The sequence below is a fragment of the Vibrio sp. 10N.261.51.F11 genome, assembly GCF_041471665.1.
In the GTDB taxonomy this organism is placed as follows: Bacteria; Pseudomonadota; Gammaproteobacteria; order Enterobacterales; family Vibrionaceae; genus Vibrio; species Vibrio crassostreae_C.
In genome coordinates this window covers 97438-153840 of record NZ_JBFROW010000025.1, presented here as the reverse complement: position 1 = coordinate 153840, position 56403 = coordinate 97438, and the positions used below count along the sequence as shown (strand labels likewise).

General features: G+C 44.2%; 59 protein-coding genes. 27 read left to right on the top strand and 32 right to left on the bottom strand.

Annotated elements, in window-relative coordinates; translation table 11 throughout:
* The first annotated feature begins 281 nt into the window (after positions 1-281).
* Positions 282-857 carry a D-sedoheptulose 7-phosphate isomerase gene (gene lpcA / locus AB4351_RS08875; RefSeq protein ID WP_017063379.1) on the top strand — a complete coding sequence of 192 codons (576 nt, stop codon included), beginning with the start codon at positions 282-284 and terminating at the stop codon, positions 855-857.
* 67 nt (positions 858-924) lie between these two features.
* A complete protein-coding gene (locus AB4351_RS08870; RefSeq protein WP_372125672.1) occupies positions 925-1770 on the top strand; it encodes a class II glutamine amidotransferase in 846 nt (281 codons plus the stop codon).
* A gap of 117 nt (positions 1771-1887) precedes the next feature.
* Here the strand turns inward: AB4351_RS08870 and purN are convergent, their stop codons facing one another.
* On the bottom strand, positions 1888-2562 hold the full coding sequence (gene purN, locus AB4351_RS08865) for a phosphoribosylglycinamide formyltransferase (RefSeq protein ID WP_372125670.1): 675 nt from the start codon (positions 2560-2562) through the stop codon (positions 1888-1890).
* 132 nt (positions 2563-2694) lie between these two features.
* Positions 2695-3735 carry a phosphoribosylformylglycinamidine cyclo-ligase gene (purM, locus tag AB4351_RS08860; RefSeq protein WP_372125668.1) on the bottom strand — a complete coding sequence of 347 codons (1041 nt, stop codon included), beginning with the start codon at positions 3733-3735 and terminating at the stop codon, positions 2695-2697.
* 169 nt (positions 3736-3904) lie between these two features.
* Between purM and upp the strand changes: the two genes are divergently transcribed.
* Positions 3905-4531 carry a uracil phosphoribosyltransferase gene (gene upp, locus AB4351_RS08855; RefSeq protein WP_017060716.1) on the top strand — a complete coding sequence of 209 codons (627 nt, stop codon included), beginning with the start codon at positions 3905-3907 and terminating at the stop codon, positions 4529-4531.
* Between the two features lie 141 nt (positions 4532-4672).
* On the opposite strand, the gene AB4351_RS08850 is transcribed toward upp, so the two are convergent.
* Positions 4673-5911: a uracil-xanthine permease family protein gene (locus tag AB4351_RS08850; RefSeq protein WP_017060715.1), complete on the bottom strand. Its 1239-nt coding sequence runs from the start codon at positions 5909-5911 to the stop codon at positions 4673-4675.
* Positions 5912-6189: 278 nt separating this feature from the next.
* On the opposite strand from AB4351_RS08850, the gene AB4351_RS08845 reads away from it, so the two are divergent.
* Complete coding sequence (locus AB4351_RS08845; RefSeq protein WP_372125666.1) at positions 6190-7449, top strand: DUF2066 domain-containing protein; 1260 nt, start codon at positions 6190-6192, stop codon at positions 7447-7449.
* Positions 7450-7559: 110 nt separating this feature from the next.
* On the opposite strand, the gene AB4351_RS08840 is transcribed toward AB4351_RS08845, so the two are convergent.
* From AB4351_RS08840 to AB4351_RS08825, 4 genes are all read right to left on the bottom strand, one after another.
* Positions 7560-7997, bottom strand: coding sequence for a DUF2069 domain-containing protein (locus AB4351_RS08840; protein ID WP_372122445.1), 438 nt, complete (start codon positions 7995-7997; stop codon positions 7560-7562).
* Positions 7994-8587: an NAD(P)H:quinone oxidoreductase gene (gene wrbA / locus AB4351_RS08835; RefSeq protein ID WP_017060712.1), complete on the bottom strand. Its 594-nt coding sequence runs from the start codon at positions 8585-8587 to the stop codon at positions 7994-7996. Before wrbA ends, AB4351_RS08840 begins: the two co-directional genes overlap by 4 nt.
* 6 nt (positions 8588-8593) lie before the next feature.
* Entirely contained in the window at positions 8594-8944 is a 351-nt protein-coding gene (gene arsC, locus AB4351_RS08830; RefSeq protein ID WP_017060711.1) for an arsenate reductase (glutaredoxin), read from the bottom strand.
* Positions 8945-9067: 123 nt separating this feature from the next.
* Positions 9068-10522 carry a M48 family metalloprotease gene (locus tag AB4351_RS08825; protein WP_372125664.1) on the bottom strand — a complete coding sequence of 485 codons (1455 nt, stop codon included), beginning with the start codon at positions 10520-10522 and terminating at the stop codon, positions 9068-9070.
* 178 nt (positions 10523-10700) lie between these two features.
* Here AB4351_RS08825 and AB4351_RS08820 point away from each other — a divergent pair, with 178 nt between their 5' ends.
* Together AB4351_RS08820 and AB4351_RS08815 are read left to right on the top strand one after the other, a co-directional pair.
* Positions 10701-10940 carry a sulfurtransferase TusA family protein gene (locus tag AB4351_RS08820; RefSeq protein ID WP_017060709.1) on the top strand — a complete coding sequence of 80 codons (240 nt, stop codon included), beginning with the start codon at positions 10701-10703 and terminating at the stop codon, positions 10938-10940.
* Entirely contained in the window at positions 10933-12009 is a 1077-nt protein-coding gene (locus tag AB4351_RS08815) for an AI-2E family transporter (RefSeq protein ID WP_017060708.1), read from the top strand. Before AB4351_RS08820 ends, AB4351_RS08815 begins: the two co-directional genes overlap by 8 nt.
* A 124-nt stretch (positions 12010-12133) precedes the next feature.
* Here AB4351_RS08815 and bcp read toward each other — a convergent pair whose 3' ends face one another.
* A complete protein-coding gene (gene bcp / locus AB4351_RS08810; RefSeq protein WP_017060706.1) occupies positions 12134-12604 on the bottom strand; it encodes a thioredoxin-dependent thiol peroxidase in 471 nt (156 codons plus the stop codon).
* A 12-nt stretch (positions 12605-12616) separates the two neighbouring features.
* A complete protein-coding gene (locus AB4351_RS08805) occupies positions 12617-13159 on the bottom strand; it encodes a glycine cleavage system protein R (RefSeq protein ID WP_017060705.1) in 543 nt (180 codons plus the stop codon).
* Between the two features lie 374 nt (positions 13160-13533).
* On the opposite strand from AB4351_RS08805, the gene dapA reads away from it, so the two are divergent.
* The gene (gene dapA / locus AB4351_RS08800) at positions 13534-14412 is read left to right on the top strand and encodes a 4-hydroxy-tetrahydrodipicolinate synthase (RefSeq protein ID WP_017060704.1); all 879 of its coding nucleotides are present in this window, start codon (positions 13534-13536) and stop codon (positions 14410-14412) included.
* 48 nt (positions 14413-14460) lie between these two features.
* Complete coding sequence (gene bamC, locus AB4351_RS08795; RefSeq protein WP_065585103.1) at positions 14461-15507, top strand: outer membrane protein assembly factor BamC; 1047 nt, start codon at positions 14461-14463, stop codon at positions 15505-15507.
* Between the two features lie 147 nt (positions 15508-15654).
* Here bamC and AB4351_RS08790 read toward each other — a convergent pair whose 3' ends face one another.
* The 4 genes from AB4351_RS08790 to AB4351_RS08775 all read right to left on the bottom strand — a co-directional run bounded on the left by AB4351_RS08790 (position 15655) and on the right by AB4351_RS08775 (position 18175).
* Positions 15655-15864, bottom strand: coding sequence for a DUF2897 family protein (locus AB4351_RS08790; RefSeq protein WP_019821638.1), 210 nt, complete (start codon positions 15862-15864; stop codon positions 15655-15657).
* A gap of 8 nt (positions 15865-15872) precedes the next feature.
* Positions 15873-16547: a M15 family metallopeptidase gene (locus AB4351_RS08785; protein ID WP_017063385.1), complete on the bottom strand. Its 675-nt coding sequence runs from the start codon at positions 16545-16547 to the stop codon at positions 15873-15875.
* 45 nt (positions 16548-16592) lie between these two features.
* Positions 16593-17729 (bottom strand): succinyl-diaminopimelate desuccinylase, encoded by a 1137-nt coding sequence (gene dapE / locus AB4351_RS08780; protein WP_017060700.1) that lies wholly within the window; start codon positions 17727-17729, stop codon positions 16593-16595.
* 98 nt (positions 17730-17827) lie between these two features.
* Entirely contained in the window at positions 17828-18175 is a 348-nt protein-coding gene (locus AB4351_RS08775) for an ArsC family reductase (RefSeq protein ID WP_017060699.1), read from the bottom strand.
* 205 nt (positions 18176-18380) lie between these two features.
* On the opposite strand from AB4351_RS08775, the gene AB4351_RS08770 reads away from it, so the two are divergent.
* Positions 18381-18668 (top strand): helix-turn-helix domain-containing protein, encoded by a 288-nt coding sequence (locus AB4351_RS08770; RefSeq protein ID WP_004734273.1) that lies wholly within the window; start codon positions 18381-18383, stop codon positions 18666-18668.
* A 68-nt stretch (positions 18669-18736) separates the two neighbouring features.
* On the opposite strand, the gene AB4351_RS08765 is transcribed toward AB4351_RS08770, so the two are convergent.
* Together AB4351_RS08765 and AB4351_RS08760 are read right to left on the bottom strand one after the other, a co-directional pair.
* Positions 18737-19069, bottom strand: coding sequence for a DUF4156 domain-containing protein (locus AB4351_RS08765; RefSeq protein ID WP_017071060.1), 333 nt, complete (start codon positions 19067-19069; stop codon positions 18737-18739).
* Positions 19070-19081: 12 nt separating this feature from the next.
* Positions 19082-19426, bottom strand: a complete 345-nt coding sequence (locus AB4351_RS08760) for a DUF2956 domain-containing protein (RefSeq protein WP_372125663.1) — start codon at positions 19424-19426, stop codon at positions 19082-19084.
* A gap of 109 nt (positions 19427-19535) precedes the next feature.
* On the opposite strand from AB4351_RS08760, the gene AB4351_RS08755 reads away from it, so the two are divergent.
* From AB4351_RS08755 to AB4351_RS08740, 4 genes are all read left to right on the top strand, one after another.
* On the top strand, positions 19536-19997 hold the full coding sequence (locus tag AB4351_RS08755; protein ID WP_017060696.1) for a DUF2919 domain-containing protein: 462 nt from the start codon (positions 19536-19538) through the stop codon (positions 19995-19997).
* Between the two features lie 65 nt (positions 19998-20062).
* A complete protein-coding gene (locus AB4351_RS08750; protein ID WP_017060695.1) occupies positions 20063-20986 on the top strand; it encodes a Dyp-type peroxidase in 924 nt (307 codons plus the stop codon).
* Positions 20987-21107: 121 nt separating this feature from the next.
* Complete coding sequence (locus tag AB4351_RS08745; protein WP_017063389.1) at positions 21108-22241, top strand: flagellin; 1134 nt, start codon at positions 21108-21110, stop codon at positions 22239-22241.
* Between the two features lie 297 nt (positions 22242-22538).
* Positions 22539-23672 (top strand): flagellin, encoded by a 1134-nt coding sequence (locus AB4351_RS08740; protein ID WP_102300543.1) that lies wholly within the window; start codon positions 22539-22541, stop codon positions 23670-23672.
* A 485-nt stretch (positions 23673-24157) separates the two neighbouring features.
* On the opposite strand, the gene crr is transcribed toward AB4351_RS08740, so the two are convergent.
* The 5 genes from crr to cysZ all read right to left on the bottom strand — a co-directional run bounded on the left by crr (position 24158) and on the right by cysZ (position 29159).
* A complete protein-coding gene (crr, locus tag AB4351_RS08735) occupies positions 24158-24667 on the bottom strand; it encodes a PTS glucose transporter subunit IIA (RefSeq protein ID WP_004737851.1) in 510 nt (169 codons plus the stop codon).
* Between the two features lie 106 nt (positions 24668-24773).
* Positions 24774-26498 (bottom strand): phosphoenolpyruvate-protein phosphotransferase PtsI, encoded by a 1725-nt coding sequence (ptsI, locus tag AB4351_RS08730; RefSeq protein ID WP_372058934.1) that lies wholly within the window; start codon positions 26496-26498, stop codon positions 24774-24776.
* A gap of 136 nt (positions 26499-26634) precedes the next feature.
* A complete protein-coding gene (locus tag AB4351_RS08725; RefSeq protein ID WP_004734263.1) occupies positions 26635-26892 on the bottom strand; it encodes an HPr family phosphocarrier protein in 258 nt (85 codons plus the stop codon).
* Positions 26893-27194: 302 nt separating this feature from the next.
* Positions 27195-28163 carry a cysteine synthase A gene (gene cysK / locus AB4351_RS08720; protein WP_017061934.1) on the bottom strand — a complete coding sequence of 323 codons (969 nt, stop codon included), beginning with the start codon at positions 28161-28163 and terminating at the stop codon, positions 27195-27197.
* A gap of 237 nt (positions 28164-28400) precedes the next feature.
* On the bottom strand, positions 28401-29159 hold the full coding sequence (cysZ, locus tag AB4351_RS08715) for a sulfate transporter CysZ (protein WP_029235129.1): 759 nt from the start codon (positions 29157-29159) through the stop codon (positions 28401-28403).
* Between the two features lie 229 nt (positions 29160-29388).
* On the opposite strand from cysZ, the gene zipA reads away from it, so the two are divergent.
* From zipA to cueR, 5 genes are all read left to right on the top strand, one after another.
* Positions 29389-30432 carry a cell division protein ZipA gene (gene zipA, locus AB4351_RS08710; protein ID WP_372125661.1) on the top strand — a complete coding sequence of 348 codons (1044 nt, stop codon included), beginning with the start codon at positions 29389-29391 and terminating at the stop codon, positions 30430-30432.
* A 92-nt stretch (positions 30433-30524) separates the two neighbouring features.
* Entirely contained in the window at positions 30525-32537 is a 2013-nt protein-coding gene (gene ligA, locus AB4351_RS08705) for an NAD-dependent DNA ligase LigA (protein WP_372125659.1), read from the top strand.
* A 525-nt stretch (positions 32538-33062) separates the two neighbouring features.
* On the top strand, positions 33063-34202 hold the full coding sequence (locus AB4351_RS08700; protein WP_048660875.1) for a porin: 1140 nt from the start codon (positions 33063-33065) through the stop codon (positions 34200-34202).
* A 98-nt stretch (positions 34203-34300) separates the two neighbouring features.
* Positions 34301-35104: a DUF2057 domain-containing protein gene (locus AB4351_RS08695; RefSeq protein ID WP_137001208.1), complete on the top strand. Its 804-nt coding sequence runs from the start codon at positions 34301-34303 to the stop codon at positions 35102-35104.
* A gap of 93 nt (positions 35105-35197) precedes the next feature.
* Entirely contained in the window at positions 35198-35590 is a 393-nt protein-coding gene (gene cueR, locus AB4351_RS08690; protein ID WP_017061928.1) for a Cu(I)-responsive transcriptional regulator, read from the top strand.
* 76 nt (positions 35591-35666) lie between these two features.
* Here cueR and AB4351_RS08685 read toward each other — a convergent pair whose 3' ends face one another.
* The 6 genes from AB4351_RS08685 to AB4351_RS08660 all read right to left on the bottom strand — a co-directional run bounded on the left by AB4351_RS08685 (position 35667) and on the right by AB4351_RS08660 (position 40783).
* Positions 35667-35846 carry a hypothetical protein gene (locus AB4351_RS08685; RefSeq protein WP_017061927.1) on the bottom strand — a complete coding sequence of 60 codons (180 nt, stop codon included), beginning with the start codon at positions 35844-35846 and terminating at the stop codon, positions 35667-35669.
* Positions 35847-36166: 320 nt separating this feature from the next.
* Complete coding sequence (locus AB4351_RS08680) at positions 36167-36616, bottom strand: NfeD family protein (protein ID WP_017061926.1); 450 nt, start codon at positions 36614-36616, stop codon at positions 36167-36169.
* A gap of 3 nt (positions 36617-36619) precedes the next feature.
* Positions 36620-37549 (bottom strand): SPFH domain-containing protein, encoded by a 930-nt coding sequence (locus AB4351_RS08675; protein WP_017063395.1) that lies wholly within the window; start codon positions 37547-37549, stop codon positions 36620-36622.
* A gap of 197 nt (positions 37550-37746) precedes the next feature.
* The gene (locus AB4351_RS08670; protein WP_017061924.1) at positions 37747-38601 is read right to left on the bottom strand and encodes a co-chaperone YbbN; all 855 of its coding nucleotides are present in this window, start codon (positions 38599-38601) and stop codon (positions 37747-37749) included.
* 396 nt (positions 38602-38997) lie between these two features.
* Positions 38998-39825, bottom strand: coding sequence for an SDR family oxidoreductase (locus AB4351_RS08665; RefSeq protein WP_017061923.1), 828 nt, complete (start codon positions 39823-39825; stop codon positions 38998-39000).
* A 43-nt stretch (positions 39826-39868) separates the two neighbouring features.
* Complete coding sequence (locus tag AB4351_RS08660) at positions 39869-40783, bottom strand: TIGR01777 family oxidoreductase (RefSeq protein ID WP_372056258.1); 915 nt, start codon at positions 40781-40783, stop codon at positions 39869-39871.
* 289 nt (positions 40784-41072) lie between these two features.
* Here AB4351_RS08660 and AB4351_RS08655 point away from each other — a divergent pair, with 289 nt between their 5' ends.
* Genes AB4351_RS08655 through yfcE form a run of 5 tightly spaced genes read left to right on the top strand, consistent with a single transcriptional unit; the run spans position 41073 to position 43935 of the window.
* Positions 41073-41807: a DUF1538 domain-containing protein gene (locus AB4351_RS08655; RefSeq protein ID WP_017072437.1), complete on the top strand. Its 735-nt coding sequence runs from the start codon at positions 41073-41075 to the stop codon at positions 41805-41807.
* A complete protein-coding gene (locus AB4351_RS08650) occupies positions 41804-42598 on the top strand; it encodes a DUF1538 domain-containing protein (RefSeq protein ID WP_017062208.1) in 795 nt (264 codons plus the stop codon). The genes AB4351_RS08655 and AB4351_RS08650 overlap by 4 nt, the downstream gene beginning before the upstream one ends.
* Positions 42588-42938, top strand: coding sequence for a P-II family nitrogen regulator (locus AB4351_RS08645; protein ID WP_017062207.1), 351 nt, complete (start codon positions 42588-42590; stop codon positions 42936-42938). The genes AB4351_RS08650 and AB4351_RS08645 overlap by 11 nt, the downstream gene beginning before the upstream one ends.
* Complete coding sequence (locus AB4351_RS08640; protein WP_017062206.1) at positions 42935-43342, top strand: CBS domain-containing protein; 408 nt, start codon at positions 42935-42937, stop codon at positions 43340-43342. The genes AB4351_RS08645 and AB4351_RS08640 overlap by 4 nt, the downstream gene beginning before the upstream one ends.
* 47 nt (positions 43343-43389) lie before the next feature.
* Positions 43390-43935, top strand: a complete 546-nt coding sequence (gene yfcE, locus AB4351_RS08635) for a phosphodiesterase (protein ID WP_017068995.1) — start codon at positions 43390-43392, stop codon at positions 43933-43935.
* Positions 43936-43959: 24 nt separating this feature from the next.
* On the opposite strand, the gene AB4351_RS08630 is transcribed toward yfcE, so the two are convergent.
* The 3 genes from AB4351_RS08630 to AB4351_RS08620 form a co-directional block, all read right to left on the bottom strand.
* Positions 43960-44280 carry a SelT/SelW/SelH family protein gene (locus AB4351_RS08630; protein WP_017062204.1) on the bottom strand — a complete coding sequence of 107 codons (321 nt, stop codon included), beginning with the start codon at positions 44278-44280 and terminating at the stop codon, positions 43960-43962.
* Between the two features lie 135 nt (positions 44281-44415).
* Positions 44416-44931 (bottom strand): regulatory protein ToxS, encoded by a 516-nt coding sequence (locus tag AB4351_RS08625; protein WP_372074680.1) that lies wholly within the window; start codon positions 44929-44931, stop codon positions 44416-44418.
* A 1-nt stretch (position 44932) separates the two neighbouring features.
* Positions 44933-45844, bottom strand: coding sequence for a transcriptional regulator (locus tag AB4351_RS08620; protein WP_017063403.1), 912 nt, complete (start codon positions 45842-45844; stop codon positions 44933-44935).
* Between the two features lie 271 nt (positions 45845-46115).
* Between AB4351_RS08620 and htpG the strand changes: the two genes are divergently transcribed.
* The 3 genes from htpG (at position 46116) to hemH (ending at position 50294) form a co-directional block, all read left to right on the top strand.
* A complete protein-coding gene (gene htpG, locus AB4351_RS08615) occupies positions 46116-48020 on the top strand; it encodes a molecular chaperone HtpG (protein WP_017062201.1) in 1905 nt (634 codons plus the stop codon).
* A 389-nt stretch (positions 48021-48409) separates the two neighbouring features.
* Positions 48410-49054 (top strand): adenylate kinase, encoded by a 645-nt coding sequence (adk, locus tag AB4351_RS08610; RefSeq protein ID WP_017062200.1) that lies wholly within the window; start codon positions 48410-48412, stop codon positions 49052-49054.
* 277 nt (positions 49055-49331) lie between these two features.
* Complete coding sequence (gene hemH, locus AB4351_RS08605) at positions 49332-50294, top strand: ferrochelatase (RefSeq protein ID WP_017068992.1); 963 nt, start codon at positions 49332-49334, stop codon at positions 50292-50294.
* Between the two features lie 90 nt (positions 50295-50384).
* Here hemH and AB4351_RS08600 read toward each other — a convergent pair whose 3' ends face one another.
* Positions 50385-51770 carry a peptide MFS transporter gene (locus AB4351_RS08600; protein WP_102393253.1) on the bottom strand — a complete coding sequence of 462 codons (1386 nt, stop codon included), beginning with the start codon at positions 51768-51770 and terminating at the stop codon, positions 50385-50387.
* Positions 51771-52271: 501 nt separating this feature from the next.
* Here AB4351_RS08600 and rfaH point away from each other — a divergent pair.
* On the top strand, positions 52272-52778 hold the full coding sequence (rfaH, locus tag AB4351_RS08595) for a transcription/translation regulatory transformer protein RfaH (protein WP_017068990.1): 507 nt from the start codon (positions 52272-52274) through the stop codon (positions 52776-52778).
* 78 nt (positions 52779-52856) lie between these two features.
* Here rfaH and asnB read toward each other — a convergent pair whose 3' ends face one another.
* Positions 52857-54527 carry an asparagine synthase B gene (gene asnB / locus AB4351_RS08590; RefSeq protein ID WP_102320162.1) on the bottom strand — a complete coding sequence of 557 codons (1671 nt, stop codon included), beginning with the start codon at positions 54525-54527 and terminating at the stop codon, positions 52857-52859.
* Between the two features lie 235 nt (positions 54528-54762).
* Positions 54763-56349, bottom strand: coding sequence for a cation:proton antiporter family protein (locus tag AB4351_RS08585; RefSeq protein ID WP_017062195.1), 1587 nt, complete (start codon positions 56347-56349; stop codon positions 54763-54765).
* Between the last annotated feature and the right edge of the window lie 54 nt (positions 56350-56403).

Here is a 56403-nt window from a genome sequence, read left to right as displayed (position 1 = left end):
AGAGGTCTAACCAGTTAAGTGTAAACAAAATATTAAATATTTGTAAAACTCCAAGGTGAGTAAAAAGTGATCTCAATAGAGTTAAAGTTCTAATTGTGAGAGGTTGGTGGCGAATATTTGGACGGATTTACAACGACAAGTTAATTAAGGTGGCAATCTTTGGGCTTAAGTGTCGACACTATTTCATGTTTGTGGGTAAACTCAGCTATAAAGAGGGGAAAACCCTCAGTTCTCATTTCACGCACTTTAAGCTGCGTCAAAAAAAATAAGAGATAAGTCTTATGTACCAAGACCTAATCAAAAGTGAATTAAACGAAGCTGCTGACGTTCTGAATAAGTTCCTGAGTGATGACCATAACATCGCTCAAATTGAAGCGGCGGCAAAACTGATTGCTGACTCATTCAAGCAAGAGGGCAAAGTGCTTTCTTGTGGCAACGGTGGTTCACACTGTGATGCAATGCACTTCGCGGAAGAGCTTACAGGCCGATACCGTGAAAACCGTCCAGGTTACGCTGGCATTGCGATTTCAGATCCAAGCCACCTGTCTTGCGTGAGTAATGATTTTGGCTACGACCACGTATTTTCTCGTTATGTAGAAGCGGTAGGTCGTAAAGGTGATGTGTTGTTCGGTCTGTCGACTTCAGGTAACTCTGCCAATATTCTAAAAGCGATTGAAGCTGCTCAAGCTAAAGGCATGAAGACGATTGCATTGACGGGTAAAGATGGCGGCAAAATGGCGGGTTGTGCTGATATCGAAATCCGAGTACCACACTTTGGTTACGCAGATCGTATCCAAGAGATTCACATTAAGATCATTCATATTGTGATTCAGCTTGTTGAAAAAGAGATGGAATAATAGTTTTACAGACATTTGGAGCCCAGCTTTTTGGCTCCATTGGTTTTAATAGGGAGTAGATTAAACCATGTGTGAATTGCTCGGTATGAGCGCGAATGTGCCAACTGATATTTGTTTTAGCTTTACTGGTCTTATGCAGCGTGGAGGCAACACTGGCCCGCATCGTGATGGCTGGGGTATTACCTTTTATGAGGGAAAGGGTTTTCGTACCTTCAAAGATCCGAATCCGAGCTGTGAATCTAAGATCGCTGAGTTGGTTCAAAACTACCCAATTAAAAGCCAAGCTGTTGTCAGTCATATCCGTCAAGCGAACCGTGGTGGTGTTAATCTAGAGAATACACACCCTTTTACTCGTGAGCTTTGGGGGCGATACTGGACCTTTGCTCACAATGGTCAATTATCAGATTACGATGATCTGGTGAGTGGGCGTTTTAGACCTGTCGGCGAAACGGACAGTGAGCTCTCTTTTTGTTGGCTACTGAAACAACTAGAAGAACGTTTTCCTGAACCACCTCAAGACATGGAAGGCATGTTTCGTTTCGTGGCTGAGTGTTGTGACAAGCTACGCGAGAAAGGCGTATTTAACATGTTATTGAGTGATGGTGAGTATGTGATGACTTACTGTACTAACCATTTGTACTGGATAACCAGACGCGCACCTTTTGGTAATGCGAGCCTGATTGATGAAGATGTTGAGATTAACTTCCAAGAAGAAACTACACCTAATGATGTGGTTACAGTGGTGGCAACCCAGCCTCTAACAGACAATGAAGAGTGGTTTAGAATGAAGCCGGGCGAATATGCGCTGTTTCATTTTGGTGAGCTGATAGGCAACAATCATAAAGCATTGGAAGATGTCGCTTATGCGCCGAAGAAGGTAGCAAGCCAAGCGCCAACTGAGCCATTGAGCTAAAACCTCCGGGTAGTATTATTTGCTCTGAACAAAAGAGAGGCCGCTTACTGAACCAAAAGATCAGTAAGCGGCCTTTTTGTTTTTCAGCAATTTGTTGTCTGAGAGTCGTTTGACGAATTACTCTTCTGCGTAACCGTGTTTACCTAATGCTTTACCGTCTAACACAGCCTGTCCATTGACCATTGATAAACGGTCTTCCGCGAACCACTTGCAGACCATAGGGTAAATGCAGTGTTCTTGAGTCAGCACTCGGCTTGCCAACATATCAGCATCATCATCTTCAAATACCGGCACCTTAGCTTGCAAGATCACAGGGCCGCCATCGAGCTCCTCGGTAACAAAGTGGACGCTAGTACCGTGTTCTTTGTCTTGCGCATCAATGGCACGCTGGTGGGTGTGTAGGCCTGGGTATTTCGGCAACAGAGAAGGGTGGATGTTGACCATTTTCCCTGCATAGTGACGAACAAACTCTGAACTCAGGATTCGCATGTAGCCAGCGAGTACGATTAAATCTGGCTGGTAAGCATCGATCTGAACCATCAATTCATGGTCAAACTCTTCACGTGAACCAAAGTCTTTTGGATTCACTGAATGGGCGTCAACACCTTCGGTTTTCGCTCGTTCTAATCCAAAAGCCTCTGCTTTGTTTGAGAAGACAGCTTTAACCGATGCATCAATCATATCGCTATCGCAGGCATCTAAAATAGCCTGTAAGTTACTTCCGCTTCCTGAAACTAACACAACGATGTTTTTCTGAGAGTGACTGGTTTTATTTGAGTGATTGTTTTTCATAGAGTGGGTCATACGATTGATTAACTGAATTGTTTACAATGTACCTACATAAACTAAGGTTTTCTGCGGGCTAAATAGCAAAATGAGGACCATTAGGTCCTCATTGATTAACTAAGTAAGTGAGCGTATCACTTATTTAATTTCAACTTGCTCTTCGCCAGCTTCAGCGTTTGCGATCTCACCGATAACCCAAGCGTTTTCGCCTTCAGCTTTCAGTAGTTCAACAGCAGCGTTTGCTTGATCTTTAGGTAGAGCAACAACTAGGCCTACACCACAGTTGAAAGTGCGGTACATTTCGAATGTCTCCACGTTACCTTTCTCTTGTAGCCAGTTGAAGATAGCAGGCCATTCCCAGCTCTTGCCATCAATGACTGCTTTAGTACCTTCAGGAAGTACGCGTGGGATGTTTTCCCAGAAACCACCACCTGTGATGTGTGAGATAGCATGAATGTCATGCTCTGCAATCATCTTAAGTGCCGATTTGATGTAAATCTTAGTTGGTTCTAGTAGGTGCTCACCGATAGTGCGACCTTCTAGTTCTTCACTCTTATCAGCACCAGAAACTTCTAGGACTTTACGAATTAAAGAGTAACCGTTTGAGTGTGGACCACTTGAGCCAACAGCGATAAGTGCGTCGCCTGCTGCTACTTTAGTGCCGTCGATGATGTCAGCTTTTTCTACAACGCCAACACAGAAGCCAGCAACATCGTAGTCGTCGCCTTCGTACATGCCCGGCATTTCAGCGGTTTCACCACCGATAAGTGCACAACCAGCTTGAACACAACCTTCAGCGATGCCAGAAACAACGTCTGCTGCTGTGTCTACATCTAGCTTACCTGTTGCGTAGTAGTCTAGGAAGAATAAAGGCTCACCACCTTGAACGATTAGGTCGTTCACACACATTGCCACTAGGTCGATACCAATGGTGTCGTGTTTTTTCAGATCCAAAGCAAGGCGAAGTTTAGTACCAACACCATCAGTACCTGAAACAAGTACTGGCTCTTTGTATTTCGTTGGAAGTTCACATAGGGCGCCAAAGCCACCAATACCGCCCATTACTTCAGGGCGACGAGTGCGTTTAACAGCACCTTTAATACGGTCTACTAGTGCATTACCTGCGTCGATATCAACACCAGCGTCTTTGTAGCTTAGAGAAGAAGTATTACCACTCACGGGATAGTCCTCGAACTTAAGTTGGATGTGAAAACGGCGCTATTCTAACAGGGCTTGATTACCAAGAGCAAACGTTTGCGCGGTTTTTTTTATTAGAATAAAGATTCTGAAATAACCACAAAGTTCGTGTATAATCTACAGGTTTGTTTAAATATTGCCGGAGTTGGAAATGAAAGTTGTTGAAGTGAAACACCCGCTAGTAAAACATAAAATTGGCCTGATGCGTGAAGGTGAGATTAGCACTAAGCGTTTTCGTGAGCTAGCGACAGAAGTGGGTAGCCTTCTAACATACGAAGCGACATCAGACTTTGAAACTGAGCGTGTGACGATTAACGGTTGGAACGGTCCAGTAGAAGTTGACCAAATTAAAGGTAAAAAAGTAACGGTAGTGCCAATCCTACGTGCTGGTCTAGGCATGATGGACGGCGTTCTTGAGCACATCCCAAGTGCACGTATCAGCGTTGTTGGTATCTACCGTGACGAAGAAACACTTGAGCCAGTACCATACTTCAACAAGCTTGCATCTAACATCGATGAGCGTATTGCTCTAGTGGTAGACCCAATGCTTGCGACAGGTGGTTCTATGATCGCGACTATCGACCTGATGAAAGAGAAAGGTTGTAAGCACTTTAAGATTCTTGTGCTTGTTGCTGCTCCTGAAGGTATCGCTGCTCTAGAAAAAGCGCACCCAGATGTTGAGCTTTACACGGCTGCAATCGATGAGAAGCTAAACGACAAGGGCTACATTGTTCCTGGTCTTGGCGATGCTGGCGATAAGATCTTCGGTACTAAGTAATTCGGTTTCAGCTTAAGTGACTCTAAACAGTTCCTTAACTCGCTGAATTAACCGTATTAATAAAAAGGGAGAGCATTCGATGCTCTCCCTTTTTTGATCTTGTTAGGTTGTGATTCTTTGGAATCTAGCCTTACCGACTCATTAATCGATTTGAGCTTTATCTACCACAGTGTTGTCACCTAGCTCTTCTGGAAGTACTAGGTTAAGTAGAATCGCAACGATACCGCACAAGCTTACGCCCTGTAGGCTAAAGTCACCGATACCAAAGGCCATGCCGCCAATACCAAAGACTAAAGTAATGCCCACAATCACAAGGTTACGTGATTTGTGTAGGTCAACATTGTTTTTGATTAGCGTGTTAAGACCCACTGTTGCGATAGAGCCAAACAGTAGAATCATGATTCCGCCCATTACAGGAACCGGAATCGTTTGAAGTAGTGCGCCTAGCTTGCCAACCAATGCAAGAACGATGGCTGTGACTGCAGCCCAAGTCATGATCACAGGGTTAAATGCTTTGGTAAGCATTACTGCGCCTGTTACTTCACTGTACGTAGTGTTTGGCGGCGCGCCCAGCATTGAAGCGGCAATTGTTGCCACACCGTCGCCAGTAATAGTGCGGTGTAAACCTGGTTTTTTAAGGTAGTCTTTACCGGTCACGTTAGATATCGCAAGCATATCACCTACGTGTTCAACGGCAGGTGCAATCGCGACAAATACCATAAAAAAGATAGCGTTGATGTTGAACTCTGGCGTTGTGAAGTTTGGCAGTGCTAACCAAGATGCTTGCGCTACTGGAGTGAAGTCTACCGCGCCGTATACCAAGCTGGTGATGTAACCCGCAACAATACCACCGAAGATTGGCAGTAGCTTAAGGAAGCCTTTTGAAAACACACTGATGACAATCGTCACTAACAGTGAAATTGAAGAGATCCACAGGGCAGCGTCTGCATCAACAAGCTGAACCGCACCATCGCCTGTCTTACCTAGCGCCATGTTAACCGCAACAGGCGCAAGGCCTAAACCGATAACCATGATCACAGGGCCAACCACGACAGGTGGAAGCAGTTTATGGATGAAGCCAACGCCACGAACTTTAATTAACGCGCCCATTAGTACATACACAACACCCGCCGCCATAAGGCCTCCCATGGTTGCACCTACACCCCAAGTTTGAATACCAAACATGATAGGCGCGATGAATGCGAAAGAAGACGCTAAGAAGATTGGCACTGAACGGCGTGTAATAAGTTGGAATAAAAGGGTACCGATACCTGCGCCAAACAGTGCAACGTTGGGATCGAGTCCAGTCAGTAGCGGCACTAATACAAGCGCACCAAATGCTACAAACAGCATTTGCGCACCTTGCAGAGCATTTTTCATGTTATGTCCTTAAAAATGGTCGTTATATGAAAAGCGAAAAATAAAATTCGCGGGATTCTATCACTTGGCAATCGATTGCTACACCAAATAGATCAAATTTATTTATCTTAGTGATGTTTTATATCCATCTAAGCCCTAGAAATTCAGTTTATAAGTGAGCGATTTATCATGGCCAGGTGATATTTTGTGGTTATTAAACACAGTGGGCGCTATCGACCTTGCCCCTCAATCCATAGTTGCTTATCATCTAGGCACAAGATTTGAATATTAGGATCAGTATGCGCTACATAGCATTGTTGTTGATGGGACTATTAGCCTCTCCGAGTTATGCCTTAACTCAAGTAGATATTTTTAGTGCTGAAGTTGCGATTAACGCTGAAGACAAACAGCCAGAACAAGTGGCAAGAAATACAGGTATGGAGCAGGTATTGATACGTGCGACCGGCCAAACTGATGTCGCTTCGAATGAGACGATTCAAAAGGCGATGCGCAAGAGTTCGCAGTACATGTCTCAAATGAGTTTTGGTGAAAGCAATGACCACTCAACATTGCGTATGCGTTTTAACGGTGCTCAAATCCGTTCGCTATTGACTCAAGCACAGTTACCGTACTGGCCTGACACGCGTTCAAACATCCTTGTTTGGCTGGTGGAAGAGGACAACTACGACAAGAATATCGTGTGGGAACACTCTAACTCACAGTTAGCAGCTAGCTTACAAGCTAACGCAAAAGAGCGTGGCTTGCCTCTAACGCTGCCTGTGGGTGACTTTGACGATATTACGGGTATTGCGACTTCTGATTTGTGGGGTAGCTTTGTTACGCCAATCAGTAAAGCGAGTCAGCGTTATCCTGTTGATGCTGTGTTGGTGATAAAGGCTCAATCTTCAGGCCTACGTTGGGCTCTATACGATCAAAAGCCAAGTCAATTGACGAGTGCACCAACATCGCCTGTAAGTGGTTCACTATCGGGTAACAGCGACACGACTTCTAAGAAGTTAGTTGACCAAATCAGTAACTACTACGCAGGAAAAAGTGCTGTGACGGTAGCGAGTGAGTCATCAGAATCGATTTCAACGCAGTTTATTAGCCTGAATAATGCTCAAGACTTCTTCCAGTTAGAGAACGCACTTAAGCGTCTAAACTCGGTGGCAAGCCTAGATATTCTGAAGATTCAGAACAACGAAGTCACTTTCCGAATTCACTTATTGTCGACTCAACAAGAGTTTGAGCAAGAAGTAGCAAGTATTCGACAAGTCGCGAAGGTTGAAGAATCTTACATTGAGCCTGAAGTGAGCCCTGAATTTGAAACTCAAGACAACACAATGTCTGTAGGTGATGATTCAACAGACGCTGCTGAAGTCGTTGGTGACGAAACTGACTCAGGCGTACAAGTGATTAAGGGCAACGAGATATCTGAGGATGCTGAGCTAACGAATACGCCTGACGCAACGTTAGAGGATTCTAGTACAGAAGATCTAACCATCACTGCGCCAGTACATGCTAAGCCAAGCTTGGTATACGAGTGGGTTCGCTCATAATTGTCAGCTGACATGACTGATTGAAATGAAAACTTGAAAAAAGCCCTGCAAGAGCAATCTCGCAGGGCTTTTTGTTTGTAAGCGGTCAGTTTAAAAGCATGGGCTCAATATTATTGCTCGAACTTAGCTTTCTCTCTCTTTTCTACTTCGGAAAGGCGCTTCAACTTGATGCCTAACTCTTTGGCTCTAAAGCGAGTAAATAAGATATTGCCCGCGAAACCTAGAGTCGTCAGAAGCAGTTCTACAGCCGCTAATAAACGTTCACCATCGTCTACATACAAGATAGTTAATGCGTGTAGGAAATAGAGCATCAAGACGAAATTTGCCCATGCGTGCGTATAAGGTTTTCCTGCTAAAATGCCCGGTAATGGCAATAACAGCGGGATAGCCCAAGCAATCGCCAGTGTGATATTACTGAGATGAGGGTGCGGTGAAAGCGTCATCTGCCAAGCCACCACCCAGAATAACAGTGACAAGTTGCCCGCTAAAGCAAGGTAGCGAAATAGCTTGGTTTTGGGAGACATAGCCTTCTCTGGCATATACATCATTGAGAAATTCCCTTCTGATTTATTGCGATGCGCGCTAGGCGTTTACCTAGGTTTTGCGCCAACTCAATCTCTTCTTTGCTAAGTGAAGCGCTCTCTCCAGTACTGCTTGCACCATAAGGCGTACCACCAGTTTGAGTTGTGTGCAGCGCCGGTTCTGAGTAGGGGATGCCCACGACTAACATGCCGTGATGAAGCAGGGGCAACATCATGCTTTGTTGTGTTGTCTCTTGACCACCATGCAATGATGAAGAAGAGGTAAATACACAACCTGGCTTATCGATGAGATCACCATTGATCCACATTGATGTCGTGCTATCCCAAAAGTGCTTCATTGGCCCGGCCATGTTACCAAACCAAACCGGACTGCCTAGCGCCAAACCATCACAAGATCGAAGCTCTTGTAACGAGGCAATAGGATCGGTTGGTTGATAGCGTGAATCAGGCTGCTCTTCTACCGTGTACACGTCGTTCACCGTTCTTAACATGGCTTCACAGTTTGGGATAGACTCAACCCCTCGTGCAATCTGCCTTGCTAGAGCTTGTGTGTTGCCGTGGCGGCTGTAGTAAAGAACAAGAATGTTAATGCTCATATTGGATTACAGAATCTCTAGCACTTGCTCTGGTGGACGACCAATTTTTGCTTTGTTGTTCGCGACAACGACTGGGCGCTCAAACAGTTTTGGATTGGTTGCCATCGCGGCGAAAAGATCTTCATCAGTGACTGAAGCATCACCAAGGTTTGCTTCTTTGTAGTCCGCTTCTTTGGTGCGCATCATGTCGCGAACACTGTCAAAACCAAGCTGAGTGAACAGTACTTTCAGCTGTTCAACTGTTAACGGAGTCTCTAGGTATTTGATTACCTCTGGCTGTACGCCGTTTTCCTGAAGCACTTCTAGAGTTTGACGGCTCTTTGAGCAGCGTGGGTTATGATAAATCACGACAGACATGGTTCTTCCTCATTATTATTTTTGATTTAATTGTTTAGCTGAAGCCACCATAGGTGACTTCTTTTTTTTGTGTAACGTTGAGCTTTCTTTTTATACTGGCAACGAGCGTTACCAGTAAACACTCTATTGTAGCGACAAGAAGCGCTCTCGTTGAATCATTAGCTGATCAATTCGAGCGTCGTAGCGTGCTTGTTTTAGGCTTCCTAATTCTGCGATTTGGCTTGCTTGCGTGTAGTACTGAATCGCTTTGTTCCAGTTGGCTTGCAGTGCCAAAATTTCTGCACGAGCAGCCAGTTCTTCGTCGCTATTACCAAGGCTCGTATTTACTTTTGAAAGTAAGTGCCAGCCATTGGTGTCATTCGGGTTATCGTGCGTGTAACGCTGCAATACGCGAACCGCTTCTTGAAGATCTTCATTTTCAATCAGTGCGTTGGCGTAGTTAATGGTCAGAACCGGGTTGTTTGGTTGACGAACCAGTGCCGATTTAAGTTCTTTAATCGCAATCTCAGGCTGCTTCTTCTCGATGTGCAGATCCGAAATAGCATCTAGATAAAACAGGTTGGTTGGATCGCTGTTAATCAGCTTGTTCAGGATGGGCTCTGCTTTGTCTAATTTTTTAGAGTCTAGGTAAACCAGTGCTTGGCCATATTCTAATGACGGAACCAAAGCTTTAGGGGCTTTCTTTAGCTGACGCTCAAACCAATCAAGAGCAGCATCATTATTAATGCCAGCATAGCGCGCAACAATGCGGGCTCTTGCTAGGTGGTAGTCCAGAGAGGGAGCCAGTTTCAGTGGCGGGTAACTACGAGCACGAGCACGTGAATCGGTAATTCGGTCTTCTGGTAATGGGTGAGTCAGTAGCATTGGCGGTGGTGTGCTCGCATAGCGATATTCATCAGCTAAACGGCCAAAGAAACGTGGCATCGCATTCACATCAAACCCAGCTTTTGCTAGCGTGCTGATACCAAAGCGGTCGGCTTCTTTTTCATTACTACGGGTGTAGTTGATTTGGCTTTGCATATTACCCGCAGTCGTTGCCGTTAGGGCTGCAATGCCGGCTTCAGGAGCTGCAATTGCCAGTAATACAGAGGCTGCTAGCGCTGCAATGGTTGCTGGAGAGCGGCGCGCTTGGTCTTCCATACTACGCGCTAAGTGACGTTGGGTTACGTGCGCGATTTCGTGCGCTAATACAGAAGCTAATTCACTTTCAGATTGTGCATGCAGGAATAGACCTGAGTGCAAAGCAACATAACCACCAAAGAAAGCAAAGGCGTTGATGTTGCGGTCACGGATCATAAAGAACTGGAAAGGTGTCTTTACATCATTTGCGTTCGCGACCAGACGATGGCCAAGAGTATCAATATATAGATTTAGAACTGGGTCGTTTACGATAGGCTGGCTACTTCTGATGATGCGCATGTAGGCATCACCATAGATAAGCTCTTGGTCGATAGTGAGTGTGCCGCCAGCAGCGGTACCGATATCTGGTAGCTCCAAACTATTGGTATTCGCCATAGTTGGGGTGCTTAATGTAGCTGCGATGCATAAGCAAGCAATTGAGCGAGCGCGTTTAAACATATTAGTCAGTAATACTCCGTTTCTTCTGACAGTAAGACAAGTGCAATGGAAATTGGTTCTTTATCTGATTTAACCTTTGCCAAGTGCGTGCGCTATCATGAAGGAGGATGAATGAATGATGGCGCGTTTTCAAAAACAGATTACAATACGACCCTTATAATAAGCATCGAGCTCAAGAATGACACCTAATATTCTAGATTTACGCCAAGAGCGCTGTCCAATGGCGCTATTATTAGCCAAGCGTCACAGTGTAAAGTTAGAAGTAGGGCAGTCATTGTCAATTTATGTGTCTGATAACAGTTCGATGAAAGATATTGTTACTTATTTGTCTAAGCAAGCCTATGACGTCATCACTGAGGTTTGCTCTAATTACCATCATCTCCTCGTCACTAAAAAGGAATTGCAGTCAGATGCTTGAAATGGTCAATCGTTGGTATAAACGACGTTTCTCTGATCCCCATGCTGTCAGTTTGGTTGCCATCATTCTCTTCGGCTTTATTACGATCTACTTCTTTGGTCACCTAATTGCGCCACTCTTGGTTGCAATTGTGTTGGCTTATTTGCTTGAGTGGCCTGTTACCCAACTTCAAAGACTCGGTGTTCCAAGAACGCCTTCGGTGATGTTGGTGATCATGATGTTCTTTAGCCTGATGTTGCTGGCGCTGTTTGGTTTAGTGCCTACCATTTGGGAGCAAGTGGGTAACCTCATCAATGATATTCCAAGTATGTATGGCGGCTTACAGAAGTTCATCGCGACGATTCCTGAGCGCTATCCTGAGTTAGCAAACTTGCAGATCGTTGAATCGATTGTGTCTAACGCGAAAAACAAAGCATTAGGCTTTGGTGAAAGTGTTGTTAAAGGTTCTTTGGCTTCTCTTGTGAGCTTGGCTACGCTTGCGGTTTACTTGATTCTTGTGCCGCTGCTGATCTTCTTCTTATTAAAAGATAAAGAAGAGATGATCAGCATGGCGAGTGGCGTGTTGCCTAAAAACCGTCGTCTAGCGACCAAGGTTTGGGTTGAGATGAACCAACAAATCTCGAACTATATTCGCGGCAAGGTCCTTGAGATCTTGATCGTCGGTGGTGTCAGCTACGTGACCTTTGCGATTCTGGATCTGCGTTATTCAGCTCTGCTGGCTGTCGCGGTTGGCTTCTCGGTACTGATTCCTTATATCGGTGCGGCGGCTGTGACCGTTCCTGTCGCGATTGTCGGTTTGTTCCAGTGGGGATTAGAACCTCAGTTTTACTGGTTGCTTCTCGCTTACGGTATTATCCAAGCGCTAGATGGTAACGTGCTCGTTCCTGTTCTTTTCTCTGAAGCGGTGAACCTGCACCCAGTGGCCATTATTGTTGCCGTGTTAGTGTTTGGTGGACTGTGGGGATTCTGGGGCGTGTTCTTTGCTATCCCGTTGGCAACGTTAGTTAAGGCGGTTTGGAATGCCTTACCGAGTCACGCATTAGACGATGACCCCGAACATCAAAAGTAATTGATCTTGTTATAGAAAAAGGCCGAACATCCATGATGTTCGGCCTTTTTGCTCTTAGCTTAATGAGTGTTGCTATTGCCTTAGAAAGTGATGAATCTAAGTCATTAACTCACTCAAATCGCCCTTAAGCTTCTTGATTGAAGTAATCTAGAACCACTTCGTGGTGAGTCTTAGTCTTGAACTTGTTGAAGACATGTTCAATCTGACCTTCTTCATCAATTAGGAAGCTAATACGGTGCAGACCGTCGTAGATTTTACCCATGAATTTTTTCTCGCCCCAAACGCCAAACTGTTCAGCAACGCTGTGGTCTTCATCAGATAGCAGGGTGAAGTTTAGAGATTTCTTCTCAACGAAGTTTGGTAGACGTTTTACTGGGTCAACACTCACACCTAGAACAACCACGTTTAGGTCATCAAGCTGTGTTTTGATATCACGCAGGCCTTCCGCTTGCACAATACAACCTGGAGTCATTGCTTTAGGGTAAAAATAGAAAAGTACTTTTTTACCTTTGAAGTCACCAAGAGATACGATATTGCCATCTTGATCTGGAAGAGAAAAAGCAGGTGCTGGAACACCAGCCGTTAGCGTATTCATGACATTTCCTTTTTAAAGACTGTTTTTGATAAAGTTGAGCGAGCCTTGGACTGATAGGCTCTGACACAGCGAATCGAATTCTTCTTGTAGCTGCATCAAGTTACATTCTGATTGCACAGAAGCGGTAATAGAGATATGGAATTGGTCGTTGTCGAGTTGAACCTTAGATTTATTGATGGTTCGTGCACTTAACGAATCGAGGCCGATGTTTCGGTCTGCGAAGAACTGGGTAAACTGCTCAGTAAGTCCGATTTTATCGTCTGACTCAACGAACACCTCTACTGTGTAAGAGTTCTCAATAACATCATGAGTTGAGGTTCGCTTCATAATCGTAATCAAGTCGTGCTCTTGTCCAAGCAAGGGCAAGGTGGTTTCAACGCGGGTAATGTTGTTTGCCTTTCCAGACAGCAGCATGATAAGCGTAAATTCTTCGCCAAACAGGGCGATACGGCTATCAATAATGTTACAGCCTGATTGGGTGACTAAATGAACCACTTGGTTGCATACACCTGGGCGATCAGTGCCCACAGCTGTGATTACTAGATGTTGAGTCATAAAATCACGTCTCTTTATATTCCATTGATTCATGCATGTTAGCACAGTTAGCTCGTGGAATAAGCGTGCGTGCGGGGCTTTTTATGTGCGACCTTGCTTCGAACATGCAACCAATGATAAGAATATCGAGCGCGTTAAAAAATGAGATAGAGCGATGAGAGCACAGCTTACTTGTTACTGACATCCAGTGATGTGCTATCCGCTAGATTGAGTGCAGGTTACCCAAATTCTAGGTAGAACGCCGTTAGAAGTCGTTTTACCTCAAACATACGACAATATTTAATGCAGATGTTGCCGGTAAGCCACTTTAATGTCTTGTGTTTATTGATTGGCTTACAGTAACATGCAAAAAGAATAAATTAAGGGAGATAGACATGTTTTCAGGAAGTATCGTTGCGCTAGTTACGCCATTTAATACAGATGGTGAAGTGGATTTCGACAGCCTTAAAAAGTTAGTTGAGCACCATATTGCTGCAGGTAGTGATGGTCTGGTTGCGGTTGGCACAACAGGTGAGTCTTCAACACTCACTATTGAAGAGCATGTCAAAGTCGTCAACAAGATCGTTGAATTTGCTGATGGTCGTATTCCCGTTATCGCTGGTACAGGTGCAAATGCAACTCATGAATCTGTTCTATTCAGCCGTTTGTTGAATGGTTCTGGTATTGCTGGTTGCCTGAGCGTAACGCCTTACTACAACAAACCGACTCAAGAAGGTTTGTACCAACACTACAAAGCGATTGCTGAAGTCAGTGACGTTCCACAAATTCTATACAATGTTCCAGGTCGTACTGCGGTAGACTTGTTGCCAGAAACGGTTGCTCGTCTTGCTGAGATCGAAAACATCGTTGCACTGAAAGATGCGACGGGTGATCTCGACAGAATTGCAATTCACCGTGAACTTTGTGGCGAAGACTTTATCTTACTAAGTGGTGATGACTTAACAGGCCTAGAATTTGTTAAGCGTGGTGGCGATGGCGTGATCTCTGTAACGAACAATGTTGCAGCCGCTGATATGGCAACCATGTTCAAGCTAGCAAAAGAAGGTAAGTTTGAAGAAGCGGAAGCGATCAATGAGCGTTTGATGCCTCTACATAAGAATTTGTTCGTTGAGTCTAACCCTATTCCCGTAAAATGGGCGGTTCATAAAATGGGTCTGATTGCTGAAGGTGGCTTACGTCTACCGCTGACTGAACTGTCAGAGCCAGCTCAACCTGTTGTTGCTCAAGCAATGACTGAAGCGTGCATTTACTAAAACGTATGAAGTGATGCCGAAGCGAACCTTCGGCATTTAGGAGTATAAATGAAGTATTCTCACCAGCTAGTGATTGGGTCACTGGCTGTTTTCGTTCTTACAGCATGTTCTGGCAACCCGACTCAACGTCGCCAAGCCAAAGATGATTTCGAATACTTAGAAACACCTGAGTTTTCACAATGGCAATTGCCTGCAGATGCTCAGCCTCAGTTCTACCCAAATTTTGACATCCCAAGCGGTGAATTCAGTGGTGGTACTGGTCGTGAAGTGGATATTCGTCCACCGCAACAGGTTCTTGAACTGATCCCGGGTGCTCGTGCTGAGCGTCAAAACGGTGAAGTGACACTATGGCTTCTTCGCGCAGAAGAGGCAGACCGCGTGTGGCAAACGGCTGTAGATATGCTGGCTCAACGTGGTATTGGTATTCGTGAGCAATCAGAGAATGAGATTGAGACCGATTGGGTAACTTGGGTTTCTGAAGATGAAGACGTAGAGATTGGTAGTCGTTACTCTATCTCTCGCTTCCAAGCAAACAACCGTCATGGCTTCAAGATTAATCTGATTGATTGGCGTGAAGGTACTGAAGAGAAAACAGTAACGGCAACCAATAAAGAGCGTTACAACGCGTTCCTGACCAACCTAGTTATGGCTAAGTACGATGAAAACCTTCGTGCTGAAGCGGCGCTGAAAGCGCAAGAGTTGGTGAAGCGTATTCCAATTTCAATGGGTGCTGACCGTAGTGGTTTCCCTGTGATTATTGCTCGTACGCCATACAATGTATTCTGGCAGCGTCTGCCTAACTTGTTGCCTGAAATGGGCTTTGAGCTTGAAGAACGCAATCAATCTCAGGGTACGGTGAAGGCGAAGTACGCAGCACCAGATGATGAGTTCTGGGAAGAAATTGGCCTACAGCCTATCGACTTAGCGCCAGGCACTTACAACTTCCTATTTGGTGACCTTGGCAACCGTACGTCAATCAACGTAACGGATGCATCAGGTAAGCCAGTAGAAGAAGAGCTGCTTAAGTCTATGGTTCCGGTATTAGCGCATATTGCTGACCAAACCAAAGATGACAAAGAAGCGAAAGCTGAGTAGTCATTCAAGCCGTCACAAGCTGAGTTAAATCAGCCTTGTGATTAGCAAAAGCAAATAAAAAAGAGGACACACTGTGTCCTCTTTTTTATTGTATTCGTTGTCATCAGGCTACATTGGTCAATCAAGCTGATTAGCCAAAGCAAAAGGCTATGCGTCTTTATTGTCTTTGGATTCTTCTTTTTCAGCTTTCTCTTGGTTAAGTTTATCCAAGCGATTGAGCTTATCTAAATCTCGCTCAGTTTTACCACGCCCCGTCAGATCCATATTGGCTGTCTGTTTGAGCGCTGCGATGTTACCCACAACAACGCTAACTACGATGATGATGATAACCCAAGGGTTTGTAAGCCACTCCAACATAAGCGCTCCTAATGACTGATATTCGCTACGAAGCGTGCATAGATCTCGTCTAGCTGCTCCATAATAATCTCATACCCTAATACTGGCTTAGATTGGAGTTGCTTGCCAAGTAAAGTCGGAGATAACTGTGATAAACACGACTCCGATACTTTGCGATGGCTGATATGCCATGGTTCGATCGCCACACCACCCAAATCTTGGCTGTAAGGAAAGAAGAAACCAAATTGTGCAGCATGAACTGATAGCCATTGGTAAAACGATTGCTGGTGGCCAGTAAGGTATTCCCATGGTTCTAATTGCAGATGTATGCCTTCAGGTAAGTGGTTACGAGCAAAGACATCGAAGTCACAACCCCAATGATGACGACTCGCGCCGGGAAGCGCAGACCATCTCAGGATAGCCGATAGCTTTTGTTGTTCGGTCAGTTTTGAAGCATCAAGAGGTTGGCTTTCTGAATCTAATATCGGAGCTTCGCCAGAAAACTTACGGTTCCAAATCAGAGATTGCCTTTCATAGTCGCGAAAGCCACTGGCAATCTCCATTTTAAAACCAGCGAGCTGAGCAGCTTCAATCAAATTATTCAGGTCATTCTTAACCTCACTGTGGACCAAGAAGGTCTTGGTGCCGATCAGGCTAGGCTCTAGATGAGAATCTGATTGTCCGGTAAGCTGCTCTGGTGTCATAACGAGTCTCTCAATAATTGGATGCTATGAATCGCTGATGAAAGACTATTTAGCGAATAGGTTCACTAATGTTCTTTCGTACATGTCAGTTAGTTTCTCTAGATCCGCCACTTTCACGCATTCGTTAACCTTGTGAATCGTTGCGTTAACAGGACCTAGTTCAACCACTTGTCCGCCCATACGTGCAATAAAGCGACCATCAGATGTACCGCCAGTCGTTAGCAGTGCTGGTTTCACATCATTGACGTGACCCACTGCATCAACAATAGCATCAAGCAGTGAACCTGCGTCTGTTAAGAACGGGTCGCCATTGAATGTCCATCTTAGGTCGTATTCGAAATCATACTTGTCGAGTGTCGTTGTGATGCGCTCAACGATGATGTCGTTGCTTAACTCTGTACTAAAGCGTAGGTTAAACTGAACATTAAACTCACCAGGGATCACGTTTGAAGCACCAGTACCCGCACTCACATTTGGAATTTGGAAACTGGTTGGCGGGAAGTAATCATTACCTTTATCCCACTCAGTTGTTGCTAGCTCATTAATAGCAAGCAGAGAGCTGTGTACTGGGTTGTTTGCTAGGTGAGGGTAGGCAACATGACCTTGTGTGCCTTTAATCGTTAGGTCGCCAGTGATAGAGCCACGACGGCCGTTCTTCACGACATCACCCACGAACTCAGTGCTCGATGGTTCACCAACGATACACATATCGATGTTTTCACCGCGCGCCATTAATGCTTCAACAACACGTACAGTACCGTTGATGAAAGGACCTTCCTCATCTGAAGTGATCAGGAAACCAATTGAGCCTGTGTGGTCTGGGTGTTTGGCAATGAACTGCTCGACGGCAACAATCATTGAAGCCAGAGAGCCTTTCATATCAGCAGCGCCACGGCCATGTAGGAAACCGTCTACGATAGTCGGTTCGAATGGCTTAGTGTTCCACTGTTCGATTGGGCCTGCAGGTACCACATCAGTGTGACCAGCAAAAGCAAACAGAGGCGCTTCAGTACCACGACGAGCCCAGAAGTTGGTCGTATCTTCAAATACCATCACTTCGATTTCAAAACCGAGTGCTTTTAAGCGTTCAATCATCAGGTCTTGGCAGCCTGCATCTTCTGGTGTTACCGATTGACGGCTGATTAGGTCTTTTGCCAGAGCCAAAGTTGGGCTATCTGTCATCCTTGAATTCCTTGTTTAAATAAAACGTCTAGTCATTAATTTTTAGGCGCTGATTCACTGATCAACGTCCTGTTGTCTGTCTATGTAAATACAACGATCTAAGCAAAAATAGCCGCGTATTGGTCGGCTTTAAATCCGATGTGAAGCTTCCCCTCAACTTTTAAGATTGGGCGCTTGATCATGGCAGGTTGTTCAACAAGCAAAGTCACCGCTTTTTCTTCTGTTAGGGTGTCTTTCTGTTCTTGAGAAAGTTGGCGATAAGTCGTACCACGTTTGTTTAGCACAAGCTCCCAACCTAGCTCAGAGCAGAAGCTTGTTACTAGCTCTTCTGTGATGCCTTGTTTGCGATAATCGTGAAATTCGAACTCGATACCTTCAGCTTCGAGCCATTTCTTTGCTTTTTTAATGGTGTCGCAATTTGGGATACCAAACATGGTGATAGTCATTATTCTTCCTTTGAGTGATTTTATTTCATTGTTATGAGTTGAATCCTATCAGGAAGCAGCAACTCAGACAAAATAGAGTGATGAATATTTCATAGAGTGAAAAAAAAGCGTAAGAAAATGTCACTATTGGAGACTTATTGATCAGCCTCAACATGTTGTCAGCGAAAAAAGAAATAATTGAGCTGCACATATATAGGAGGTGTCAATGGAGTTGAGTCCTGTTTTTGCAAGGCGGCTATATTTAGCATTGTTAGTGGAAAGCCTTGATAGGCCAAATGTGCCTAAACTCATCGAAAAAACGGGGTGGCCTCGTCGTACTATTCAAGATGTACTCAAGGCGTTACCGGGGATCGGTATCGAACTTATGTTTGTTCAAGATGGGCGACGTCATAATGATGGCTATTACCAGTTATCCGACTGGGGGCCATTTGACAGTCAATGGGTTATCCAGCGTAAAGGCGATATAGCAACAAGCCTTGGATTTAGTGCATAAGCCAGCGAAAGCTGGCTTTCTTTTGGGTGTCATAAAATCAAAGCATATCGATATGCCGCTTTAGTTGCTTACTCGCACAGGTAGGCGGTACCAAGCATAGTCACGGAAGTGCTGAAATCTTGGGGTAGGGTAAAGATGACGGTGTCTGCGCCTAGCTCAATGGCATTCGATTTAAGCTCATTCATCGCACCTTGAATCAGGGTGTCATTGGGAAAGAACAAGTAGCTGTACCAATGACCTTCGCTGCCAGTGATTTCCCCTTTATACTCACACTGCTCGATGTTAATCAGGCCGTGGTAATCCATTTGTACCTTGTCCGCTTTACTATGAGGCGTTGATGTGGGTTTGGTACACCCGAGTAACATGCCACTCATAGCCAAAGCGACTAATTCCTTTTTCATACGTTTACCCTGCTATTGCATCAAATAAATCGCGAAGCCTACCCAGCTTGCGAACAGTAGTAACCACGGCAGTTTAGTGGCGTGATTTGATGGTGTTTCAACACTTGTTTCGATCGTGTCTTCTTGGTGTTGATTAGCTTGTTGAGTCTGTTTTTCTTTCTGTACGCGCTTCTTCGCTTTATCGGCTTGGCGGCTGCGTTCTTTTTGCTGTTTCTTGTACAGTGCGATGCCTTTCTCGATACCCTGAGCAATCAGTTTAGTTTGTTCTTTGGTTTGAGCTGGCTTTTGAGTCGCTTTGGCTATCTTCAGTGCTTCCTGTTGAGATTCAACAGAGGACGTATTAGTTTTGTTTTTCATACTGAGTTCGACAATTAAAACGGATTGGCTACTAAGATAACGCAAAGCTAGTTAAGTATGAATGATTTGCGTTAAAGTGTTGGTTTGAAAATAAGTGAAAGTGAGATTTGTGCGGTACTCCATAGAACAATACGACAAGCACGGCTTTTTGAAAGCTCCAATCTTGCTCTGGCTAGGTTGGTTGTTTCTTGCGAAAGCCTTGGTCGTTTTCATTGTTGCAGGCGCAAGCCGAGAATCGGGAACCGATATTCTTGAGATAATCTACCCAGACCATCAGATGTTTTATGTCGGGATCGCGTTGAGTGTGCCTAGTTTGCTGCTGATGTGGTTATTTGGGCTAAGATCGCCAGATAGAAAGCGCCTTAACAAAGTCGTGTCATGGGGACGTTGGGTTACCATGATGGCTATCTTGGCACAGGGCTCCCATACGATTTATTTAATCTATTTGGATAACGGATGGTTCCGTTGGTCAAATGGCATCACCCTATTGTTGCTGCTGTGGTTAGCGCTTTATCTAACCAATAGCCATGCTGCAAGGGATTGCTTTAAAGTGGTTGAGCTCGAAGACTGATTCTCATCAAAACATTTGTCCCATTCACAATTATACTTAGAAGCTAAAACTGGAAGGAATAATCTATGCTTAATGTTTCAAATGAGCAGCCTAACGTTCAAAGTGCTATTTTGCCTGAAGCTGGGCCTTTCGCGCTTTACGTTCAACTTAAAGTGAACGCTAATACTGCTAATGTACTAGCAGAAATTCAAAAGCTTCCGACTCTAATCGACGAACTAAACCAAACTCAGCCTGATGCGAACTTAACGGCATCGGTTGCGTTCTCAAAAGCTTTTTGGGATAGGTTCGAGCAAGCAGCGCCCGCTGATTTGATCGACTTCCCTGTGCTGGGTGAAGGTGATATCACAGCACCGAGCACACTGTCTGACGTTCTGATTCACTGTCATTCAAACCGACATGATCTGCACTTCTTTATCTTGCGTAAATTGCTATCTGAAGTAGCAGCTGATGTTGAAGTGGTTGATGAAACTTATGGTTATCGCTTCCTAGACTCTCGTGACATGACAGACTTTGTTGATGGCACTGAAAACCCGAAAGACGCACAACGTGCTGAAGTCGCTATTGTGCCTGAGGGTGAATTCGCTGGTGGTAGTTATGTAATGGTGCAGCGTTTTGTGCATAACCTGCCAGCTTGGAATCGTTTGAATGTATCGGCACAAGAGAAAGTGATTGGCCGAACTAAACCTGATTCAATTGAGTTAGATGATGTTCCTGCGGCGTCTCACGTTGGCCGTGTGGATATCAAAGAAGAAGGCAAGGGGCTTAAGATTGTTCGCCACAGTCTACCTTACGGTACTGCTACGGGCGACCACGGCTTATTGTTCATTGCTTACTGTAACGTTCGTCATAACTTCGATGCGATGTTAGAGAGCATGTACGGCACAACAGATGGCAAAACAGACCAACTGCTTCGCTTTACCAAAGCAGTGACTGGCGCTTACTACTTTGCACCTTCAACTGACATGTTGAGTGTATTAACGATTAAGTAAATCACCTCATCTGCAGCAAAGAAAGGGAGCCTCAGGGCTCCTTTTTTATTAAAGCTTTATATGAACTGGTCGATATAAGAGCAATCGTGAGTTTTATTCATCTTTTTGTAAGCGAAGGTCTATGGCTATAACTGTTAATACAAATGTCTCAGCGCTGGTGGCCCAGAGAAACCTCTCTAATGCTAACAACATGCTGAACCAATCTTTGGAGCGCTTAGCTTCAGGGAGCCGTATTAATAGTGCAAAAGACGATGCGGCTGGCTTACAGATCTCAAATCGATTAGAAGCACAGATGAGTGGCATTGATGTTGCTGTTCGAAATGCTAACGACGGTATCTCCATTATGCAGACTGCAGAAGGGGCGATGAATGAAACCACTAATATCATGCAGCGCATGCGAGACTTATCCCTACAAGCGAGTAACGGCTCGAATAGTTCATCGGAACGAATCGCTATTCAAGAAGAAGTCACCGCGTTAAATGACGAGCTGAATCGAATTGCCGAAACCACTTCATTCGGTGGTAAAAAACTCCTTAACGGCAGTTTTGGGCACACCTCGTTTCAAATCGGCGGCAGTTCGGGCGAAGCTGTGCAGATTGGTTTGAAAAGCATGCGTACTGATGACATCAACATGGGCGGCTTTAGCTACGTTGCTAATGGCATGGCCAGTGATTCATGGGAAGTGAAATCAAACCAGAATGATATGACGATGTCGTTTACGGATCGTTTTGGTCAGCCTCAAGAGATCACCATTAATGCGAAAGCGGGCGATGATATCGAAGAGTTGGCGACTTACATTAATGGTCAAACGGATCTCTTATCGGCTTCTGTTAATGATGACGGACAACTTCAGATTTATATGTCAGGTGAAGATACCGCGGGTACCATCTCTTTTTCAGGTTCATTAGCCAGTGAGCTTTCGATGTCAGCGGGCTATTACGAGTCAGTTAATGACATCAATGTAACGGATGTGGGTGGTGCTCAGCGCGCCGTCTCTATTTTGGATACGGCGATGAAGTATGTCGATAGCCATCGCTCTGAATTAGGGGCAATGCAAAACCGCTTTGATCATGCCATTAACAATCTTGAAAACGTTCATGAGAATTTGGCGACATCAAACAGTCGAATCAAAGATACCGACTACGCCAAAGAAACCACTCAAATGCTCAAGCAACAAATACTGCAGCAAGTGAGCACAACGATACTCGCTCAAGCCAAGCAAGCGCCGAATCTAGCTTTAACGTTATTAGGTTAATGAATTACCTACAATCTTATAAAAGCATTTCAGCTTGGCCGGTGCTTTTTGGCGAATAAAAATACAATTTCTCACTCGACTGACTTCCCGGCAACTTTAGCGATTTTCTCATCTTTTTTCGATAATTTTACGACCAGTCACGCTTTCTTCTGTTTTACCGCTATTTCTTTAAATTTGTTGTTTTTTTCCTAAAGGTTTCGCCAATCACGCCGTTATTAAAAGTAACTTAGAGATAACTACTTGGTTTTCCGAGACGTCGGAAACCGCTATACCGGAAAATCAATTGGAGAAGTCACCATGGCAGTGAATGTAAATACAAACGTTTCAGCGATGACAGCGCAACGTTACCTAAACAATGCAAACAGCGCACAACAAACATCAATGGAGCGTCTAGCTTCTGGCTCAAAAATCAACAGCGCAAAAGATGACGCTGCGGGTCTACAAATCTCGAACCGTTTGAACGTTCAAAGTCGTGGCCTTGATGTTGCTGTACGTAACGCGAACGACGGTATCTCAATTGCACAAACTGCTGAAGGTGCAATGAACGAGACGACTAACATCCTGCAACGTATGCGTGATTTGTCTCTACAATCTTCAAACGGCTCAAACTCAAAATCTGAGCGTGTAGCGATTCAAGAAGAAGTAACAGCACTGAACGACGAACTGAACCGTATCGCGGAAACGACGTCTTTTGGTGGTAACAAGCTGCTTAACGGTACTCACGGTACTAAATCATTCCAAATCGGTGCGGATAACGGTGAAGCTGTAATGCTTCAACTGAAAGACATGCGCTCTGATAACGCTCAGATGGGTGGTAAGAGCTACCAAACTGAGAACGCGAAAGACAAAGACTGGAACGTTCAAGCGGGCTCTAACGACCTAAAACTGTCGTTCACTGACAACTTCGGCCAAGCACAAGAAATCGACATCAGCGCAAAAGCGGGTGATGACATCGAAGAGCTAGCGACTTACATCAACGGTCAACAAGATTCTGTTAAAGCGTCTGTTACTGAAGACGGCAAGCTACAAATGTTCACAGGCAACAACAAAGTGAGCGGCGATGTGTCTTTCTCTGGCGGTCTTGCGGGCGAGCTAGGTATTCAAGCAGCTAAAGACGTAACGGTTGATACTATCGACGTAACATCTGTTGGCGGCGCACAAGAGTCTGTAGCAGTAATCGATGCGGCCCTTAAGTATGTAGACAGTCACCGTGCTGAGCTAGGTGCTTTCCAAAACCGTTTCGACCACGCTATCAGCAACTTAGACAACATTAACGAGAACGTTAACGCATCTAAGAGCCGTATTAAAGATACCGACTTCGCGAAAGAAACGACTCAGATGACTAAGTCTCAGATCCTTTCTCAAGCTTCAAGCTCGATTCTTGCTCAAGCGAAGCAAGCACCGAACTCGGCACTTAGCCTACTAGGTTAATCGATTGAAAAGCCACGTTGACCGATAGTGTTGACGTTAGGCTTCCACAAATTAGCTCGTGGTGAGAGATGAGCGCTAAACAGACCCAGCTTCGGCTGGGTTTTTTATTGCCTGAAATTTGGAGAAGAGAGGGGAGTTGTGGTGTTGGTAGTTGATTGGAAAGCGAGATTCCCTATCACGTTCGTGCCTCACTGTAGGGAATGACGGGAGTTGGGTATTGGTGACTCTATAGCTAACTGTATAGAAGAGGTCGGTTTGAGTAACAATCACTCAGGCTTAAACCATAGTGTTTAATCGTCATCCCAGAATCGAACCGAGCGAGATGTCAGGGATCTCTGTTCGTGAGAGGCCCAAAGAAGAAGGGGATTTGTAGTTGTTAGGTATAAGGCCAAAGCGGCTGGTAATCTGGCATTAGAACTATATAGCAGGCACAAAAAACGCCACCCTTAGGTAGCGTTTTAATTAAAGCAGATAAGTAATCGAGATTACTTAGTTACTTTAAGAACTGGAGTTTCGCCAACAGTTACAGAACCAGAAAGCTTGTTCAGCTCTTTGATTTCGTCCATGTTAGAGATAACAACTGGAGTAAGCGTAGATTTCGCTTTCTCTTCTAGAAGCGCTAGGTCGAAAGTGATGATAGTGTCACCAGCTTTAACAGATTGACCTTCTTCAGCTACACGAGTGAAGCCTTCGCCTTTAAGTTCAACAGTATCGATACCGAAGTGAACGAAAAGCTCAACACCGTCGTCAGACTCGATAGAGAATGCGTGGTTAGTTTCGAAGATCTTACCGATAGTACCGTTAACTGGAGCTACCATTTTGTCGCCAGCTGGTTTGATCGCGATGCCGTCACCAACGATTTTTTCAGCGAAAACTACATCTGGCACATCTTCGATGTTTACGATTTCACCAGAAAGAGGTGCGATGATTTCGATTGCACCAGCATCAGCGCTGTCATCAGATACAAGCTTTTTCAGTTTGTCAAACAGACCCATTGTGTCATGCTCCTAACGTTTAGTTTTATTCTGTAGAATATACTATACCAATCTAACAAATTAGACGACTATTTTTAGCCGTCTAACGTTATTAAGCGATTGGCGATTACTGAGTTTTCTCAGCGATGAACTTTTCTACGCAAGCTTCAATTTCAGCAGCTGTTGGTAGAGATAGTGCTTCGTCAGCCATAGCTTTAACTTCAGCGAAGTTAGAGTTACGGATTACTTTCTTAACTTTAGGGATAGAGATACCGCTCATAGAGAACTCATCTAGACCCATACCAAGAAGAAGTAGCGTTGCACGCTCATCACCAGCAAGCTCACCACACATACCAGTCCACTTACCTTCAGCGTGTGATGCGTCGATCACTTGCTTGATTACTGTAAGAACAGCAGGAGATAGTGGGTTGTATAGGTGAGAAATCATTTCGTTACCACGGTCTACCGCAAGAGTGTATTGCGTTAGGTCGTTAGTACCGATAGAGAAGAAAGATACTTCTTTCGCTAGGTGGTGTGCGATTGCAGCAGCTGCTGGAGTCTCAACCATTACGCCGATTTCGATTTCTTCATCGAAAGCTAGGCCTTCAGCGCGAAGTTCAACTTTGTACTCTTCGATTGCTTTTTTCAGTTCACGGATCTCTTCAACAGAAATGATCATTGGGAACATGATACGTAGTTTACCGTGTGCAGATGCACGTAGGATGCCACGTAGTTGGTCACGTAGGATTTCACGACGATCCAAGCTGATACGTACTGCACGCCAGCCTAGGAACGGGTTCATCTCTTGTGGAAGGTCCATGTATGGTAGGTCTTTGTCGCCACCGATATCCATAGTACGGATAATCACTGACTCGCCTTCCATTGCTTCTGCTACTTCTTTGTAAGCAACGTATTGCTCTTCTTCAGTAGGAAGCGCGTCACGGTCCATAAATAGGAATTCAGTACGGTACAGACCAACGCCTTCACCGCCGTTACGCAGGATACCGTCACAGTCTTTTACTGTACCGATGTTGCCACAAACTTCTACACGGTGACCGTCTAGAGTTTCAGCGTGTAAATCTTTTAGTTTTGCTAGTTCAGCCGCTTCTGCTTCGAAATCTGCTTTGATTTTCTTAGCTTCTGCTAGTTCAGCTTCAGAAGGGTTGATGATGATCTTGTTGTTCATCGCGTCTAGCACAAGCATGTCGCCGTTCTTAACTTGCTTAGTGATATCGTTAGTACCAACGATAGCTGGAAGCTCAAGAGAACGTGCCATAATTGAAGTATGAGATGTACGACCGCCGATGTCACAAGCGAAACCAAGAACGTAGTCTAGGTTGATTTGTGCAGTTTCAGATGGCGTTAGGTCGTAAGCTACTAGGATAACTTCTTCATTGATATCTGCTAGAGATACAATGTTGATGCCTAGAGCATTTTTAACGAAACGAGTACCGATATCACGGATATCAGTTGCACGTTCTTTTAGGTACTCATCATCAAGAGACTCTAGTGCAACAGCTTGCTCTTCGATCACAGTGTGGATCGCGTTGTCTGCGTGCATTTTTTCTTTCTTGATGAGTGCTAAAATCTCTTCTTCTAGCTCTTCATCTTCAAGCAGCATGATGTGGCCTTCAAAGATTGCTTCTTTTTCTTCGCCAAAAGTTTCAAGTGCTTTTTGCTTAACAACTTCAAGCTGTTGAGAAGATTTGTTACGAGCGTCAAAGAAACGCTGTACTTCTGCTTCAACTTGGTCGTCAGAGATAGATTGAGTGTTTAGGACAATTTCATCTTCTTGAAGTAGTAGTGCTTTACCGAAAGCAATACCAGGAGATGCTAGGATGCCTGAAATCATAGCCTTACCTTAGTTGTTCAACTGTAAACGGGAGAGTGTGTGACTTTAAGTCGTCGACTAATGTCGCGCTTATTCCTATCTATTTCGAACAAAGCCACTTTGCTATGCAAAATGGCTTTGAAAGAAGGAGACCGTATTAGTGTAGTTGATCCATAAGAGCAACTAGGTGGTCTACTGCTTGCTGAGCTTGAGGACCTTCAGCTGAAATAGTAACGTTAGTACCTTTTACTAGGCCTAAAGTTTGTAGTTTGAACAGGCTTTTCGCGCTAGCGCTTTTGCCGTTAGAAGTCACTGTGATGTCAGCGTCGAAAGATTTTGCTTCTTTAACGAACTGTGCAGCTGGACGAGTGTGAAGACCGTTTTCTGCTGTGATTTCTACTTGCTTCTCGTACATTTTATATACCCCAATTAATTTATTTTTTGTAAGTTTGTAACCAGATTAGCTTAACTGCTTTAGCCCAAATGCGCTAGAGGCTAGTACGCCATGTTCGTGTTAGAACTTAGACTGGTTATAAATTTTTATCCAGCCATGGTCGTCTTTTGCTGAGTACTCATGACTTTCAGAATTTGTTTATTGCTTCTTTTATTTTGAAGCGAAAAATAAAACAGACTTGATATTACCAAAGGTGGGGCAGGGATCAACAAAAAAGCCCCTAAACGGGGCTTTTTTGGACGAAAAATTGATTTGACCACATATTATTGTTGGTTCTCTTTTTCCGTAAAGATGCCAGCAAATAGGGCTGTGCTTAGGTAACGCTCACCAGAGCTTGGTAGTACAGTAACGATAGTTTTTCCTGCAAATTCAGGTAGTTCGGCGATTCTGTTCGCTGCTACTACTGCCGCGCCAGATGAGATACCAGCAAGAATACCTTCTTCTTTCATTAGGCGTTGAGCCATCTCGATCGCTTCTTCAGAAGTTACCGATTCAACACGGTCAATAATCTCTAAATCTAGGTTTCCAGGGATGAAACCTGCACCGATACCTTGAATTTTGTGTGGAGCTGGTTTGATTTCTTCACCTGCAAGTGCCTGTGCAATCACTGGAGACTCTGCTGGTTCAACCGCTACTGAAGTGATCGCTTTGCCTTTTTCACCTTTAATGTAACGACTTGTACCTGTGATAGTACCGCCCGTACCAACACCCGCTACAAACACGTCGATTTCGCCGTCTGTTGCTTCCCAAATTTCAGGACCAGTCGTTTGCTCGTGAATTTGTGGGTTGGCTGGGTTGTTGAACTGTTGAAGTAGTAGGTACTTGTCTGGGTCTGAAGCAACAATCTCTTCTGCTTTAGCAATCGCACCGTTCATACCTTTTGGTGCTTCAGTCAGCACTAGGTTTGCGCCAAGCGCTTTAAGCAGCTTACGACGTTCTAGGCTCATTGATTCAGGCATAGTTAGCGTTAGTTTGTAACCGCGTGCTGCTGCTACGAATGCAAGTGCAACACCTGTGTTACCACTGGTAGGTTCAACAAGCTCGATACCTGGCTTAAGCGTACCCGCTTTTTCTGCTTCCCAGATCATGTTTGAACCGATACGACATTTAACACTGAAGCTTGGGTTACGAGCTTCGATCTTAGCTAGGACGTTACCTTTGCTTACTTTGTTAAGGCGGACTAGAGGTGTGTTACCAATCGTTAGGGTGTTGTCTTCGTAGATCTTGCTCATGCGATATTCCTTCATTTAATGACAGAACTAAACGTAGTATATCAATCACTTTACCGTCTAGTGTCTTACGATGTTTATTCAGCTTGAATTTAGATTAAACAAGTTGAAAAAAAGGTAAAAGGATTAAAAAGTTATATCATATAGATATGTAGCAGAATTCACGCCTATCTTTATTGAAATCAGAACTTCAAAAAGATAGGCGAAACTAGGAAGTATAGGCGGGGTAATAGACGAGAATTATAGACGAGAACGCAGAGCTTGGTCTTTAAACTCAGCAACCCACATTGCCGTCGCGCCGCAAACGGCAACGGGCATTACGATCAGGTTTAGAATTGGAATTGTGGTGAACACAGAAACAAGCGCGCCAAAGCTGTAGCTCTTGCCTTGTTTTTGTTTCAAATTGTTTCTCATGTCATCAAATTTGATTTTATGGTTATCGAACGGGTAGTCGGCGTATTGAATCGCTAACATCCATGCTGTGAAAATGAACCATAAAAACGGAGCAACGGTTTGCCCTAGTGCTGGAATTAACAAAAGTAGGAATAAACCGATCGCTTTTGGCAGAATGTAGACAAGCTTGCGCCATTCTCTCGCTAATATACGTGGGGTATCTTTGAGGACATCAAGTAAACCATCGTCATTAACTTTTTTACCGCTCAACAACTCTTCAACTTTTTCCGCGAGTAAACCGTTGAACGGTGCGGCAATGAAGTTAGCGAGCGTGCTAAAGAAATACGAGAATGTGGCCAAGACGGTTAACACAAGTAATGGCCATAAAATGTATGACAACCACGACAAGAAACTTGGCAATGCACCAATCCAACCTTCAATCCAAGTGTTTAGGTTGGAGAAGATATAAAACAAGGCACCACCAACGAGTAACACGTTCGCGATAAGTGGCATTAGTACAAACTTACGAATGCTCGGTGATAAAGCGATTTTTATTCCGAAAATAAAATAGCCAAAGCCGGAGCGGGGAACAGATTCAATAGTCATATTTAAATTAGGTCACATGTGAATTTGGTTAAATAGCAAACATGTCTAGTGTACTCGACCGAAATTAAGAAAAAAAGCGTGGTGAAAATCACACCATGTAAGGAACTAATTGTATTAAGTTGTTCTAAAACAGTGGCTACTTTTGATAGAGTAGTGAGATTAGCCAAATTAACCCAACTTAGTGACAGCGTGTTTATAGCTAGTTGACTAAGAAAGCTGAGAGCGAAAAATGCAGGAATTGCGATTTGTACTCATTATTGTTGGCGCATTAGCTATCGCCGCATTATTGTTCCATGGTCTATGGACGAGTAAAAAAGAAGGGAAAGCAAAGTTTGGAGATAAGCCGCTCGGTAAGCTTGATAACGACAGCTTAGATGAAGCCGAAACTATTCCAAATCGTTCATTCGCCCCAGAAGATGATTTTGAGATAATCCGAAAAGAACGTAAAGAGCCGGATTTTGCTGTTTCACCCTCTGATACTGATCCGCTGATCGACTCAGACCCGCTAACAGCGCCACAAGCGAAAGAAGCTTACGAAGATGATATCGAATTAAATGATCTTCCTTCTTTCAGCGTAGAAGACCCAATTAAGGTTGAAAGTGAACCTGAAGTGATTGAGGAAGAGAAGGTCGTTGAGCCTGAAGTTCCAAGCTTTGAGTTGACTGACGAGCAAAAAGAAAACCATGCCGGCTTTAAAGAGCAGTACGGTTCGTTTGAAGAGCCTTCTGAAACAGTTGATGAGCCAGTCGTTCCAAACGAAACGCTTACTCAAAGAGAGCCAGTTGTAGCGAAAGAAGTCGTGACTCCGCAAAGTGCGACTGTTGAAGAAGCAAAACCAGATGAAGAACTTGGTTTAGAAGTGATCGTTCTTAATGTTCACTGTGCTGGAGAGATCCCATTCGTTGGTACTGAACTTTTCCGCAGCATGGAGAACAACGGTTTAACTTATGGTGAGATGTCTATCTACCACTGCTTTGCACAATCTACAGATGCACCAAAGGTTATTTTCAGCGTTGCAAACATGATGCAGCCAGGAACGCTAGAACATGATGATCCTGCTGACTTCACGACTAAAGGTATTTCGTTCTTTATGACGTTGCCTTGTTATGGTCAAGCTGATCAAAACTTCAATGTGATGCTGAGTGCGGCGCAGAAAATTGCCGACGATATGGGCGGAAACGTGTTGGATGAGTCACGCAACTTAATGACACCAAACCGTTTATCTGACTACCGCAAGCAAATCAGAGACTTTATGACGGCATCGAATACCTAGCCGTATTGTTTAGCCTTGTAAATAATCTATATTTATAGAAAAGGGCTCCTAAGGGAGCCCTTTTTGATATTTCAATCACGATAGAGAATGATATGAAAGAATCGATTCAAGTTACCTTAGAGCAGTTAAGAGAAACTCTGCATTATCACGCCGTTCGTTATTACGTAGAAGATAGCCCTGAGATCCCTGATGTCGAGTACGATCGATTAATGCAGCAATTGCTAAAGATCGAAGAAGAGAACCCGGAACTAGTGACGGTAGATTCTCCGAGCCAACGTGTTGGTGGTCAGCCTCTCGATGGTTTCACTCAAGTGACTCATGAGATCCCAATGCTTTCTCTGGACAATGCTTTCTCTGATGAAGATTTGGATGCGTTCAATAAGCGAATGTCTGATAGAGCGCCAACCGCTAACCTCAAGACTTTCTGTTGTGAACCTAAGCTTGATGGCCTTGCAGTTAGCCTACTCTATGTGAATGGTATTTTAGTTCAGGCTGCGACACGTGGTGACGGTGCGACGGGTGAAAACATCACTGAAAACGTGCGTACGATCAGCTCTATCCCACTTAAGTTACAAGGTGAAGGCTGGCCGCAGCGTATTGAAGTTCGTGGCGAAGTGTTTATGCCAAAAGCGGGTTTCGATAAGTTGAATGAGATGGCGTTGAAGAAAGGCGAGAAAGTATTTGTTAACCCACGTAATGCCGCCGCAGGTAGCCTGCGTCAGCTTGATTCCCGTATTACTGCGAAACGTCCGCTAGCTTTCTACGCATACAGTGTCGGTGTTGTACAAGGCGCTGAGCTATCAAATAGTCACTACCAACGCTTTTTACAGCTTAAAGGTTGGGGCTTACCTATGTGCCCCGAGACTAAGCAACTGAGCTCTCTCGAAGACGTGAAAGCCTATTACCAAGATATTATGACTCGTCGTGATGCTCTGGCTTACGAGATTGATGGCGTTGTTATCAAAGTCGACGATATCGCGGCTCAAGAAGTACTTGGCTTTGTTGCACGAGCGCCACGTTGGGCAATTGCTTATAAGTTCCCAGCTCAAGAAGAGATTACACTGCTCAATGACGTTGAATTTCAGGTGGGCCGTACTGGCGCTATTACGCCGGTTGCTAAACTTGAACCTATCTTCGTTGGTGGCGTGACAGTCAGCAATGCCACTTTACACAATGCCGATGAGATTGCGCGTTTAGGCGTGAAGGTAGGCGACAGCGTTATTATTCGCCGTGCAGGTGATGTTATTCCGCAAATTGTGGCTGTTGTACTAGATCGTCGCCCTGAAACGGCTAGAGACATTGTTTTCCCTGATGCTTGCCCTGTATGTAGCTCTACGGTTGAGCGTGTCGAGGGGGAAGCTGTAGCGCGTTGTACTGGCGGTCTAGTGTGTCAGGCACAGCGTAAAGAAGCGCTTAAGCACTTTGTGTCGAGAAAGGCGTTGGATGTCGATGGCCTTGGCGTAAAAGTGATAGAGCAGCTTGTGGACCGTGAAATGGTAGAAACGCCCGCTGACTTGTTCAAGCTTAGCGCGGGCGTAATTACAGTTCTTGATCGTATGGGGCCTAAATCGGCGCAAAATGTGGTGAGTGCGCTGAATAAAGCCAAAGACACAACGTTAGCACGTTTCCTCTATTCACTCGGTATTCGTGAAGTCGGTGAAGCGACGGCTATGAACTTAGCTCAACACTTCAAGACGTTGGAGTTGGTTCAAGCAGCAACCCATGAACAGTTAGTTGAAGTGTCAGATATTGGTGACATCGTAGCAAGTCACCTCACGAGCTTCTTCTCGCAGGAGAAAAACAGAGCTGTAGTCGAGCAGCTGATAGAGCTAGGTGTGAATTGGCCAATCATCAAAGAAGCTGCCGATGACCAAGAGCTACCATTAGAAGGTAAAGTCGTTGTGTTAACAGGCTCATTGTCGCAATTAGGTCGTAGTGAAGCGAAAGCTGCGTTACAAGCATTAGGTGCGAAAGTGACGGGTAGCGTATCGAAGAAAACGGACATCTTGTTTGCCGGTGAAGCTGCGGGTTCTAAATTAACTAAAGCACAAGATTTAGGTATCGAAATAAGAACAGAAGAAGATCTAATAGCCCTTATTTCGTAAGTAAATACAGATAAAAAAAGCTCAAAGGCACTCCTTTCAAGGGAGTGCCTTTTTTGTTTCTGATATAAAAATGAGGGCTTTTTAATTGTTGAGAATTTTGTTCCTATACGAACTCTAAAATCAGGACAGTGACGCTGCTCAACATTAATGAAATACCATTGTAGTTGTATCAAAAATGCGAGTCACTTCTATTTTTATAAGAGCGCGCTCCATTCAAGTGTTTGATATTTATTATTTTTATTGTTTTTGGTTGTGAGCTTTACGATTTATCGATCTGGATCACTAAGTGCCTACTAAATTTGCACCAACTCATATTTTTTTAGATGAAAATTAAGTTCTCATTGATCTTTTTGAGGGCGAAGTTAGTCTTAATGCCATGGATGCACACGATGTGTATAACCAGAAAGGAAATAGAGAATTCAGAGTTTAGGGTTCTCAAACAAGAAAAGGTATTTCTCTCTACGGCGGCCAACTTTAGGCGGGGAATATTCAAACAGCTATATCCATTTTTAGGAGTTTTATTCCATGGAAAACAAAATTTTCAAACGTACTCTACTAGGTGCATCTGTTGCACTTTTATCGACAGGCGTAATGGCGAAAGAAGTTGGTATCAACTCTGACTTCAACGTTGACGTTTACGGTGTTGCAGCTATCTCTCTAGTGAACTACAACACAACTGACAACAATGACTCTAGCTCTGGTTACGCAGTAGAGAACGAATCTCGTATCGGCTTCCGTGCTCACAAAGATATGTTTGAAGACGTTACTATCACAATGCAGATCGAATCTGGCTACGTAGATAGCACAGACTGGTCTCACGGTGGCGTTTCAGGTGGTGTTCTAGGTTTCCGTGATACGTTCGTTGGTGCTTCTGGCTCTTGGGGTAACCTTCGTGTGGGTCGTGTTCTTACACCACTATACGAAATCGTCGACTGGCCATTCTCTAACCCTGGTTTAGGTTCTGTATTCGATTGGGGCGGCATCAACGGTCACTACGATCGTCAATCTAACCAAGTACGTTACGATTCAGCTAAATTTGGTGGTTTCTCTTTTGCAGCTTCTGTTGGTCGTGATGATAACGACAACGGTGGCGGTGCAGCGACTCGTGATGCAAACTTTGTTGGTGCAAGTGCTAAGTACAGCTTCGAAAAAGTAACATTCATGGGTGCGGTTGAATCTGGTACTCGTGTAGTAGCGGAGACTGGTGGTGAGTATGTTGTAGCTCAAGAAGACATTAAAGATGCAAACGGCAACGTAACTACGCCTAAAGGTGAAATTTACCTAACTGATACTGTAGCTGGTTACGATGACGATACATTCGCATACATCGTAGGTTTTGAAGCTAGTCTACCAGCTGGTTTCGGTATCGCAGCAGCATATAAAGGCGAAGAGCTAGATAACGGAATCCGTAAAGTGACTCAAGATTCTTACTCAATCATTGGTCAATACTGGAATGGTCCAATCGGTTTCAAACTAGGTTACGCAGCTAACCTTGAGTCTGAAACAAATGGTTCTAAAGATGCTAACTCAGACAGCAACACTATTTCTGGTCAGCTAATGGCTGTTCATAACGGTTTCGTACCTTACCTACGTGTAGCGGGTCGTACTGTTGGTGACGCTGATACAGATATCGTAACTCGCGTTGGTCTTGAGTACGGTTTCTAAGCTAGAATCTTTAGCTTAAACAGTTAGATAAAAATCAAAACGCTGGTAAATTTTGTTTGCCAGCGTTTTTCCATAGTGAACATAAGGAATTAGTCATAATGAATAAAGTTAGTGTAGTTGTATTATCATTATTTTTGGGAGCTTGTAGTTCACTCGATTCACAAAGTAATTTTGCAGACTCAGTTGCAGATGTACAGCCAAAAGGTGGTTACATTCAAGTGACTGGACAATCTTATGTAGCGGAAAGTAAAGCGAACGTCGGTGCTGATATCCTGAAATCGTCACTTTACTTTACATACAACAAAGAAGTAACACAGAACTCGGCTCCAGAATCTTCAATTATCATGGATGTGAGTTACTTCCAGAGCTATAAAGAATACGAAACCGTAAGCTTTTTTGGAAAGACGATAGACCTTGAAGAGAGACAGGTTCCAAGAGAGAGCTGCAGCGAACACTGCACAAAGACTCAATATATTGAATTTCCATTGAGCGAAGCTGACATTCAGCAAGCAAGAGAAAAGAACTTAGAATTTACACTTGATGGACAAAACTCAGTAATGAGTACAACTTTCATTGTGCCGAAAGCGTATATCGACACAATCTATAATGGCGCAAATAATCATACAGCTATCGCTGTTGCTCCAGTAGCGGTGCCTGTTGCGGCTGTAGTTGCTGAAGAGCCAAAAGCATCACAAGCACAAGAGATGGTGAATTACTGGTATGGTGAAGCAACCAAAGAAGAGCAATCTGCAGTAACAGATTGGGCATTCAAGAACCGTAAGAACGCTAACCCAGCATTACTAGAAGGCTCAAAAGAGATCGAAATGGTTTCATACTGGTTCAATAAGCTAGACAGTGAAGAAAAATCTCAAACTATGATTTGGTTGTTAGAACAAGAGTAAGTCTCTAACGTTACACCCTAGCTATGTTTTTCAGCCGCAGTATTGTATAACAGCAGTACTGCGGTTTTTCATTTTAGGCTTACAGGTAAGATTGTGAATATTGGTGAAGTAGCGAAGCGTGTTGGTACAACAGCGAAATCCATTCGTTTTTACGAAAGTAAAGGCATGATGAGCCCACCGCACCGATCAGAAAATGGTTACAGGCAATATGGCGAGATTCATATCGAACAGTTAGAGTTCGTTTTGAGAGCTAAAATGGTTGGTTTCACTCTCGATGAGTGTAAGTCACTGGTTGAGTTGGCAATGAATCCCAACAGACAAAGCTACGAAGTAAAGAAGAAGGCTACTCAGAAGTTAGATGAAATAGAGTTGAAGCTTGCGGAGTTAAACAAGATGAAGGTGCAGCTACAATCTTGGGTACATGACTGCCCTGGAGATACTTCAACGGAATGTCCTATCTTGAATAATCTATCTGGCCGCAGTTAGGTTATTCCAGTTCTAAATAATCGTCAGGCAGCAATTTCATTACTAGCCTGACTTTAATCACCTATCACAGCACCTATCACAGCACCTTTCCGCCGTAATGTTTACAGATCAACAGTGGTACATGAGTGACTGCGTTACCATCTGAACACTTAACGATAGGCCCCATGTTTCCGTTACCAGGAGACTGACTGCTCGCTAGAGCGCTTCCAAATGACAAGCTGAAAATAGCCGTTAGAATTATTAAAAAATGTCTCATACAAACTCCATTAGGTTTATCTCTAATTGAGATAATTGAAAGTATGGACAAGGAAAAGAAAATTTCAAAAAATTGGACGGACTTAACATTTTTAATAATTATAAATAAGCGAGAGTAAGGTTAACTATTCATATATATATTGGGTAAGAAATCTGGCTTTCTTATACCTTTTTAGCTCAATCAAACTTTTTAGCTTTACGAAATAAGAACTTATTTTTTTTTCAATTCAATCTATCGCAATGATAATTCGAATATTATTAAGGTTCAAAAATAGAAAAAGCCTGCATTTATTGAAAATGCAGGCTTCATATAGCTCTTGTTTATAAAGGTTCTATTATTAGAACGATTCCGTCTAAAGCGACAATCTTAATTTCGGTTCCAGATGGAATATCTTGACTGGCCTTTGCTGACCAAGAAGAGTCACCGAACTTAATTCGACAGCTACCTTTCTTTACGTCTTCACTTAAAATAACGGTTTGACCTACCAATTGCTTTTCTCTTTGGTTTAACTCTCGCCCTGCATCCGATTGCTTGTCATTCGAGAGTTGTCTTCTCCACCACAACCAAGTGGTAATAAGAGAGAAGCTAGCAAAGGACAGCCATTGCATCTGCCAACCAATTGGTAATGCTCCTAATAGGGCACCGACCAGCATGGCAGATATGCCTATCCATAAAAAGTAACCAGCGGTTCCAATTAGCTCAAGCGCTAACAATGCTAGACCAAATGCTAGCCAGTGCCAGTGGTTTACTTGTTCTAGTAATTCGACCATAAGTTAGTCCTTACTACCTTTGTCATTCTTATGCGCAAACATCTCTGCAATACCCGCGACAGAACCCATTAGGCCTGTTGCTTCAAGTGGTAGCATGATGATCTTGCCGTTTTCTGCTTGACCAATTGATTTCAGTGCGTCGGTGTAGCCTTGTGCTATGAAGTAGTTTACGGCTTGCATGTCACCTTGAGCAATCGCCGTTGATACCATTTCTGTTGCTTTCGCTTCTGCTTCTGCGGCACGCTCACGGGCTTCTGCTTGCAATATTGCCGCTTGCTTCTCACCTTCTGCTTTCAGGATCTCTGATTGCTTGTGGCCTTCCGCTTTTAGGATCTCTGCTTGCCTTACGCCTTCTGCTTCTAAGATATCAGCACGTTTATTACGCTCGGCTTTCATCTGGGCATTCATCGCAGCAGTAAGGTCTGCTGGTGGCTGTACGTCTTTAATTTCGATACGGGTGACTTTTACGCCCCAAGGGTTTGTCGCTTCATCAACGATGTTCAGTAGCTTGGTATTGATCATGTCACGCTGACTCAGCATCTCATCCAGTTCCATCGAGCCAAGCACAGTACGGATATTGGTGAGGGTTAAGTTACGGATCGCATGTTCAAGGTCATTCACTTCATAAGCTGCCTTAGGCGCGTCGATAACTTGAACAAAACAAACCGCATCGATAACCACATTTGCATTATCTTTGGAGATGACTTCTTGTGCTGGGATGTCGAGAACACGCTCCATCATGCTGATGCGCTGTCCAACTTTATCAATAAATGGAATGATTAAGTTAAGACCCGGTTTAAGGGTGTGTGTGTATCGCCCGAAGCGTTCAACGGTCCAGTTGTTGCCTTGTGGAACGGTTTTTACGCCAGCGAAGATAAATAACAGTGCGACGGCAGTAAAGACGCCGATAGTAATCAAGGTATCAATAGGCATACAAAATCCTTTGCAAGTTTGAGTTTTTGATAGTTCAGTATTGATACTGGCTCATATTTAAATTCTGAGCAAATTTATAAACGAGAAATGGGCCATAAAATATTGATTTTATGGCCCATTTTACATTCTATTATGCGATAAACTAATTGATTGAATTGTCAACTTTCGATGTTTAATCTACGGCTTTTTAGGTTTAACTAGTAAAGCAGAGAGTACAGTTGTCGACGGTACTTACTGGCAACTGGGTTACCTTGTCCAAGCGCACTCAAGATGTCCATGAACTCTTTCTTCATGTCACCATCGAGAGCATTAAGATCTTTGGCTAGGAAAGACCATAATAGATCCATAGCTTCTTCACTGCGGTTCACTTGGTGATATTGCAATGCTAATTCAGATGCTGTTTTAGCGTCGCTCGGATTTTGCTGAAGAGCTGCTTCTAATGCTTGTATTTCAGGGCTGTCTGCTGCTTGTTTATGAAGTTCAAGCTTTGCAACTAAGCCTTTGTAGTAGTTGTCTTGGTACTCAAGAGGGATAGTTGCTAGCTGAGTTTCAGCAAGGTCAAATTGTTGCGTTTCTAACAAACACTCTGCGATCGCCAGTTTTACTTCACCTTTATTCGTCAGCTCTGCTGGAAGTTGCTGCATTGCTGCTAGTGCCTGTGTGTGCTCGCCAGCTTGCATTTGCTCAAGAGCCTGACGCAAAGCAAGTTCATCTTGGCTAGGAAGGTGTTTGCTGAGCATATCGACAATAGCTTCTATGCTTTGAGGGCCACCGAGCCCATCGACTGGCTGACCATTAACAAACAGTGCAATAGTGGGCAGTGCTTGAACACCAAACTGGCTAGCAATAGCTTGCTCTTGTTCGCAATTGAGCAGGGCTAAGGTGAAGGCACCGTTGTATTGCTGAGTTAAAGTTTGCAGTTCAGGAATGACTTGGGCGCTCTCTTGGCTCATTGGTGCCCAAAAATGGATGAGTACAGGGGTCTGCATCGAACCTTCTAATACTTGACGAAAGTTCTGCTCATTAAGTTCAACAATATGCGGAGATTGCATTTACGTTCCTTGAGGTTTGTTTTGTGGATACGTTGCAAATATGGGGGGATTAGTCGGTAACTTCAAGATCTAACTCGGTTATCTCGGATAAAAAGAACCAAAAATAGAAAAACGCTATGCTTCGATGTTGATAGAGTTGTTATCTCAACATGGAAGGCATAGCGTTATCATCGAGGTAGTCAGTGAGGCGTTGCGTGAGATACTCAAAACAGTATAAACAGCGTAATTGCCAGACCCACACCTACCCAATTAAGGCGGTTTAAAGTCATGAGATTTCCAGAGTAGAACCATCAATTGGGAATAACTGATGGGATAGGATAATCATGACATCTTATTGTTACGGAAAAATTACATCGTTACATTAAAGTTTGCGACTCTGCATTCAAAGTTAGTAATTTATGCAGCTTTTCTCAAAATAGGGTCTAGCAAGCGACTCGGTAGAATCCTTTTCAATACCGCGAACACTTTAGTCGGGGTCGTAACTCGGTATCTTAGCTTGGGTTTGTCGGCGGTGAGAGCATGGAATACCGGCTCAATACAACTTTCTGGAGGCAGGACAAAAGCGTTATTCGATGATTCTTTTTCGAGTCGATCTTTTTGTTGTTGGTAAGCGTCTTGGTGGGCGCTGCCAGAAATGTTGATCCATTTATTGAACGCTTTCAAGGCATTGGTTCTAAATTGAGTCTCAATTGGCCCTGGTTGCAGTAATGAGATCTGTATACCGCTGCCATGCAGTTCTAATCGTAAGGTATCTGTCCAACCCTCAATCGCGAATTTAGAAGCATTATAAGCACCACGATACTTCATGGCTGCAAAACCTAATACGGAACTGTTTTGTACGATTCGACCTTCGCCACGCTCGCGCATGTGCGGAAGGATCTGACAGACGAGATGATGCCAACCAAAGAAGTTGGTTTCGAATTGTTCTCTGAGTCCTTGGGTCGGTAAGTCTTCTAGTGCCCCTGCTTGACCGTAAGCACCATTATTGAATAATCCATACAATCCATTAGGTGCGAGATCAATAGCAAGCTTGGCGCCATGCTCAATACTTTCTTGGTTGGAAAGATCTAATTGAATACAGGTGAGGCCTTCATCTTGAAGGCGTTGAACATCTTGTGGATCACGACAAGATGCAATGACATGAAAACCACGCTTTTGAAGTGCATGAGCACATGTATAGCCAATACCTGTTGAGCAACCGGTAATCAGAATCGACTTGTTCACACTTAATCCTTTATTAGAGTCTCTATCGCTCTAGGGTAAAGAATTAGTCTTGATGTTGTAACAAGTTTTTTAGTGCTGGCTCGATTCTTGAGTAACTAAAGATGAATCCCATCTCAGTGAGTTTCTTCGGCTTGGAGCGAATGCTGTCAAATAGCAAACAAGATGATTCCCCCATGAGAATCGACATTGCCCATTTCGGCGTGAATAAGAAATGCGGTCGGCCTAATTGTTTCGCTAACGTGCTGCTGAACAGTTTGTTGGTCACAGGGTGAGGGGCACACATATTGAATTCCCCTTGAGCGTGGGGGAGTGACAACAAGTGATTGATGGCTCTCACCATATCGAGAATGTGAATCCATGGCATGTACTGCTCACCTGAACCTATTGGACCACCGACGCCGAGTTTATAAGGCAATAGCATCTTCTTGAGTGCGCCGCCATTCTCGCCAAGTACAACCCCTGTTCGCAGTAGTATCACGCGTGTGCTTTCTGATTGTGCTCTCTTGGCTATCTCTTCCCAGTGGGCACAGACTTTATGAGGAAAGCTTTCATCTTCTACTTGCAGTGACTCGTCAAACGGGTGCTGCTGTTGATCGCCATAGTAACCCACGGCTGAACCGCTAATAAAAGCGTGTGGCGGGTTGCTACTGGCATGAATTAATTCGACCAGCTTTTCAGTGATGTGCCAGCGGCTGTTACAGATCCTCTCTTTTTGTTCTGTACTCCAACGCTTATCGGCAATCGGCTCACCCGCGAGGTTGACCACCACATCAAAGTCATTGAGATCACTGAGCTCATCAAGGGATTGAATGTAATGAAGGTTGTTCTGGTTGAGGTGATTTAGGTTTTGCTTCGCATTTTCAGGACTCCGCGTCAGCAATGTCACGTCGTCAGTGTTCCAACTCTTGACCAATTCAGAGCCAATAAATCCAGTACCACCCGTTAACAATATCTTCATACCAATCTCCCTATTAAACATAATTATAGACATGGCTTGTTTTTAGTCGCCAATCAATACGAAAAAATCACTATAACGATCATAAGGTTTCAATCGTGTGATGCCCAAATTACGCCTTTTTCAATTTACAAAGGAGTGAAATTAAATTCATCAAGTCAGGATGTGTACCGTCATCACACTTATGCACTTTACTCGGATATGTTACCAACTGCGTAATATTTGTCACATAAGCAATGATAAGGATTTGCCATGATTATTATTAATTCATAATCAGCGACAAGGAATTGCGATGACGGCGGTGCTTGCTTTGTTTCGATCCATGTTAGGTAGCCTGAGGGATCTATTGCCAATCGTGGCGGTAATCGCTTTCTTCCAGCTTGCTGTCTTACAAGAGCCACTTCCTCATCTTTTATCTATTCTGACTGGCTTAGTGCTCGTCGTTTTTGGACTCACTTTCTTTATCTTTGGCCTTGAAATGGGGTTGTTTCCAATTGGCGAATCGATGGCTCAAGCATTTGCCAGAAAGGGGAGTGTGTTCTGGTTATTGATCTTCGCTTTTTGTTTGGGTTTTGGTACCACCATAGCCGAGCCAGCGTTAACCGCAGTCGCTGCCGAAGCCGCAGAAGTGGCAGCTGAGGGAGGTGTAATCCCCAATACGTTAGATGAAATGGAGCAGTATGCCAATGGCCTGCGCTTTACTGTGGCACTGTCAGTCGGTATCGCTATTTTACTCGGTGTGCTGAGAATCTTAAAAGGTTGGCCAATCCAGTACATGATCATCGGTGGATATATTGGAGTGGTCGTGCTCACTGCATTTGCTCCGGAAAACATCATTGGAATTGCGTATGACTCTGGTGGAGTAACGACATCGACGATCACCGTCCCATTAGTAACTGCGTTAGGGGTGGGTTTAGCCTCGGCAATTAAAGGGCGTAATCCGATGATAGATGGTTTTGGGTTGATCGCGTTTGCTTCGTTGCTGCCGATGATGTTTGTCATGGTGTACGGGATGGTGGTGACATGATCAGTGTTCAACAATTTATCGACACCTTTCTCGGCACTGTGATGGATGTGATCCCGATTGCGATCATCATCTTCGGTTTTCAGTTGGCGGTATTACGAAAGCCAGTCAATAACCTAGCCAAAGTGCTGATCGGTTTCTTCTACGTCATTCTTGGCTTATCACTCTTTTTGATGGGATTGGAACTCGCGTTATTCCCTCTAGGGGAGACGATGGCAATGCAACTCACCGAGCCAAGTTTTTTGACTGAGTTTAAGATCAGTTCTGGTCTTGCTTTGGCTTGGTTTGATTATTACTGGGTCTATCTTTTCGCGTTTTGTATTGGTTTCAGCACCACGATAGCCGAGCCCTCTTTGATTGCTGTAGCGATTAAGGCGAACCAAGTTTCCGGTGGCAGTATCAGCGTCAATGGGCTGAGGATCGCCGTGGCATTGGGCGTTGCTATCGGTATCTCACTGGGCAGCTACCGTATCGTTGCGGGTGACCCGATCCACTACTACATCATTTTTGGTTATGTCGTCGTGGTCATTCAAACCTTTTACGCCCCAAAACTCATTATTCCATTGGCCTACGATTCGGGTGGCGTCACTACATCAACGGTGACAGTCCCTTTAGTGACGGCGCTCGGGCTTGGACTCGCTTCAACCGTACCAGGAAGAAACCCTGTTATTGATGGCTTTGGGTTGATCGCCTTTGCCAGCTTATTTCCCATCATTTCAGTGATGGGCTATGCCCAAATAACACAATGGTTAAACCGTTTACACACCTCTAAGGAGAGCAAAGATGCGCTTTAAACTTATCTTAGCGTTTGTAGAAGAGAGCAAGACCGACACTGTGCTCGATGCCGCGCGTGATGCGGGCGCGACTGGAGCAACGGTGATTAACAACGCCAGAGGGCAAGGCTTAAACCAAAAAACCACCTTCTTTGGCCTAACGCTAGAGGTACAAAAAGATGTGTTGCTGTTTGTGGTTGAGGAACACTTAGCGAGGCATATTCTTGAAACTATTGGCGAAGTCGGTGAGTTTGACCAGGAGTCAGGACAAGGTATAGCGGTGCAGATCGATATCGAAGACGCAGTCGGGGTTGCGCATCAAGTCGAGACGTTAACAAAGGTTGTGGAGGATGAGCTATGAGTACCAGTGAAAAGATCCGAGTAGGCGATGTCATGGCCAATACGTATGTGATTATCGATGGGCTAACCACGGTGTTAGAAGCGATAGAGATGGCTAAAAAGCACAAAGTGAAGGCAATCATTGTCGATAAACGCCACGAAGATGACGAATACGGCATCGTATTGATGAATGACATTGCCAAGAAAGTACTGGCTAAGAACCGATCTCCAAAGCGAACCAATGTTTATGAGATCATGACCAAGCCAGCGCTAAGCGTGTCTGCTGAGATGAACGTAAAGTATTGCGCTCGCCTGTTTGAACGCTTTGGTATCAGTCGTGCGCCAGTAGTTCGTGATAACAAGATAGTCGGTATGGTTAGTTACAATAATATCGTGATCAATGGTATGGCGAGAGATGACGTGTAGCATTTAGATACGTACAATAGGCTCATAAATTTTATGGAGAAGTACGTGTGAAATTATTTTTTGCTTCAGACCTACACGGTTCGCTGCCAGCAACAGAAAAGGTATTAGAACTCTACCAAGCATCTGGTGCGCAATATTTAGTTCTATTGGGTGACATTCTGAATCATGGACCAAGAAATCCGATTCCAGAAGGATACAACCCGCCGGCGGTTGCAGATAAGTTGAATGCGTTTTCTCAAGAGATCATTGCCGTTCGTGGTAACTGCGATAGCGAAGTGGATCAGATGTTGTTGTCTTTTCCAATGATGATGGATTACTCGTGGGTGCTATTAGAATCAGGCCAGCGTATCTTCCTAACGCATGGCCATTTGTACAACACCAATAAACGCCCTGCGTTGAAGGCGGGCGATATCATTGCACACGGTCATACCCATATTCCTGTCGCCGAATACCAAGATGACATCTTTATCTTTAACCCTAGCTCGGTGACATTCCCACGAGAGGGACACGCGGCAAGCTATGGCATCTATGAAAACAATACCTTCAAAGTCATTAGCCTTGAAGGTGATGTTCTCGTGAGTGGTCAGCTTTAAATCATTGGATCGGCTGTGAAAGGCTTATTTTGAGTCCACGTGGCCGAGATCTCTGTCTGGAGCAATGATGTTTCGTACTCTTTGCTTCAGAACTTTCGCCTCTGGAAAACCGTCATCTGCTTTTCTTTCCCAAATCTGCACACCATTACAAAAGATTTCGAACCTGCCTCCCGTGTCTGGGTGTAAGCTCACTTGTTCAATTTCTTCGCTGAAGGTATGCAGTAGCTCTTGGCATAACCAACTAGAGCGAAGCATCCAATTGCATTGACGGCAATAGTGTATCGCGATTGTGGCTTTTGTTGCTGTCTCTTTCGCTGGCGCCAGATTAGGTTGTTCCGTTTTCATGGTTAATCCTTAAAATGCTACATCCGTAATTTGATACCAACGGCTAACAAAAAAGGGGCTTCATGCCCCTTTTTTCTATTGGTTTACCGTTTCATGGTATTCAGCTATTCATAAACAGTAAATAGCGATCCAATCTTAGTTTGAAAACAATACGGTAGAACCATGATTTAAGCTAGTCAGTAGCAGTGCCTTCGGGTTAACAATATCTATGCGGCGGCTTTGCTCTGCGTCCATCTTAATGACTTGAGTGATCAGCTCTAGCTGTTCTTCTGAAAAGTCTTGGCGCTGAGCCGAGGTCACATCTTTAAACTCCGTTGGCGAAATCAGTAAGTAGTTATCGTTAATATCCCACTGACCCGTTTCAGAGATGTTGATGACATTCGCAGGCTCAGTTTGATTACCGTAAAGTCTAACCACTGACATTCTTAAATATGTACCATTTGGTAGGTATTTCGCATTCGATGATAGTTCAACTCTACGAAGTGGGCCTATTGAGTCAGCTTGCTTGTTATCGCTAATCAGCGTCACCATTCTCGACTGCCATTCATGCTGAGTGAGTAAGCGCTCTACTTTTGCATCGCTGCTCCAATATAACCAACCGCTCAAAAATGCCGATAGAACCAGTAAGATAATCGATACTTTTAATTTCATGTTACTTACCACCGTTACAAATGTCGTTTACATCCGACTGGTTTGCGTAAATTCTTAGGGTTACATTTTCGCTCGAGTAATCTTGCGGGTGAATGTAGTTGAGGGCAAGGTTATTGGTTTGTCCTCCTGTAGCGATCACTTCAGCCGGCTTTAACACACCAGTGTGACTCGTGTTGTAACTTAATACACACTTTTCTATTGCTGGCAGCCAACTGCTGAGGTCTGGGTGGTTAACCGGTGATTGAACCTTTACACCATCCACTTCAGTCAAAACCGTGAACTCGGACTCCACCGGGGTAGTAAACGTTAAAACGAGAATCGGCATGATGAAAGCGGCAAGCAGTAACCAAAATGTTAACCATTTATTGGTGCTTTTAGCCGGAGCTACAACAGGAGCGGTTGCTGGTTCTACTGCCACTTTAGTTTGTTGAACTTTTGTAATTGGCTCAGGTTCAAATGTGTCAGTGATTGCTTGTTCAGTCGCTGCAGGCGTTGCAAACGTTAGGATAGGTTCAACGTCATTTTCTGCAATTTCAGCGGCTACTGGCTGATCATTTGATGACAGTGGCGCAGAGCGCTCAACGGTCGCAATAAATTGGTAACCGCGCTTCGGTACTGTCTTTACGAATTCAGGAGATTTAGTCGAGTCTTTGAGCATCTTTCTCAGAGTCGATACGGCTTGCGTTAAGCTTGAGTCATCCACCTCAAAGCCTTGGTCTCGCCAAACATACTCATGCAATTCATTACGAGTGATAACTTCATTAGGCCTTTCTGACAGCATCAAGAGAATGCGGCTTTCATTGCTACCAAGACGTACGACTTCACCGTCGCTCATTTGATCGACAAGTGAATTGCTGTTTGGGTCGAATACGAACCGTTGTGCGAGAATAAACTTTGTGCCGATATTACTCATTGAATTCTTCTATTTTGGATTGTTTTGGGGGGCGAAATAGACAAATCTCAGGTGAAGTTCCGTTAATTCTTCACCAAATCATGGCTTATTTTATGTTCTTTTATATTTATCAGGCTCAAGGATAATAAAAACAGATAAAAAAAACAGTGTTTTTATGATTTTTGACCTTGAATTTACATTTGTCATCCTCATGTTAATGAACAGAAGAGTGGCATCAAGTGTTACGCCCCTATGATTATTCAACATAAAGTATAGATGTTTTGGAGTAAAAATGAGCGAAACGGCAACGCAAAATAAAGAGACTCGTGGCTTTCAATCTGAAGTAAAACAACTACTTCATCTAATGATTCACTCACTGTATTCAAATAAAGAAATCTTTCTACGTGAGCTGATCTCTAACGCATCTGACGCGGCTGATAAGCTTCGTTTTCAAGCTCTATCGAACGGTGACCTTTACCAAGGTGATGCAGATCTAGGTGTAAAACTTTCTTTCAACGCGGAAGCAAACACGTTAACCATTTCTGATAACGGTATCGGTATGAGCCGCGACAACGTTATTGAGCATTTAGGTACGATTGCTAAGTCAGGCACTGCAGACTTTTTCTCAAAGCTGTCTGAAGACCAAAGCAAAGACTCTCAACTGATTGGTCAATTTGGTGTGGGTTTCTATTCTGCATTCATCGTCGCAGACGCGGTAACGGTTCGCACACGTGCAGCTGGCCTGCCGAACAATGAAGCTGTTCAGTGGCACTCTGCAGGTGAAGGCGATTACACAATCGAAGACATCACTAAAGAGTCTCGTGGTACTGACATCGTTCTGCACATGCGTGAAGACGGTAAAGAGTTCTTAAATGAGTGGCGTCTGCGTGAAGTGATTGGTAAATATTCTGACCACATCGGTATTCCTGTTTCTATCTTCACAGCAGTGAAAGATGACGAAGGTAAAGACACCGAAGAGAAACATTGGGAACAGATCAATAAGGCGCAAGCGCTTTGGACTCGCAACAAATCTGATATCGAGAAAGAAGAGTACCAAGAGTTTTACAAGCACGTATCTCACGACTTTGCTGATCCACTAACCTGGAGCCACAACAAGGTTGAAGGTAAGAACGATTACACAAGCCTGCTTTACATCCCAGCGAAAGCACCTTGGGACATGATGAACCGTGACCACAAGAGTGGCTTGAAACTTTACGTGCAGCGTGTATTCATCATGGATGACGCAGAGCAGTTCATGCCATCTTACATGCGTTTCGTTCGCGGCTTGATTGACTCAAACGATCTGCCATTGAACGTGTCTCGTGAAATCCTGCAAGACAACAAGGTAACTCAGTCTCTTCGTGGCGCATGTACCAAGCGTGTACTGACTATGCTTGAGCGCATGGCGAAGAATGACAATGATAAGTACCTAGAGTTTTGGAAAGAGTTCGGCCTAGTATTGAAAGAAGGCCCGGCTGAAGATATGGCGAACAAAGAGAAGATCGCTGGTCTACTTCGTTTCTCGTCAACGGAAGTGGATTCTGCTGAACAAACCATCAGCCTAGAATCTTACGTTGAGCGCATGAAAGAAGGCCAAGATAAGATTTACTACCTGACGGCAGATAGCTACGCTGCCGCTAAGAACAGCCCACACTTGGAGCAGTTCAAAGCTAAAGGTATTGAAGTGGTTCTAATGTACGATCGTATTGATGAGTACGTAATGAACTACCTGACTGACTTCGACGGTAAACAGTTCCAATCGATCACTAAAGCAGGCTTAGACCTAAGCAAGTTTGAAGGTGAAGAAGAGAAAGAGAAGCAAAAAGAGACAGAAGAAGAGTTCAAATCTGTTGTTGAGCGTACTCAATCTTACCTAGGTGGTCGTGTTAAAGAAGTTCGTACGACCTTCAAGCTAGCAACGACACCTGCGGTTGTTGTGACTGACGACTTCGAAATGGGCACGCAAATGGCGAAGCTTCTTGAAGCTGCGGGTCAAGCGGCACCGGAAGTGAAGTACATCTTCGAGATTAACCCTGAGCACGCACTGGTTAAACAGATGGCTGACGAAGCAGACGAGCAAGCGTTTGGTCGTTGGGTTGAGTTGCTACTTGGTCAAGCGATGCTGGCTGAAAAGGGCTCAATGGAAGATCCGTCACAATTCTTGGGTGCAATCAACGAGCTACTAACAAAGCGTTAGTCTTTCGACTTTAGGTTAAGCCAACAATTACAATAAAAAGCTCGCAAATGCGGGCTTTTTTTTATGAACGTCGTTGAAAATTGACCTAACGTGGTCAACGTCACCGTTATCGTCACAACAAATGTTGTCGATGCATTCTTTAGTCGTAAATTCAGCCAAATTGAATATTAATGTGATAGAATGCTCGACCTAATCAGCTGGGGCTAAGAAGCAACTATCTCCAGTTGTATGATTTTTAAACGTTATACCGAAACTTACCGTTTTGCTTCTGTTCACAGTTTTGCTTAGCCTCAATGGTTACTTAACGCTTTCTGTTCATCCTAAAAATGAGCAAGAATGGAGGGATAGTGAGCTTCGGTATAAATCATAATTTTATAAGAGGATTAAACATGCGCATCATTCTTCTAGGTGCTCCTGGCGCGGGTAAAGGTACTCAAGCTAACTTCATCATGAACAAATTTGGTATCCCTCAAATTTCAACTGGTGACATGCTACGTGCTGCTATCAAAGCGGGTACTGAGCTTGGTAAGCAAGCAAAATCAGTAATCGACGCTGGTCAGCTAGTTTCTGATGAAATTATCCTTGGTCTTATCAAAGAGCGTATCGCTCAAGATGACTGTGAGAAAGGTTTCCTACTAGACGGTTTCCCACGCACAATCCCACAAGCTGATGGCCTAAAAGAAATGGGCATCGCTGTTGATTACGTTGTTGAATTTGACGTAGCTGACGATGTGATTGTTGAGCGTATGGCTGGTCGTCGTGCTCACCTTCCTTCTGGTCGTACATACCACACTGTGTACAATCCGCCTAAAGAAGAAGGTAAAGATGACGTAACGGGTGAAGACCTAGTGGTACGTGATGACGACAAAGAAGAAACAGTTCGTGCACGTCTAGGTGTATACCACGATCAAACAGCTCCGCTAATCTCTTACTACGGTAAAGAAGCTGAAGCAGGTAACACTCAGTACCTTAAGTTTGACGGTACTAAGCAAGTTGCTGAAGTTAGTGCAGAACTTGAGAAAGCACTAGCATAATTGGCTAACAGCCAGTTTTAGAATTTGATATATTGGAAGCGACCTTAAGGGTCGCTTTTTTTGTTTCAATTTTTAGTACGATACCAATCTATATAACTTGATTGCACATGATTCAGAACGGTTCAGACCCGACGGCAGTGGCTAGCAATTGAGAGTGGATGTTGTGTATCTCATATGAAGAATGATTATTCAGACTTTCATTGAGGCGCAATGATCTTAAACTTATGCAGATTAGTATATTACTTTCCAGAAAATCACATATTGGTCTCAGGTATCTATGGAAAATAATAAAAAGCAGGGCGTTTTACTGGTGAACTTAGGAACGCCAGATGCGGCGACCCCCGCTGGCGTTCGTCGATTTTTGAGTGAATTCTTACACGACAAGCGAGTTGTAAACCTAACGCGTTGGCTTTGGTGTCCTATATTACATGGCGTGATTTTACCGATTCGCTCGCCTAAAGTTGCTAAGCTGTATCAGTCTGTCTGGATGGATGAGGGCTCACCACTGCTTGTGTACTCTCAAAGACAAGCTGAAAAGCTCCAGAAAAAACTAGAGATGCCTGTTGCACTGGGTATGACCTATGGCAACCCAAGCCTAAAGACTGGTGTTGAGCAACTGATGGAGCAGGGCGTTGAGGACATCATCGTACTGCCTCTGTATCCGCAGTACTCTGGCACAACCACAGCGGCGGTTTCTGATGGTTTGACCAAAGCCTTTAAGCAGATGCCAGTTATCCCGAGCTATCGCTTTATTCGCGACTACTACGCGCACCCAAGCTATGCAAAAGCATTGGCTGAAAGCGTCCGCAGTCATTGGGATAAAAATGGCAGAGCCGATCATTTAGTGTGTTCTTTCCACGGTATTCCGAAGCGACTGGCTGATGAAGGCGATATCTACCCTCAGCATTGTGAAGCGACAACAAAGTTGCTTGCGGCAGAGTTAGGTTTGTTAGCGGACGATATCACCATGACATACCAATCGCGATTTGGTCGAGAAGAGTGGTTGAAGCCATACACTGACGAGACACTTGAGTCACTGCCGAGTAAAGGCATCAAGAAGATCGACATCATGGCACCTGCCTTTTCGGTTGACTGTTTGGAAACGTTGGAAGAGATTTCAGACCAGTGTAAAGAGACGTTCATTGACGCTGGTGGTTCGGACTTTAGCTACATTATGTGTCTGAACGACAGAGACTCACACATCGACATGATGGCTGAACTAGTGGCGCTTCATCGCTAACTGATATGGCGATTGAATAGATAACAAAAGGGCTGCTCATTGAGCAGCCCTTTTTGATCTTGATGTTTCTTCTTGAAATCGATCTAGCTATTAAGCGACCGAAGTTTCTGCTTTTGGTTCTGCTTCAAGCGTCATGTTGGTTTCTACACCATGCATCCATGATACAAGCTTACCAGCACAAAGCAGCAGTAATATGGCACTCACCGTTGCTGTGATAGCAATACCACTGAAGATTGACATAGCACCAAGCTCACCAACGTGAGAACCGACCAGGCCTGCCACGTAGTTTGCCACCGCATTGAAGCCAAACCATGCACCCATCATCAATGATGCTAGGCGAAGCGGAGCTAACTTAGTGACCAACGACAGGCCAATAGGCGATAGACAAAGCTCACCAAGGGTATGGAAGAAGAAAGCACCGACTAGCCATAGCATTGATGTTTTCACGGTTAGGTCACCGCCTTGCTCCATTACCGCGCCCATCATGCACACAAAGCCCAGTGCTAAGAAGAACAATGCCATTGCAAACTTAACAGGAGAGTTGGGTTCACGCTTACCCAGTTTCACCCAGAACGCAGCAATGATTGGAGCAAGTGTAATGATGAAGAATGGGTTCAAAGATTGGAACCACGCAGCAGGAACTTCAAAGCCACCAATCATACGGTCAGTATATTGTTGAGTGTAGATGTTCATTAGGCCGCCAGCTTGTTCAAAGCCCGCCCAGAAAACAATCACGAACAGACCCATGATAAGAATCACTTTTAGTCTGTCGAACTCTTCTTTGGTCAGTGGCGCTTTTTCTTTAGATTTGTTTAGTGCTTTCGCTCTTGCAGCAGCAGGTACAGAACCGATGTTGCCCAACCAAGACTGAGCCATTGTCACTTGCATGATCAAGCTAATAACCATACCAATACCAGCGGCTAGGAAACCTGCTTTCCAACCGAATGAATCGACAGCAGCACCTGAAATTAAGCCACCAAGCAGCGCACCTAAGTTGATGCCCATGTAGAAAATGGTGAAAGCACCGTCACGGCGGTTATCGCCTTCTTGGTACAGATCGCCAACCATGGTTGAGATGTTCGGCTTAAACATACCGTTACCACTGATTAGCAGCGCTAAACCAAGGTACAGCGCGTTCACTTGGTCTAAACCGATGAAGCCGTTAGGTAGAGCCATTGTAAATTGGCCAAGTGCCATCAATACACCGCCAATCATAATTGATTTACGCTGACCTAGGTAGTTATCGGCAATCCAGCCACCAATTAATGGTGTGATGTAGACTAAGCCGGTGTAAATACCGTAGAGATCGAGTGCGTCTTTCGTTGACCAACCCAGTCCACCGTTGAGGGTAGTGTCAGTCAAAAATAAGACAAGGATGGCACGCATCGCATAGTAAGAGAAACGTTCCCATAGCTCTGTGCTAAAAAGTAGAAATAGGCCTCTAGGGTGGCCAAAGATGTTGTGGTTGCTTGGCATAAGTTTTACTAATTTTAGGTATTAAAAGATTTTATAGTCATTCATGTATACACAGTGGGATAAAAGTCTGCAATAGACTTATTTTATGGTCACGACAACTTGGTTTAACTAAGATGTTGATATTAAATATCTTTATTTTTAATGTTGCCCATTTTAGATGTGCTGCAAACTAATTTTCCAGATTTGAGTTGGTTGGTTAATAACCTTCATTAAAGTTGTGTTGAATTAAAATCTTTAGATATATTGCTCTGGTGTATCATTTTGAGTTTTAAGGGAGTGGCATGCGCATTAGGTGGGGCATACATATGCTTACAACAATGAGTCTTTTGATCTCTAAATGATCTCTGTACAATGCTTAACCACTCCGACACCTATAACTTTTTGTTGATAAATTGGTCTGCTACGCATTATTTTTCGTTAGCAACGATTCATTTTATTAATGGTGATTTAACCGTTTTAGGCATGTGGTAAAATATCTAAAAATATAAAATGGCTAGTCAAATGAAACGTTGGTATTTGCTTTACTGTAAGCGTGGTGATCAAAAACGCGCTCAGCAGCACTTAGAGAATCAGGGGGTAGAGTGCTTTTACCCTCAAATAGAAGTCGAAAAGGTGGTGAGAGGGAAAGAAAAGCAGGTCAAAGAACCGCTGTTTCCGTCTTACATCTTTGTTCGCTTCGACTATGAGCAAGGTCCTAGCTTCACGACCGTTCGTTCAACACGTGGCGTTGTGGACTTTATTAAGTTCGGTTCACTGCCGCACGAGGTCCAAGGAGACTTGGTGTTTGAACTTAAAGAGTTTGAGAAGTGCTGCAGTAACGAAGTGGAAGATTGTTGTGTCGAGTTTGAATCTGGACAGGTAGTTAAGATTCAGAGTGGCCAATTTGCTGGGGTTGAAGCTATTTTCGATCAGAAAGACGGTGAGGCTCGATCGATTATGCTGGTGAAAATGATCAGCCAAGTCGTTCCAATCAGTATTGAGAACGAAGCACTACAAGCTCGCGCATAACTGCAGTAATAAAAATAGGCTTAAAACAAAAGGCGCATAATGCGCCTTTTTTAGTCTTTAGGATTTGTTCAAAACGCTCTAAGCGTTGTAAGCATCGTTGTGAACGGCTTGTACTGCACGGCCTGATGGGTCGACACAGTTTTTGAATGACTCATCCCACTCAATCGCTTTCGCTGATGAACAAGCAACTGAAGGACCACCAGGTACACACTCTGCCGCAGATTCTAGAGGGAATAGCTCCTCAAAGATTTCACGGTAAGCATAACCTTCTTTGGTTGTTGGCGTGTTGTAAGGGAAACGGAACTTAGCAGCTTCCATTTGTTGATCCGTTACTTTTGCTTCAGCCGTTGCTTTCAATGTATCAATCCAATCGTAGCCAACACCATCAGAGAACTGCTCTTTTTGACGCCATGCGATTGAATCTGGTAGGTAGTCTTCAAAACACTCACGCAGGATGTGTTTCTCCATCTTACCGTTACCGCACATCTTATCTTCAGGGTTCAGACGCATTGCGACATCGATGAACTCTTTATCCAAGAATGGTACACGGCCTTCAACACCCCATGCCGCTAGCGATTTGTTTGCACGAGCACAGTCGAACATGCTTAGAGCAAGCAGTTTACGTACTGTCTCTTCGTGGAACTCTTTCGCGTTTGGCGCTTTATGGAAGTACAGGTAACCACCAAAGATTTCATCAGCACCTTCACCTGAAAGTACCATCTTGATGCCCATCGCTTTGATCTTACGAGCCAGCAAGTACATTGGCGTTGATGCACGAATCGTCGTTACATCGTAAGTTTCGATATGGTAGATAACGTCACGGATTGCGTCTAGGCCTTCCTGAATAGTGTAAGTCATCTCATGGTGCACAGTTCCGATCTTGTCCGCAACTTCACGAGCAGCGATAAGGTCTGGTGCGCCTTCAAGACCAACAGCGAACGAGTGCAGTTGTGGCCACCAAGCTTCAGATTGCTCATCATCTTCGATACGCATTGCCGCAAAGCGTTTTGCAACTGCTGAAGTAATTGATGAATCCAGGCCACCAGATAGAAGTACACCGTAAGGAACGTCAGTCATTAGTTGACGTTTAACGGCTGCTTCTAGCGCTTCAGTCAGTTCTTCTTTGCTTGTGCTGTTGCCTTGTACCGCAGCGTACTCGTTCCAATCGCGGATGTAGTAGCGTTGAGGTTCAGCATCTTTCGAAGAGTAGAAGCTACCTGGAGGGAATTCACTGATCGTCTTACATACTTCAACCAATGCTTTCATCTCTGAAGCCACGTAGTAGTTGCCGTGCTCATCGTAACCTTGGTAAAGCGGGATGATACCAATATGGTCGCGGCCCACTAGGTACTCGTCTTTCTCTTCGTCGTATAAAACGAATGCGAAAATACCGTTAAGCTCTTCTAGAAGGTCTGCACCCATCTCTTGGTATAGCGCTAGGATAACTTCACAGTCAGAATCAGTCTGGAACTGGTACTTATCTTCATAGCGTGCACGAAGTTCTTTGTGGTTATAAATTTCACCGTTTACTGCAAGAATGTGCTTTTTGTCTTGACTGTATAGTGGTTGAGCACCACTGTTCAAGCCAACAATAGCAAGACGTTCATGAGCAAGGATTGCTTTTTCACCAGCATAGATACCAGACCAGTCTGGACCACGGTGACGAAGCTTCTTAGACATTTCTAAAGCAATAGGGCGAAGTGTTGCGGCATCACTTTTAATGTCGAGAATGCCAAATACTGAACACATAGAACTTCCTCTTAAATAATTTCCAAATCAACTGCATTCAATTTGCCATTCTGGCTAAAAAAAGCAACCGGATGTGAGCAAAAAAATAATATAAAGGGTGTTCTGTTAGAAATTATCTAATTTTTATGTGCTTTTGGTGTGTGATGTTTAATTGCGGTTGGTTTTTTAAACAAAAACCTCTCAAAAGTGCGAAAAATAGGCAGTTTTGAGAGGTTTAGTTGAACACTGTCTAATACTAGATTTTATTGATATTTGGATTTAACTGTTCGCAAACGTGGCGAGCAAAACCACTACCAGCCTCGCTGTAAATGTTAAATGCCGCATCAACGCCATTCTCTTTCAGTGTTTCGAGTTGATCGGGATATTCAGCAATAGCCGCAATTTGGCCTTTAAAGTTACGTGACTTTAATTGTTCTAAAGCGGTTTGATTACCTTGGTGGTGAGGCATTGCCAAAATCACCAGCTTTACGTTTGCTGTATCTAGAATTCGCTCCCAGAAATCTGGGTCAGTCGCGTCGCCAGAAATCACGTTTCTGCCTTGGCTTCTGTGGTTGTGCGCGGCTTCTTCACGCACTTCTACACCTAGGCTGACCTTGCCATAGCGAGTACGTAATTCGTCATAAGCACCGGTACCAATTCGGCCCATACCTAGAATAAGCACTTGGGCACGACCAGGGTCAATTCGCTTATCACGTCGGTGAAGCTTTTCTGACGCATGCTCTTTTAGCCATTTACCTGACTGCTGATAAAGCTTATGACCAGCTCGGTTTAAAGGAGCAGCGATTAGAAAAGACAGTGAAACTGCAATGGCAACGGCAACTAAGATATCACCCGACATCCAACCCATCTTGAAGGCGAGACCACCAACGATGAGGCCAAACTCGCTATAGTTAAACAGTGATAGTGAGGCAAGTAGAGACGTTCGAACACGGAACTTGAAGCGGTTGAGTACCAAGAAGTAGAGAACACCTTTCACTGGCAGCATCAGCAAGAACAAGATTGCGAGCATAAAGCCTTGAATGGTTGGTTGCTCTGACAGACCAATATTCAAGAAGAAACAGACAAGGAAAAGTTCTTTAAGGTTAAACAGCGACTTTGATAATTCTGAGGCTTTTGGGTGACCAGCAAGTAACATACCTAGAACAAGAGCCCCCAAATCTGGTTTCACACCAACCAAATGGAATAAACCAGCACCGACGACTAATGCGAAGAAGATGCCGGAAAGAACCAGCATCTCACCGTGACCAACCCAATCGAGCACTTTGTAGAACAGTGGGCGTAATAAGGGTAGGGCAAACAGAGCAATTGCATACCACTCAGGTATTTTGCCCGTAGAAGCCGTTAAGAATACTACGGCGAAGATATCCTGCATGACCAAGATACCAATCGCTAACGTTCCGTAGGTCGCATTCATTTCGCCTTTCTCTTGCAGAGTCTTAACCGCAAATACAGTACTAGAGAATGAAAGAGCAAAACCGAGCAGAACGATCTGTTCTACCGACATGGCAGCTAGCGATGAAATACCTAAGAACTTAAAGCCAAACAGGGCGACGGCGAAAAACAGAGTGGACAAAAGGTTGTGGATTGTCGCGCCAGCCCAGATCTCTTTAGAGAGTAGGGTTTTGATATCGAGCTTTAAGCCGATAGTAAATAGAAGCAGCGTGACACCAAGGTCAGCTAAAGTAATGATGGTGTCATTGGTTTCAAAGCCAAAGGCAAAAAGCCCAAAGCCTGCAACCAAAAAACCAACTAATGGGGGAAGGTGACACTTTAAAGCAATAAATCCTGCGATAAACGCAGTGGATATTAATATAAGTTCCATAACTTGTTGTTGTAGTTCCCTAGCTTAAAAAAACGGGCCGTGTTTATACAAACA

What these genes read in the sequence shown, in the direction of transcription:
- dapE (WP_017060700.1), bottom strand. Translation starts at nt 17,729, where the DNA reads ATGACAGATAGCCCAACTTTGGCTCTGGCAAAAGACCTAATCAGCCGT.
- AB4351_RS08840 (WP_372122445.1), bottom strand. Translation starts at nt 7,997, where the DNA reads ATGATGTATATGCCAGAGAAGGCTATGTCTCCCAAAACCAAGCTATTT.
- AB4351_RS08785 (WP_017063385.1), bottom strand. Translation starts at nt 16,547, where the DNA reads ATGACACCAGAGCAGCTTACCGGACAATCAGATTCTCATCTAGAGCCT.
- AB4351_RS08675 (WP_017063395.1), bottom strand. Translation starts at nt 37,549, where the DNA reads ATGCCTATTGATACCTTGATTACTATCGGCGTCTTTACTGCCGTCGCA.
- cysK (WP_017061934.1), bottom strand. Translation starts at nt 28,163, where the DNA reads ATGAGCAAGATCTACGAAGACAACACCCTAACGATTGGTAACACACCT.
- htpG (WP_017062201.1), top strand. Translation starts at nt 46,116, where the DNA reads ATGAGCGAAACGGCAACGCAAAATAAAGAGACTCGTGGCTTTCAATCT.
- cysZ (WP_029235129.1), bottom strand. Translation starts at nt 29,159, where the DNA reads ATGACTATTGAATCTGTTCCCCGCTCCGGCTTTGGCTATTTTATTTTC.
- AB4351_RS08760 (WP_372125663.1), bottom strand. Translation starts at nt 19,426, where the DNA reads ATGAAAAACAAAACTAATACGTCCTCTGTTGAATCTCAACAGGAAGCA.
- AB4351_RS08815 (WP_017060708.1), top strand. Translation starts at nt 10,933, where the DNA reads ATGCTTGAAATGGTCAATCGTTGGTATAAACGACGTTTCTCTGATCCC.
- zipA (WP_372125661.1), top strand. Translation starts at nt 29,389, where the DNA reads ATGCAGGAATTGCGATTTGTACTCATTATTGTTGGCGCATTAGCTATC.
- wrbA (WP_017060712.1), bottom strand. Translation starts at nt 8,587, where the DNA reads ATGAGCATTAACATTCTTGTTCTTTACTACAGCCGCCACGGCAACACA.
- upp (WP_017060716.1), top strand. Translation starts at nt 3,905, where the DNA reads ATGAAAGTTGTTGAAGTGAAACACCCGCTAGTAAAACATAAAATTGGC.
- bamC (WP_065585103.1), top strand. Translation starts at nt 14,461, where the DNA reads ATGAAGTATTCTCACCAGCTAGTGATTGGGTCACTGGCTGTTTTCGTT.
- AB4351_RS08645 (WP_017062207.1), top strand. Translation starts at nt 42,588, where the DNA reads ATGCGCTTTAAACTTATCTTAGCGTTTGTAGAAGAGAGCAAGACCGAC.
- ligA (WP_372125659.1), top strand. Translation starts at nt 30,525, where the DNA reads ATGAAAGAATCGATTCAAGTTACCTTAGAGCAGTTAAGAGAAACTCTG.
- lpcA (WP_017063379.1), top strand. Translation starts at nt 282, where the DNA reads ATGTACCAAGACCTAATCAAAAGTGAATTAAACGAAGCTGCTGACGTT.
- crr (WP_004737851.1), bottom strand. Translation starts at nt 24,667, where the DNA reads ATGGGTCTGTTTGACAAACTGAAAAAGCTTGTATCTGATGACAGCGCT.
- AB4351_RS08820 (WP_017060709.1), top strand. Translation starts at nt 10,701, where the DNA reads ATGACACCTAATATTCTAGATTTACGCCAAGAGCGCTGTCCAATGGCG.
- rfaH (WP_017068990.1), top strand. Translation starts at nt 52,272, where the DNA reads ATGAAACGTTGGTATTTGCTTTACTGTAAGCGTGGTGATCAAAAACGC.
- AB4351_RS08765 (WP_017071060.1), bottom strand. Translation starts at nt 19,069, where the DNA reads ATGAAAAAGGAATTAGTCGCTTTGGCTATGAGTGGCATGTTACTCGGG.
- AB4351_RS08850 (WP_017060715.1), bottom strand. Translation starts at nt 5,911, where the DNA reads ATGAAAAATGCTCTGCAAGGTGCGCAAATGCTGTTTGTAGCATTTGGT.
- AB4351_RS08770 (WP_004734273.1), top strand. Translation starts at nt 18,381, where the DNA reads ATGGAGTTGAGTCCTGTTTTTGCAAGGCGGCTATATTTAGCATTGTTA.
- AB4351_RS08870 (WP_372125672.1), top strand. Translation starts at nt 925, where the DNA reads ATGTGTGAATTGCTCGGTATGAGCGCGAATGTGCCAACTGATATTTGT.
- AB4351_RS08790 (WP_019821638.1), bottom strand. Translation starts at nt 15,864, where the DNA reads ATGTTGGAGTGGCTTACAAACCCTTGGGTTATCATCATCATCGTAGTT.
- AB4351_RS08805 (WP_017060705.1), bottom strand. Translation starts at nt 13,159, where the DNA reads ATGACTCAACATCTAGTAATCACAGCTGTGGGCACTGATCGCCCAGGT.
- AB4351_RS08600 (WP_102393253.1), bottom strand. Translation starts at nt 51,770, where the DNA reads ATGCCAAGCAACCACAACATCTTTGGCCACCCTAGAGGCCTATTTCTA.
- AB4351_RS08740 (WP_102300543.1), top strand. Translation starts at nt 22,539, where the DNA reads ATGGCAGTGAATGTAAATACAAACGTTTCAGCGATGACAGCGCAACGT.
- AB4351_RS08585 (WP_017062195.1), bottom strand. Translation starts at nt 56,349, where the DNA reads ATGGAACTTATATTAATATCCACTGCGTTTATCGCAGGATTTATTGCT.
- purN (WP_372125670.1), bottom strand. Translation starts at nt 2,562, where the DNA reads ATGAAAAACAATCACTCAAATAAAACCAGTCACTCTCAGAAAAACATC.
- AB4351_RS08680 (WP_017061926.1), bottom strand. Translation starts at nt 36,616, where the DNA reads ATGGTCGAATTACTAGAACAAGTAAACCACTGGCACTGGCTAGCATTT.
- hemH (WP_017068992.1), top strand. Translation starts at nt 49,332, where the DNA reads ATGGAAAATAATAAAAAGCAGGGCGTTTTACTGGTGAACTTAGGAACG.
- ptsI (WP_372058934.1), bottom strand. Translation starts at nt 26,498, where the DNA reads ATGATTTCAGGCATCCTAGCATCTCCTGGTATTGCTTTCGGTAAAGCA.
- AB4351_RS08775 (WP_017060699.1), bottom strand. Translation starts at nt 18,175, where the DNA reads ATGACTATCACCATGTTTGGTATCCCAAATTGCGACACCATTAAAAAA.
- AB4351_RS08655 (WP_017072437.1), top strand. Translation starts at nt 41,073, where the DNA reads ATGACGGCGGTGCTTGCTTTGTTTCGATCCATGTTAGGTAGCCTGAGG.
- arsC (WP_017060711.1), bottom strand. Translation starts at nt 8,944, where the DNA reads ATGTCTGTCGTGATTTATCATAACCCACGCTGCTCAAAGAGCCGTCAA.
- asnB (WP_102320162.1), bottom strand. Translation starts at nt 54,527, where the DNA reads ATGTGTTCAGTATTTGGCATTCTCGACATTAAAAGTGATGCCGCAACA.
- AB4351_RS08745 (WP_017063389.1), top strand. Translation starts at nt 21,108, where the DNA reads ATGGCTATAACTGTTAATACAAATGTCTCAGCGCTGGTGGCCCAGAGA.
- AB4351_RS08625 (WP_372074680.1), bottom strand. Translation starts at nt 44,931, where the DNA reads ATGAAATTAAAAGTATCGATTATCTTACTGGTTCTATCGGCATTTTTG.
- adk (WP_017062200.1), top strand. Translation starts at nt 48,410, where the DNA reads ATGCGCATCATTCTTCTAGGTGCTCCTGGCGCGGGTAAAGGTACTCAA.
- AB4351_RS08825 (WP_372125664.1), bottom strand. Translation starts at nt 10,522, where the DNA reads ATGTTTAAACGCGCTCGCTCAATTGCTTGCTTATGCATCGCAGCTACA.
- dapA (WP_017060704.1), top strand. Translation starts at nt 13,534, where the DNA reads ATGTTTTCAGGAAGTATCGTTGCGCTAGTTACGCCATTTAATACAGAT.
- AB4351_RS08640 (WP_017062206.1), top strand. Translation starts at nt 42,935, where the DNA reads ATGAGTACCAGTGAAAAGATCCGAGTAGGCGATGTCATGGCCAATACG.
- AB4351_RS08725 (WP_004734263.1), bottom strand. Translation starts at nt 26,892, where the DNA reads ATGTACGAGAAGCAAGTAGAAATCACAGCAGAAAACGGTCTTCACACT.
- AB4351_RS08685 (WP_017061927.1), bottom strand. Translation starts at nt 35,846, where the DNA reads ATGAGACATTTTTTAATAATTCTAACGGCTATTTTCAGCTTGTCATTT.
- AB4351_RS08750 (WP_017060695.1), top strand. Translation starts at nt 20,063, where the DNA reads ATGCTTAATGTTTCAAATGAGCAGCCTAACGTTCAAAGTGCTATTTTG.
- AB4351_RS08620 (WP_017063403.1), bottom strand. Translation starts at nt 45,844, where the DNA reads ATGAGTAATATCGGCACAAAGTTTATTCTCGCACAACGGTTCGTATTC.
- AB4351_RS08670 (WP_017061924.1), bottom strand. Translation starts at nt 38,601, where the DNA reads ATGCAATCTCCGCATATTGTTGAACTTAATGAGCAGAACTTTCGTCAA.
- AB4351_RS08660 (WP_372056258.1), bottom strand. Translation starts at nt 40,783, where the DNA reads ATGAAGATATTGTTAACGGGTGGTACTGGATTTATTGGCTCTGAATTG.
- AB4351_RS08650 (WP_017062208.1), top strand. Translation starts at nt 41,804, where the DNA reads ATGATCAGTGTTCAACAATTTATCGACACCTTTCTCGGCACTGTGATG.
- AB4351_RS08700 (WP_048660875.1), top strand. Translation starts at nt 33,063, where the DNA reads ATGGAAAACAAAATTTTCAAACGTACTCTACTAGGTGCATCTGTTGCA.
- AB4351_RS08695 (WP_137001208.1), top strand. Translation starts at nt 34,301, where the DNA reads ATGAATAAAGTTAGTGTAGTTGTATTATCATTATTTTTGGGAGCTTGT.
- AB4351_RS08845 (WP_372125666.1), top strand. Translation starts at nt 6,190, where the DNA reads ATGCGCTACATAGCATTGTTGTTGATGGGACTATTAGCCTCTCCGAGT.
- AB4351_RS08630 (WP_017062204.1), bottom strand. Translation starts at nt 44,280, where the DNA reads ATGAAAACGGAACAACCTAATCTGGCGCCAGCGAAAGAGACAGCAACA.
- bcp (WP_017060706.1), bottom strand. Translation starts at nt 12,604, where the DNA reads ATGAATACGCTAACGGCTGGTGTTCCAGCACCTGCTTTTTCTCTTCCA.